The sequence below is a fragment of the Robinsoniella peoriensis genome (assembly GCF_000797495.1).
GTDB classification, from domain to species: domain Bacteria; phylum Bacillota; class Clostridia; order Lachnospirales; family Lachnospiraceae; genus Robinsoniella; species Robinsoniella peoriensis.
Genome location: NZ_JTGN01000001.1, coordinates 526,543 through 584,213, shown reverse-complemented (window position 1 = coordinate 584,213; position 57,671 = coordinate 526,543). Strand labels below are relative to the sequence as shown.

Genomic DNA, 57,671 nt, shown 5'->3' with positions numbered 1-57,671 from the left:
TCTATACATGTAAAAATAAAGTGGCGAAACCAACGGTATTTATACCTGTATTCCCAGGAACCAACTGTGAATATGACAGCACGAAGGCATTTGAACGTGCCGGAGCAGACGTCATTGTAAAAGTCTTCAAAAACTTAAGTGCTGCTGATATTCGTGATTCTGTTGATATCTTTGAAAAAGCGATTAACAGCTCCCAAATGATTATGTTCCCGGGTGGATTCTCTGCAGGTGATGAACCGGACGGATCTGCAAAATTCTTTGCTACCGCATTCCAGAATGCGAAAATCAAAGAAGCAGTTATGAAATTATTAAATGAGAGAGACGGTCTGGCACTTGGTATCTGTAACGGATTCCAGGCTCTGATTAAACTGGGGCTGGTACCAAACGGAGAAATTACAGGACAGACTGCCGATTCGCCGACATTGACTTTCAATACCATTGGACGCCATATTTCCAAAATGGTATATACAAAAGTAGTTTCCGATAAATCTCCCTGGCTTGCACAGGCGGAACTTGGAAAGACCTATGTAAACCCGGCTTCTCACGGGGAAGGAAGATTTGTAGCAAATGAAGAATGGCTGAAGAAACTATTTGCCAATGGACAGGTAGCCACTCAGTATGTAAATGCTGACGGAGAACTGAGCGCAGATGGCGAATGGAACGTAAATGGTTCTTATTGCTGCATCGAAGGTATTACAAGCCCGGATGGCCGTGTATTTGGTAAAATGGCACATTCAGAAAGACGTGATGCTTCTGTGGCAATTAATATTTACGGAGAACAGGATCTGAAAATCTTTGAATCCGGTGTAGCTTATTTTAAATAAAAAATAGAGGCAGGTATTCCGCTTTTTCGCGGGATGCCTGTTTTTTTAGGCCCAAACGACCCAGATTACCTTGTCGAATCCTGTATAAAACAGCAACGAAACGTGGCACTTGAGATTCAGAATGTTTCTTGTGGGATAAGAAAAAGCAATAATTGACACAACTTATTGCAAAAATTTAAAACATATTGCAATTTGTCGAAAAATGGGATATATTGTCACTGCACCATCATAGGACTAAGAGGGGCAGTAAAAGTGAGAAATGGAGTATATGAAAATTTGCTGATATGAAGGAGGGCAATCTAATGCCACGTATAGTGAGGGATACGCACGTCTATTATTCAAATCTAAAATGGAAGAATCAAAAAAATGTATTTGCAGATGAAATTGACAAGAAAAAGTTTCTGGATATTGTCGCCTTAGTCCGGCGAAAAATAGAATTCCGGATTTTTGCATATTGTATCACTGATACAGAAGTACATATGGTGATCAGTACGCACAATAGCAGGGTGAATACAAAAGTGCTGAAAGAAGTAACCAGAGAGTTTTCCCGCTATTATAATCAAAATGCAGATCACCGGCTTCAGAAGCGGATCTGCGGATATTATGAAAGCGAGGAAATCGAAGGCTGGGTGAATGTATTTAAATATTGTGGTAAAATACATTTGATTCCGGTTGTCTGTCATACTGTAAAAAATCTGGGAGATTACTGGTGGTGCAGTTACAATGACTACATTGGCAGATATAAAAGCGGAATTATTGATACAGAAGTTTGGATGAATTATCTGGATGCAGATCAGGAAACAGCCTTGTATAAATTCAAAGGCTATCACCGAAGGGAATACAGGCAGATTTAATTCCTATATATATAATAACGAAAAAAAGGAATTACTATAATGCTATTTTGGAAAAATTAAAGAAAAATTAAGGTTTCTCATTGCCGATAGTTGTGCTACAATAAAGTAAGAAAATGGCAAGGAGGACAGGCTATGAACTTGAGTGAGAATATAACCGGAGTTCAGCATCTGGGGATACCGGTAGTAAATTTAAAAGAGGCTGTTGCCTGGTATGAAGAGAATCTGGGATTTAAAAAATTTCATGAAAAAATAGTAATGAATCCCTATAAAATTGATGTCGCTTTTCTGCAGCTGGGTGATCTGGTTTTGGAGTTATTTCAGCCTTCCGGCAGCGAATTGGCTGAAGTGGCTAAAAGAAAAGACGGCATTTTAGACCATTATGCAATTGATACACCGGATTTAGAAAAATGTGTGGAACTGGCTTTAAAAAAAGGATTGAAATATCATGCATCTACCAGTAACGGGATTACCTGTTATGAGCATCTTGGCACGAAGGGTGTGAGAGGGGCAAATTTTGTCGGACCGAATCACGAAGTTGTGGAATTCTGCCACGATAACAGTGCGGAATATGGCTGTAAATCCGGATTACAGGGATGGGCACATCTTGCAGTTAAAGTAAGAAGCCTGAAGGATTCCATTGTATTCTATGAAAAGCTTGGATTCCGTAAGACGGGAGAAGGGTACTTGGATACACCGGATGGAAGAATAGAGATTGCATTTGTTTATCTCAAAGGTTTTACTCTGGAATTAATACAGATGGCAGGAGCAGGTCTGGAAGAATTAAAAACCAGAGGAGCAGGCCATATTGATCACATTGCCCTGGATGTATATGATATTGATGAAGCTTTTTATGAAGCGAAGAAGATCGGGCTTCACAGCCTGGATTATCTGGTAAAAGAACTTCCGTTTTTCGAGTTTGGAGTCAAGTTTTTTACGGTAGTTGGTCCTGACGGAGAAAAAGTAGAATTTAATCAAAAAAAGTGCTTGACATTTTCAAGGATTTAATAGTATAATGACTAAGCGGTTTGGTAATCAGGCCGCTGACCATGGGATCTTAGCTCAGCTGGGAGAGCATCTGCCTTACAAGCAGAGGGTCACAGGTTCGAGCCCTGTAGGTCCCATGTCTTTTAATTAAATATGGCGGAATAGCTCAGTTGGCTAGAGCACACGGTTCATACCCGTGGTGTCGAGAGTTCAAATCTCCCTTCCGCTACACAAGCATAATGATATTTCGTTATGCTTTTTTTGTGTCAAATTATGACACAATTCTTAAGAAGAATTAAGAAACGTCAGAAAACTTTCACTTTTATTTAATAAAAATAGCAGGAATTCTAATTTTGGATGTGGTAAGATACCCCCTGTAACGAAACAGAGGTGCAAATGCATCTCGTCAATATGAGGAGGATATAACTATGAAGAAAAAAGTATTAGGTTTAATGGCAGTTATGGCATTAGCAGGAGCATTAGCAGTAGGTTGTGGAAGTTCTGATAAAGGAACAACAGAAGCTACAACAACAGAAGCAGCTACAACAGCTGTAACAACTGAAGCAACAACAACAGAAGCAGCTACAACAGAAGCAGCTACAACAGAGGCTACAACAACAGAAGCAGCTACAACAGAAGCAGCTACAACTGAAGCAGCTCAATAATTTAAACATAGAAGGCTCCCTGGTCCTTGGATCGGGGAGTTTTTTCGTTTCTAAAGAAATGAAAATTCTCAATATATAGATATGCCTTTGACATTTCTCTTATTCATGACTTATAATGATTCTGTAACTCGCAAAATCCGTCTGTATGAAAGTCTATTCAGGCGGGTATGAATATAGGTAAGATTTAAGATAACTTAACTGGTCTAAGCTGAATTCTCAGCAAAGGTTAATCGCATAATTTTTTTTACAAGCCAATAAAATGGAGGTTGATATGAGAGTTGGAATGGGATATGATGTACACAAGTTAACGCAGGACAGGGATTTGATTCTGGGCGGTGTTTTGATACCTTATGAAAAAGGGCTGTTGGGACATTCAGACGCAGATGTCGTGGTACATGCCATCATGGATGCCTTGTTAGGTGCAGCGGCACTTGGTGATATTGGAAAGCATTTTCCGGACACAGATCCAGCGTATAAAGGAATATCCAGTATTACATTATTAAAGCATGTGTCAGAACTTCTGGAAGAAAATAACTATATGATCGAAAATATTGATGCTACGATTATAGCACAGAGACCAAAGCTTCTGCCCTATATGCCTCAGATGGTAAAAAATATTGCAGATGCTTTAGGATTAGAAGAGAATCAGGTGAATGTGAAAGCCACAACAGAAGAAGGACTGGGATTTACAGGAGCGGGAGAGGGGATTAGTTCCCAGGCAGTATGCCTGTTGATTCCCATGTTTGATCTGGCAGCAGATGACAGAATGGCAGGCGGGGCGTGTCAGGGCTGTGGCGGCTGTTGTAAATAGTGCAGGAGGAAACGCAATTATGAGTTCACGGGATGTTTACCGGTTAGAGGATAAGGATTATGGCAAGACCAGAAAGCTGTGGGAAGAAATTTTCCCGGATGATACAAAGGAATTTCTGGATTATTATTATGAATGCTGTACCAGGGATAATCTGATTTACGGAATTGTGGATGATGATTGGAGATTGCTTTCTATGGCACAATTTAATCCCTATGCCGTGCATCTTGGTGAAACAACTGTGGACACCCATTATATAGTGGCGGTTGCTACCAGACCGGAATCCAGACACCAGGGGCTGATGAAGAGCATTTTGCAAAGGGCATTGAGCGACGGATATGAGAGAAATGAGGCATTTATGTTCTTAATGCCTGCAGCAGAGGCGATTTACAAACCCTTTGATTTTGAAACGATATATGAACAGAAAAGCATGATTGTCCGTAAAGAGGATAGTTCCCCGGGGCATATGGAGATTGAGATTCAGGTACAGGAGGCAGAAAAGGAGGATCTTTGCCAGCTTGCTGATCTTTCTGAAAAATTATTAAGAGAGCGTTATCAAGTATATACGGTCCGGACAGCGGCATATATGAACCGTCTGCTTAAGGAGCAGGAAAGTGAACGTGGCGGGATTCTTATTTTTTTGGCAGAAGGAAAACCGGTTGGTTATTGCTTTAGTGCATTGGAAGAAACTCCGCAGATACGGGAGCTGATTTGTACGGCTGAGTATGAAAAAGAAGTAATTTCAGCCCTTTTTTCCTATTATAATGAAAAGGGTGTATTTGATAATGCCCGGGATGAATCCATAACAGTTACTGCTTTTCGTGAAGGGCTCTATTCTAATGCTGTCAAAACTGCATCATTGATCATGGCGAGGATTGTCCATCTGGAATCTTTTGCTTCCAGCCTGAGAAGCAGGGAACCGGTATCTTTTACCATAAAGGTAGAAGACCGGATGCTTCCTGGCAATAATGGAATCTTCCGGTTCGATTTGAGTGAGAATGGAGGATGTGCATGCCGTATCACAGACTGCAGAGCGGAAGATGTGGATGCGGTCCTGTCTGTTGGAGCACTGACGAAATTATTTTTTGGTGCTAAAGGTTTCATAGAAGAGGATCGCCTGCCGCTTTCTAAGATACATTTATTTGATAAAATATTTCTGGATGAAATAGTTTAGCGGAAAAGGCTGCGGGGATATTGACAAATGGAAGATTTTTGCATAGACTAATGGCATTGGGTATTAGAGATAAATCCTATGACTGAACAGCCATCAGATTTTATAGAACGGAGAGAATAGAATATGAAAGTATACAATACTTTAACAAAGAAAAAAGAAGAATTTGTGCCTTTGGTACCGGGTAAGGTAAGCATGTATGTCTGCGGACCAACCGTATATAATTTTATTCACATTGGAAATGCCAGGCCGATGATTGTTTTTGATACGGTCAGACGTTATATGGAACATAAGGGATATGAAGTAAATTATGTATCCAACTTCACGGATGTAGATGATAAGATCATTGCGAAAGCAATCGAAGAAGGTGTGTCAGCCCAGGAGATATCGGAGCGCTATATTGCAGAATGTAAAAAAGATATGGCTGCTATGAATGTATTGCCGGCTACAACTCATCCTCTTGCTACAATGGAAATCGGCGGAATGATTGAAATGATCTCCACCCTGATTGAAAAAGGGTTTGCTTATGACGTGAATGGAACCGTTTATTTCAGAACCAGAAAGTTTGATGAATATGGTAAGCTTTCTCATAAGAACCTGGATGACTTACGTGCTGGAAACCGTTCCCTGTTAGTATCCGGAGAAGACCAGAAGGAAGATCCGCTGGATTTTGTACTCTGGAAACCAAAAAAAGAAGGAGAGCCGGCATGGGAATCTCCGTGGAGTGCAGGACGTCCGGGATGGCATATTGAGTGTTCGGTGATGTCTAAAAAATATCTGGGCGAAGAGATTGATATTCATGCAGGCGGAGAGGATCTGGTATTCCCTCACCATGAAAATGAAATTGCACAAAGTGAATGCTGCAATGGAAAAGACTTTGCAAAATACTGGCTGCACAATGCCTTTTTAAATATTGACAACCGCAAAATGTCCAAGTCTCTTGGGAATTTCTTTACAGTGCGTGAAATTGGCGAAAAGTATGACTTACAGGTACTGCGTTTCTTTATGCTCAGTGCCCACTACAGAAGTCCGCTCAACTTCAGTGCAGACCTTATGGAAGCTTCCAAAACAAGCCTGGAACGTATTATAACTGCCGTGGATAACCTGAAATTTCTGGTTGGAAATGCAGAGGATAAAGAATTGTCACTGGAAGAAAAAGAGAGCCTGACCCAGGCGGCTGCATTTGAAACTAAGTTTGATGAAGCTATGGATGATGATTTCAATACTGCAGATGCAATCTCTGCGATTTTCGAAATGGTGAAGTATGTAAATACAAATATTTCCGGAGAAAATTCAAAATCATTTATTCAGACAGTTTTGGATAAAATGGTAAACTTATGCGATGTACTGGGAATCATAGTTGATAAAAAAGAAGAAATTCTGGCAGAGGACATTGAAAAAATGATCGAAGACCGCCAGGCGGCTAGAAAAGCAAAGGATTTCAAAAAAGCAGATGAAATCCGTGATGCTCTGCTTGCAAAAGGCATTGTTCTGGAAGATACCAGAGAGGGTGTAAAATGGAAAAAGGCGTAGATTCATTCTCTGATTATTTAAAAGAGCAGTTTAGGCTGGATGATCTGGATATGAAGACGTATTCTCCGCTGACACTGGCATATATCGGAGACAGTATATATGACCTGGTAATCCGCACGCTGGTGGTCTGCCAGGGGAATTGTCCCGCAAATAAACTTCACAAGAACGCAAGTGCACTTGTGAAGGCATCTGCCCAGGCTGAAATGATAGAGAAGATTATGCCTCTTTTGACAGATGAGGAAAAGCAGATTTACAAAAGAGGGCGTAATGCCAAATCTTATACGATGGCAAAAAATGCTACAATGCTCGATTATAGAAAAGCAACAGGATTCGAGGCACTAATGGGATATCTGTATTTGGAAAACCAGATGCATCGTATGATTGATCTGGTAAAAGAGGGTATTAGGAGTCTGGAAAATGTGGATAGTAATGTCCGAAATAAAATAAATGTGGATAAGGCAGCTGATGCTATTGCAGAAGATGATATGACAGAGGCAGCCGTAAAGGAGAATACCAATGAGATATGAGGAATTGACAATAGAAGGCAGAAATGCTGTAATAGAGGCATTTCGTGCCGGAAAGCCGATTGACAAGCTGTTTGTTCTGGATGGCTGTCAGGATGGTCCGGTTCGTACCATCGTAAGAGAAGCAAAAAAGCATGATACCATTATTAACTATGTGGATAAGGAAAGGCTTGATCAGATCTCAGAAACCGGCAAGCACCAGGGGGTTATTGCCTATGCAGCAGCTTATGAATATGCTGAAGTGGAAGATATTTTGAAGATTGCAGAAGAAAAGGGCGAACCTCCATTTCTTATATTGCTGGATAATATTGAAGATCCACATAACCTGGGAGCTATTATACGTACAGCTAATCTGGCAGGGGCTCATGGCATTATCATTCCGAAACGCCGTGCAGTAGGCCTTACGGCAACTGTTGCTAAGACTTCTGCTGGAGCTATTAACTATACACCGGTAGCCAAAGTCACAAATCTTGCGAAAACAATAGAAGAGTTAAAGGAAAAAGGTCTTTGGTTTGTCTGTGCAGATATGGACGGTGAAGTGATGTATAAGCAGGATTTAAAAGGAGCGATCGGATTGGTGATAGGCAGTGAAGGCGAAGGTGTCAGCCGCCTGGTAAAAGAGAAATGCGACTTTACTGCATCGATTCCCATGAAAGGGGATATCGACTCGCTGAACGCTTCCGTAGCTGCCGGTGTACTGGCTTATGAGATTGTAAGACAGCGGATGTAAACAAATATCAGGTGGAGGCGGGAAATGGTGTCCTACGACGGATATACCGACGAAGAATTAATCGTAAAGCTCAGGGATGGAAATCCCGGGATTACGGACTACATTATGGAAAAGTATAAATATCTGGTGCGTAAAGAAGCAAGGGCACTGTACTTAATCGGCGGAGATAAGGACGATCTGATCCAGGAGGGGATGATTGGCCTGTTTAAAGCTGTCAGGGATTACCGGGAAGACAGGGATGCCTCTTTTTATCATTTTGCAAAACTCTGCATCGGACGGCAGCTCTATCATGCAATTGAAGCTTCCAACAGGAAGAAGCATACCCCGTTAAACTCTTATGTTTCACTGTATTCAGGAACCCTTGAAGCAGGAGAAGAATCCCTGCCGCTGGAGGAAATTCTGTTTACCCAGGAGAGTAATCCGGAAGAACTGCTGATTCATCAGGAAAATAAAAAGCAGATAGAGGAGAAGTTGGAAGCATCCTTAAGCGCATTTGAAAAGAAAGTGCTGGACTGCTATTTACAGGGGAAAGACTATGTAGAAATAGGTGAACTTCTAGATAAGCCGCCCAAGTCTGTTGATAATGCACTGCAGAGAATCCGTAAAAAAATACGTTGACAAGCCGGTAGGATGCTGATATAGTGTAATACGCAATTGAATAAGACAGTTCGTGACCATCCTGTCTATAAATAAAACTAGTACGGTATAAGGTAAATAACAGAGAATAGAGTGACTGATATCCATATCAGAAGCGTTCCTGCAAGGCGACGGCGTAGTGTATCCTGCGATTAGCTTTGCAGGCTGCGGTATGGATAACGGGTGCTATATTTCTTTTATTTATGCAGTGCTGTACAGGGAAAATGATTATCGGAAAAAGCTGCAGTGAGGGTTTTTACCGGTACTGTTGATGGCGCTTAATTATAAGCGTCTTTTTTTATTTTCCTTATAACATCATAGCAGTTTGTAATTTTATTACACGCTCTAGTACTCTATCCTTCGCCTTGCAGTCTGACAAAATATTCATCACTGTCACTATCATTACTGTCCGGATGGAGTACTGGTCCGGCTTATCATTATGCTTCAGGTCAGTATGCCGGACGGAAAGGAAAAAAATGACTGAATTAAACCGCTATTCTATTATTTCTGAAAAAAATCCGCGGGAGATCATCCTGCTTCGGGGAAACGGCTGTAAATGGAGAAGATGCCGGTTCTGCGATTATCATCTGGACTATTCCAGAAACGAAGAGGAAAATTACAGATTAAACAAAATGGAAATTGAAAAGGTAACCGGAATTTATAAGACCCTGGAGGTAATCAATTCCGGAAGTTTTACTGATCTGGATGAAAATACGATGCAGGCAGTATTAAGTAAATGCCTGGAAAAGGAGATCAGACAGCTTCATTTTGAATGCCACTGGATGCATAGGGATAAGATTTCGGACATTAAAAGGTATTTTGGACAGCATGGTATTACGGTTAAGATTAAAATTGGTGTGGAAACATTTGATGCCCTGTTCCGGGAAAGTTACCTGGATAAGGGGATTACAACGGATTCACCCGAAGAAATTGCCGGATACTATGATGAATGCTGCCTTTTATTTGGAATTCCAGGTCAGAATGCAGCATCAATGGAGAGGGATATTTTAACCGGACTTGAATATTTTGACCGGGTGTGTATCAATATTATGAATGAGAACAGCAAACCTATTAAACCGTCTCCTTCTGTAATACGGGAGTTTATAAAAGAACTGCTGCCCGTTTATCTGGATAACCCAAGGGTTGATATTTTAATAGAAAATACGGATTTTGGAGTAGGAGATAAGTAAAAGATGAGAAATGAGATTCTATTAATACTGAGTGTTGTTATTATTTATGGAAGTGTTCTGCTGTGGTATAAGCTGCTGGGGTGCAAAGGACTGATGGCATTTACCGTATTGGCAACGATATCTGCTAATATAGAAGTTTTGATACTGGTGAATGCATTTGGGATGGAGCAGACGCTTGGAAATATCTTATTTGCATCTACGTTCCTTGTGACGGATATCCTAAGCGAGGTATCCGGAAAAAAAGCGGCGAATCAGGCGGTAAACATTGGAATACTTACCTCCCTTACTTTTATTATTATATCCCAGTCCTGGCTGCTGTATCAGCCGGGAGCAAATGACTGGGCTCATTCGAGTATCGTAAATATTTTTTCCAATACACCGCGTATGATGGCAGCAAGCCTTATCGTATATGCCATTTCCCAGAAGTTTGATGTCTGGCTGTATCATAAATGGTGGGGGCTGACAAAAAGGCTGTGTGGAGACAGCAGACGCTATCTGTGGCTTCGTAATAACGGATCTACATTACTGTCCCAGCTTTTAAATACGGTTTTATTCACTATGGGGGCATTTCTGGGAACGTATGATACCCGTACCCTGATCAGTATTATGTGGGCAAGCTATGTAATCTTTATATTTACAAGTCTTGCAGATACACCTGCCGTATATCTGGCAAGGAGGATCAGACCTGTGGGAGAAGACGCAGAGTGTGCCTGAAAAGCCTCCTGTTTATTAAAAATATCTCTGAAAAAAGCAGCAGAAATGTTTTTCACAAATTCTTTAACAGGCTGTCACATATTTTTCACAACTATATTTTATAGTAATACATGTAAAAGCCGATAAGACTTTTTCATATAAATCTTTTTCATAACTCGCCAGTATCCGCCAAGATACTGGCTCTCCCTCTTTTTAGGGGTGAGAAAGCTTTTCTTTTTAAAACCTTTATAAATTCTTAAACAACTTTATAAAGCTTTAAGCGGGATGCCATATCTTATTCACAATTGATTGATATAGTATATACATACAAAGCAAACAAGCTTTTTTACATAAACTTTTCTCTCCCTCCTGGACTGGCGATGGCCAGTCCTTCTTTTTGCCATTTTAGCAGTTGGAAGGGAGTATAAAAATCTTCACAAAGTCTTCAAGTACTGTACACAGTTTCTTCACAGCAATCCGTTATAGTATTAAGTGTACAAAGCAAATAAGCATTGTTAATAATCTTTTTCATAACCTGCCAGTATCTTTAGATACTGGCACTCCCTCTGTATAGGGGTATTATTTATTATAGTAGCGCAAAACATGCGGTACATATTCAGGATCACCGTAAGTAGTCCAGCCAAGCTGTGCTTTCATCTTATCTGAGTATTCCTGTGCATTCTCCGGAGAGTATCCTCCATAATTTTCCGCTGCCCACGTGGCATATGCATTTCCAAAATTATATTCCTGAAGAGCCAGTTTTAATTTATCCATATCGTTGACCGAAGTACACTGCGCTTCCCCGAGGCAATAGGCAAAGGTTTCCACGCCCACCTGAATGGAATAATCCACATCTGTAATACTGCCAGGTTCATTTGAGTATTGGGTATTAAAAGGACTTTCGGAGCATTGCATGACATCCGTTCCTTTTCCGGCACTTTCCTGCTGCATCATTGCAAGAATCACATCAGAATATTCGGAAATGTCGTATTCTTTACAATATTTTTTGACCTGATCTTCATACTGAAGAACACTTTTTGTTAATTCGCCTGGCCGGGGAGTTCCTGAAAACAGCAGAAAGCAGGTAAATATGCCTGCCGTCAAAAGTATAAAGCCTATGAGAAACCAGTTACGGCGCACCTGCCGCTTTCTTTTTAGCAGCTGTTCCTTTTGGCTCAGACGCTTTTTTGCCGAACTGCGGCTAGTTGAAGATAGCGTTGCGGATATTTTTTTTCTTTGATTTTTCCGGGTTGCTGATGATTTTGTTGTTTTTTGATAAGCTGCCATAATCCTCTCTTCTGTAAAAACATTCTGAGTAAACGGGTTGCTTAGAAAAGCAGTTATATACGAAAAAAGCCCCGGATATAATCCAGGGCTCCAAAGAGCTGATGACGGGAATCGGACCCGTGACCTCCTCACTACCAATGAGGTGCGCTACCGACTGTGCCACATCAGCCTGCGATATAAATAACCGCTACAGTTAAGAATTTTATCATAAGTTACTGCGCTTGTCAACGAATTTTTTAAAAAATTGATAAAATTCTGCATATTTCTTTTTATGTGCAAAGAGGAGTGCAATAAAATAAGCCGATGCTTTACACATCGGCTTAAATGATCTAATAAATGATCGGATTTTTATTTGAGTAGCTGATTAAGCTGCACAAACGTTAACTGCCTGCATACCGCGGTTTCCCTGAGCGATATCGAAAGTTACTTTCTGTCCGTCTTCTAAAGATTTGAATCCTTCAGTAGCAATTCCTGAAAAATGTACGAAGAATTCTTCGCCTGTGCTGTCGTTTGTGATAAATCCAAATCCTTTAGTGCTGTTAAACCATTTTACTGTACCGTTATTCATAGTAGGTACCTCCAATTATAATATTATATCTTAACATGAAAATAAAAAAAATCACATATTTTTGTAAATCATCAATCAAATTAGTGACTTACAAAAATATGTGAAGATCAAAAATTCATTCAAAATACTCTCTTAATATACCATGTAAACAAAGCGTTGTCAAGATAAATAAAAAATATTTTATTATCAAAGGAATTTAGTTGAATTTTACCCCTAAACGGAAGGAAGGCCAGTACCTCATCGATACTGGCGAAAAATGAAAAAGATTTAATTTCTTGAAAAAGTCTTATTGGCTTTTCATATTTATAATATAAAGGATAGTTGTGAAGAAAGTGTGACAGACGATTGAAGAGTCTGTGAAGAAATTGAAAAGTTTTTAATTGCCACTTTCCTGTGGGTTAAATTTTCTTAACAGGAACTATAATAGGGCTCCATTGCGGATTTCATTTATATCAGATATACTAGTAATAAGAAATGGCCGTTTCCATATTTAGAAGAGGAGCATATAAAATGAATATAGGTGAAGTTATCTTAAAGCTAAGAAAGGATAAACAATTAACGCAGGAGCAGCTGGCCCAGGCAATTGGCGTTACTGCACCGGCAGTGAGTAAATGGGAGACGGGGAGTACCTATCCGGATATTTTATTGCTGCCGCCCCTTGCCAGAGCACTTGGTACCACAATCGACCATCTGCTGTCTTATACCCAGGAGCTGGATATAAATATGCTGGATGAAATTATGGCAGATATACGCGTAATATGTCAGGATAAAGGCTTTCGGGAAGGAATGAAAAAAATTCAATTTTATTTAAAACAGTACTCAAATTCAGAAGAATTGAAAATGAGGGTAATATCCGCTTCCATAATGCTGTCTTATACAATGGATCAGGACTTTATGGAAGAAGAATGGGATGAATGGGGAAATCAGCTGGAAAAACTGGCTAAGGAAATAGTGGGTTCTTCCAATCCGTTAATTCGTGAAAATGCCAAGGTGTATCTGGTTACGAGATGCATGGAAGCGGAAAAATACGATGAGGCAGAAGCATATTTGGATTCCATACCACAGCAGCAGATTGATCCTTCACAGCTGCGGCCCAGTATCTATCTGAAAAAGGGAGATTATAAAAAGGCAGAGAAACTATTGCAATCCAATTTGTTGTCCGGTATCCGAAATGCAGAAATGGCATTGCTTTCTCTGACTGCAACCGCCAGAAAAACACAAAATTTAGAAAGAGCATTTGAATATGCAAGGGCAGGATGTGAGATAGAAGAGATCTTTGGAAGCGGAGGCTGTCTGTTTGCATGGGAAAAAATTACCCAGTTGTATTTGGAAACTTATCATGAGGAAGAAGCATTAAAGAGTATCATAAAATATATGGATCATATTCGGGAAATGGATTATTCTTTCCAGGACCGGGTTTACTTTGACACAGTCACATTGGACTGTAATGAAAACCAGGGTCAGGTAAAAGGAATAAAACAATCCCAGTTAAATCTACTGATGTCAGACGAGAGATATGAAAAACTGCGTGGATATGAGGCATTTCAGGAGGCAGTACAAAAACTCAAAGAACATATTGAGGCATTATAAAAGAAAGGGAATGCGTTGACTTTCCGGACAGCAGGCATTACACTGTAACTATTAAAGAAATGCTGATTGCATTTTAGAATGCAGTGAAAGATAGGAGCAGTGTATATGAATTATAAAATGATAGTCCAATATGATGGAACCAGGTATGATGGATGGCAGAAACAGGGGAATACGGATAATACGATACAAGGCAAGCTGGAGGCAATATTGTCAAAAATGGCAGGAATGCCGATTGAAGTCCAGGGGGCAGGAAGAACAGATGCAGGTGTACATGCCCTTGGACAGACGGCTAATTTCCATCTTCCAAAGGGATGTGTCTTAACAGAGGATATCCGTGATTACCTGAATAAATACCTGCCGGAGGATATTGGGATTCTTGAAGTGACAGAGACAGCGGAGCGATTTCACAGCCGTCTGAATGCGAAGGAAAAAGTGTATCGTTACCGGATTTCGACCAGTACATTGAAAAATGTATTTGAGCGAAAGTACATTTATCCACTTGATGAACATCTGAATGTGAAAGCCATGCGTGAAGCAGCGGAAGCGTTAATTGGAACTCACGATTTTAAAAGCTTCTGTTCGAATAAAAGAATGAAAAAATCCTCAGTCCGGAAGTTAATTAAAATAGAAATTACAGAACTGGAAGGGGAATTGCAAATTAATTTTACAGGCGAAGGATTTTTGTACAATATGGTACGGATCATGACGGGAACGTTGATAGAAGTGGGACAGGGAAAACGCTCGCCAAAAGAGATGACAGAGATTCTTGAAGGGAAAGACCGCTCTCTGGCTGGTATTACGGCTCCAGCCAGAGGGTTGTGTCTGGTTAAGGTTTCGTATTAGCATCATCAAATAGTTCATGTATACACATAAGCAGTTCTCTGTTTTTTACTGCTGACATAAAACAAAACCGGAAATACTGATTTCCCAAAAATGGAAATGTAGAACAGTCCCGGATCATAAGTCCTCTGCGAATGGCATACTCAAAGACATCCTTTGAGGTTATGCCATTTTTTAATATACGAACCAGTATAAAGTTTGCAGTGGGCGGATAAGCTTTAATTCCGTTTATGAGAGATAGCTCATGAACAATATTGTCCCGTTCTGAAAAGATAAGTTTTTTTGAAGCTGAAATATATTCCGTATCAGAAAACATCAGTTTTCCCGCAGCCTCTGCAAGGCTATTGATTGTCCAGGGATTTTTCTTTTTGTTAACTTCTTTGATAAGATCCAGGTTGCCCGTTATGGCATATCCGAGACGAAGGCCGGGAGCAGCAAAGAATTTGGAAATGCCCCTCAATATTACAATGTTATTGTAATAATCGGTCAGTGGAACGCTGGTAATTTCCAAATGATCCGGTACAAATTCTACATATGTTTCATCCACCATAACGAAGATATTATTCTGTTTACAACAGTCTAGAATTTTACGCATATCATTGCGGCAGATTGATGTAGAGGTAGGATTATTGGGATTACATAAAATCAGCAGGTCAATCTGTTCATTTAATTTATTCATCAGGTCATCCGCCTGCATCTGAAAATCATTGGATTCTTTCAGTGGATAGTAGAGGGAGATACCGCCGTCCAGAGAGATTTCACGTTCATATTCGGAATAAGTGGGCCCCAGAATCATCGCTTTTTTCGGATGCCGTATCTGTATCATCAGGGAGATTAATTCCGTTGAACCATTTCCAACGATGATATGATCCGGATCACAGCCTGCATAGGTTCCGATGGCTCTGCGAAGTGCGGTATATTCCCGATCCGGATAAGTGGTAATAACATCTATGTGGGCGGCCAGAGTCTGGCGCAGCTTGGGCGAAACTCCCAGGGGGTTTACATTGGCGCTAAAACTGGTAATGTTTTCTTTTTTAATGCCATAGGCATATTCAATTGTTTCTAAGTCACTTCCATGAAAATGGTCTGCGGGGGTTAGCATAGTGTTCATCCTTTCCTTTGGCGTATCTGAATGTTTTATGATTAAATCCGGTATGAAAAATCAATAACCAAGATTTTCTCCAATCAGGATTACTTTAATACGCCCTTTGAATCGATTATAGCGAATGATCAGTGTCTGACTGCAGATACATTCCTTAGAAGTACAGTCTGAACAGACGCCAGTCAGTCCGCAGGGGGTTTTCATTTTCAGACGCATTGCGTTTGGCGGTGCGGCTTGGGTATGTATACGTTCCAGGGCACTTGCCTCGTCTTTGGCAGCTTTATTCATGCCCACCAGTAATATAACATGGTCAGGTCCATAAGTCAGGGCGGCAACCCGGTTTCCGGTACCATCGATGTTGACCAGTTTACCGTCCAGCGTGATGGCATTGGAGCTCATAAAATAATAATCTGCACTCAATGCCTGACGATACATGGCTTTGGTTTCTTCGGGTGTTACAGCCTGTGAACGGTCAATCAGTGTCAGACCGGAGGCTTTCAGGGCATCCATCATCCCGCATTCAGTCAGTGTCATAGAACCTCCCCAGGATACAACAGCACAATCCGGTAAGAAACTCATTGCCTTTTTAACTGCGCTTTTGCTGTCAGGGCAGTAGTAACCCTCCATATTTCGTTTTTCCAGGTTCTTAATAATGATTGAAGCCTGTTTTTCATAGAATTCCTGCATAGGTGTCATGAATTTCAATCTCCTTTCTGGTGTAGGGATCAATCTGCAGCTAATTGTTACTGCAATTCCTATAATTATATGTTATGATAAGACTTATATAAATTATACGGTGGGATCAGCACCTTGTAAAGGAGTTATTAAGGAGATTCTTTTTGAAAGGATCTATTTGTTACTGTTCAAACCGTGCCGTGATCAGCGCTGCATGGCATCGGAGCTGGCAAAGTGATGGTCTCAGGGTATCTGTCCCTCGCCGAAGGCGACTTTACAAGGATAGGTGCACTGTAACATCTATTTGAAAAAGAAGTTGAAAATAACAGAAACACAAAGTATAATGTATCAAAGAGACAATTTGCAGAGGCAGCCGTTTGAACGGCTGTTTTGCGTGCAATGAATATTGTAAGCAGGCTTACGATATTCGTGCGGTCAAAGTGTGAAAGAAAAACACTTTTAAAGTGTAAACAAGTTCATACTGCTTATTTGGACAGTATCGCAAGCAAGCTTGAGATATGGATGTTCGAAAGGTTGAAAGAAAATTATAAAATAGGTATAAGGTTGAAAGAAAATTATGATATAGAAAGGATGCCACGGTGTGATTCTTTCAACCTGTTTTATTGTGGCAGTATTGCAGGCAAGCCTGTAATATGCAATAGGTATAAATATGAAAAAAATTATTGATATGATTACGGATGAAATGACAGTCGCTTTTACCGAGGCAGGATATGATGCATCTTATGCAAAAGTAACCATCTCTAATCGTCCGGATCTGTGCGAATACCAGTGTAACGGAGCAATGGCAGCTGCTAAAGTGTATAAGAAAGCGCCGATTATGATTGCCAACGGAGTTGTGGAGAAGCTGGCACAAAGTGAAGTGTTTGAAGAAGTTAATGCGGTGAATCCGGGTTTTATTAATTTGAAATTGACAAAAGAATATCTGGCTGCGTATATGAGAGAAATGCAGGCAGATGAATATTTATCCATAGAAAAGACGAAAGAGCCAAAGAAAATTATTATTGATTACGGCGGTCCCAATGTTGCAAAACCACTTCACGTAGGTCATCTGCGTTCTGCCATTATCGGGGAAAGCATTAAGCGAATGGGAAAGTTCCTGGGACACGAAATGATCGGAGATGTACATCTTGGTGACTGGGGGCTTCAGATGGGACTGATTATAACAGAACTTAAGAAGAGAAAACCGGAACTGGTGTATTTTGATGAAAACTTTACCGGTGAGTATCCTGTACAAGCACCATTTACCATTTCCGAATTGGAAGAAATTTATCCTGCGGCAAGTACTTATTCAAAAGAACACCCGGAATATAAAGAGGAAGCAATGCAGGCAACTTATCTGCTTCAGCAAGGGCACCGGGGATACCAGGGGATCTTAAAACATATCCTGGAGGTATCTGTTACGGACTTGAAGAGAAATTATGAAAATTTAAATGTTCATTTTGATTTATGGAAAGGCGAGTCTGATGCTCAGCCTTACATTCCGGACATGGTTCAGTATATGAAAGAAAATGGATATGCGCATATTGATGACGGTGCGTTGGTAGTAGATGTCAAAGAAGAAACAGATACCAAAGAGATTCCGCCATGTATGATATTAAAATCAGATGGAGCGTCTCTTTATAATACAACTGACCTGGCTACTATTGTAGAACGTATGAAGCTATATCATCCGGATCATATTATTTATGTGGTAGACAAGCGCCAGGAGTTATATTTCACACAGGTATTTCGCTGTGCAAGAAAGACAAAGCTTATTCAGGACGATACGGATCTGACCTTTGTAGGCTTTGGTACTATGAACGGAAAAGATGGTAAGCCTTTTAAGACCCGTGAAGGCGGCGTTATGAGACTGGAAAACCTGATCACCAGCATTAATGATGAAATGTTCCGTAAAATAACAGAAAATCATGAAATTGATCCGGAAGAGGCCAGAAAGACGGCTAAGATTGTTGGTCTGTCCGCAGTTAAATATGGAGACTTATCCAACCAGGCTTCAAAAGATTACGTATTTGATGTGGATCGTTTTACATCATTCGAAGGAAATACAGGCCCATATATCCTTTATACCATTGTTCGTATAAAATCTATCCTGAACAAATATCAGGAAAATGGGGGAAAATTAGGAGCCTATGCAATTGGTGAACCGGTAAGCGACAGTGAAAAATCACTGATGCTTGAATTATCCAAGTTTAACAATGTAATGGAAAATGCATTTGAGGAAATCGCACCCCACAAGATCTGCTCTTATATCTATGATCTGGCAAATGCGTTTAACCGCTTTTATCATGAGACAAAAATTTTGTCAGAAGAGGACGAGAAACAAAAAGGAAGCTATATCCAGCTGCTTCTGCTGGCAAGAGACGTACTGGAAAGCTGTATTGATGTCTTAGGATTTTCTGCACCTGAGAGAATGTAAAATAGCAGAGCCTGTCTGAAAACTTGTGGACAGGCTCTGAAACTTATTCTGTGTTATGTAAACTTTGTGCATACTGCCACTAGACATTTTTAAATAAATGTAGTAGAATGACAAAATCTAATCGCGGTACTTACCGCATCAAATAAATTCAATAACGTTTCGTTATATTTCCATTTAGCAGTACAACAGAATAAAGGAGTTGAGGAAAACTGGAGATTGGGGCTTTAGTTGACGGCAAATACAGGATCTTAAAACCTTTGGGTTCCGGAGGAGAGGGAAGTGTTTTTTTGGCGTTGAATGAAAATGCGTATAAGTTTTGGGCAATAAAGATTGTGGCGAAGGGCAGAGATGGAGTGGAGCTGGAATTGTGGAAGCATTTTTCCCATCCGAATCTGCCCGAAGTTATCGATGTAATTGAAACAGAATCCGAGATATTGATTGTAATGGATTATGTGGAAGGGAGAAATGTAGCAAATATTTTAAAAGAAACAGGAAAAGTGAAACCTCGCCAGGCTGTCATATGGGGTATACAGATTTGCAGGGTTTTGCATTACCTTCATAGTCAGGAACCGCCGGTAGTCTATGGAGATCTGAAACCGGACAATATGATATGCCGCGCTGACAAAAGTCTGGTTTTAGTAGATTTTGGTACGGTCTCACCCTTTGTTAAGGAAAGTAGTTATCACGGGGGACATTATGGGACAAAAGGATATGCGGCGCCGGAACAATACGATGGTACATGTGTTGTGGATACCAGAGCCGATATATATAGCCTGGGAGTGACCTTATTCCAGCTGGTTACAGGAAAACTGCTGCTGTCCGGAATTGGCAAGGAGGATTGGAAATTGTGCCCGGGGTATTTTGGTTTAAAAAAAATAATTTGCAAATGTATGAGATTTGACAGAACTCAGAGGTTTTCTGGGATAGAGTCTTGTGAAAGAGCACTTCAGGGGATTTTGTGGTGGAGGAAAGCAAGGTTCCTGTTTGTTGCTGCTGCGTTTATTATAATATTTTCAGCAGGGAGTCAGTTACAGCTGGAACAGGGGGAATTAACTAAGGAACAATCATATGAGGAGTATCTGAAAGAAGCTAAATTTAATGTCTATGAAGAGCAGAAAAAAAACTGCCAATCTGCAATATTCTTAAATCCCGTTCGGGAAGAAGCATACCAGCAATTAATTGAAATATTTTTGGAAGACGCAATACTGACGGAAGAGGAGGATATCTTTCTGCGAAAGGTTTTAAAAGAAAAGTCAGAGGGAGATACCAGGAGTCATGAAGAAGCTTTGCGCACAGATGAAGGAGCATTCCTTCGGGTTTCTTATGAACTGGGAATGGCATATTGGTATTACTTTGAGGGAGACGGCGGAAAATCTTATGCAGCCAGATGGTTTTTAAATATAGCGGAGGCTGCGGAAAGTATAGGGAATACAGAAATTACAGGAATTACACAAAATCAGAGAAAAAGAGCAGCGGTTTTAGCGAAGATAGGAAGCTATTACAGCAGAATCCGAAACAGGAGAGAGGATGAAACAGAGAATATCTCCTATCTGACATTCTGGAAAGACTTGATGGAAATCTATGATATTCAGGAGAGTGATACGGATGCGGATAAAGTAAATTTACTGCTATGGGAGGAAATTTCGGCACAGATCTATTATTTTGCCGATCGATTTTGTCAGGCTGGATTGGAGAAAGCAGTTTTAGATAGAATTTTACGAGAGATAAAAGATAAAGTGCAAATCAATGATAACAGGCCGGTAAGTAAGGAGATAGAAGTTTTAGAAAAGGATATTTTGAAAAATATAGAACTGGCAATAGAAAGTGTAGAAAGAATTTATAATAATTTTAAGAAAGAAGGGGAAAAGGAATGAGATATTTTAAAACAGGTATTTTAATTGGGGCAGTTTTTCTTTTGCTGGCGGGGAATAAAGCTGCAGCATTTATTAAATCCGAAACTCAAACCGGGATCAAATCGGAAGTACAGACAGAAAGTCAAACCGAAACCCAATCAGAGACGGGTTCCGAGATTCAATCGGAAAGCCAGACAGAGACGGAATCCGAGATTCAATCGGAAAGCCAGACAGAGACGGAATCCGAAACGCAATCGGAAAGCCAGACAGAGACGGAATCCGAAACGCAATCGGAAAGCCAGACAGAGACGGAATCCGAAACGCAATCGGAAAGCCAGACAGAGACGGAATCCGAGACGCAGTCAGAAACCCAGACAGAGTCAGAAACAGAATTACCGCGTGAAGTTATCGTAGAAAATTTAAAAACGATTTACAAGGGTGACAGCAGAGAATTTGATGATACTAATCGGGTAGAACTAAAAGCGGATGTGAGGGGCCTTCCTGAAGGAATGCAGGTATTATTAACAGGTAAGTCAAAGCACAGAAGGGTTGGAACCTGGGAAGTGGAAGTCTCGTGCAAGCTGACGGGTAAGGATTCAGAAAAATATTCCGTAAAGGTTGAAAAAAACAATTTAATAGTACATATAGTACCCAGAGTGTTAAATATCAGAATTGCAGAGGGAAGAAAACCGTACTTCTCAGAGAACAACATTCAACTTCTGGAATTTGATGAAAGCCCGGATGAAATCGTAAAGGTAAGCGGGTTTGTGAAAAATGGGAAGGCAGTGAAAGAGTCCCCGAAAGGATTTCAAAAACCCGGGATAACCATAGATGAGCGGATACTAAAACCTGACAGTCCTATGTATGATCAGGGAGCACTTAAGAAATACGGCAGGGCATTGGTTGTAAAAAGAGACAAAAAGGGCAATATTACAGGAAATACAACGGATAATTATTGTTACGACCTGCAAAAAGATTCGGCGCTTTATCATCCGGGAAGCGTTACGCTTGTGAAAAACAGTGTGAGCGAAATAAAGGACTATCAGGTTCTTCCGGAATCCAAGGAAGGATTTTTGCGAAATGGGGATGGCAAAATATTAGTAAAAAAGGGAATGCGCCTTAAGATTATTCCGAATGAGAGAGCGGGATATAATCAGGTAATCATAAGTAATGAGCTGAAGGAAAATGGGGTATTTTCTTTTGAATTGGAGAGTAGAGATGAAACAGGAAAATTATTAGCCCAGTCTGGAAAACAGAGTGTAATCTATGAAGTTGATGACCAGCCCCCAACAGGATTGACCATTTTGGCAAATGAAAAAAAACTTTCGTCAGGTACGGGTGAAAGAGCGTTCTTTAATAGCAACGTAAGGTTAAAGTTTACCGGATATTTAGATGTACATGCAGGTATCCGCTCGGTTCAGTATTGGATATCGGAGATTACAGAGGGGAGTCGCCAGCAGTTATCTGGTATACAAGAAAGTTATGAAAGCCAAAAAAGTTTATGGAGAACTGGGGTCAGCGCTGAGCTGGTTAAGGAGGGAGAATATCAGGTATTTGTGAGAGTGGAAGACAACGTTGGAAATGCATCGTTCTTTGGTGGAAATACTATTTTGATTGATAAGACAACTCCCCGAATAACCGTTGATGGTGTGTCTGATCTAAGTGCGAACAGTGGGGTGTTAGAGCTTCGTATCCAATGTGAGGATGATTATTATTGGAAAGGCAGTCTGGAGACAGTACTCATAGGAGAAAAGAACGGGGAAAAGAAGTTAAAATACGAAAGAAGAAAGTCAGATAGAGGAGAGCTGTTAATTTTTGAACAGATACCGGAGAAGAAAGAATGGGATGACTATTATGTGCTTTATATATCAGCGGGTGACCAGGCTGGTAATATAGCGGCCAGGGAAATTCATTTTTCGGTAAACCGGTTTGGGTCAGTATATACGTTGGGGAAGGAAACCAGGGAACAGATGGATAATTATTACTGCAGAAAACCTTTTGATGTGGAAATTAGGGAAGTGAATGTAGATAAGCTTGAAGAGGCGCAGTTGACGATTACGCGGGATGGGGAACTTCGGATTTTAAATCGGGATAAAGAGTATTTGGTTAAAAAAATAGAAGGAAAGTATGGGTATAAGGAGTACCGTTATATAATACCGGCAAAAAATTTCCAGGAGGAAGGAGCCTATGCAGTTTCTCTAAATTCTATAGATATGGCGGGTAATGTAGGTGATAATAAACTGCAGAAAAAATATATAGAGTTTGTAATAGACAAAACACCTCCGTCTATCATGATCGCCGGACTGGATGATAAATCATTTTATCCGGAGGAGGTCAGAGATGTTGTCATAGATGCCAGGGATAATGCAGCCCTTCAGAAGATGCTGGTTTATTTGGACGGTGACTTAATCAAAAGCAGTTTAAATCAGGAGACTTCTTTTACTATCCTGCAGAAGGATAAATGGCGTGATTTGGAGGTTCTGGCTATCGATAAGGCGGGGAACGAAGCAAAAAAGAAGATAGCTTTTTGTATCAGTAAAACAGATAATGGAAAAATTGCTGTTCCGCAGTCTCTGGAACATTTTAAGGAAAAGAAATTATTCGGGAAAGGAGATAAAGAAATAATGGGAAAAGAAACATTTACCATACCGGAGGTTATAAATCAGGGCGAAGGGAAGCAGGGGGATGTGGATGATGAGGAAAATGGAGACAAGATAAAAATGAAGAATGAGTTCAAAGGAGAGGATAAGAAGAAGGAGACCGGATATGTTCATTTTGGAATCAAAGCACTTATGATAATCTCCGGAGCCTTAATTGGAGCTTTTTCTTATCGAAGATGGGGAAGAAGACGTTCAAAAGAATAGACTTTTTACTTATGGTATGCTATTATTTTCTTCAAGAGGTGAGAATAAAATGCATGACGAAAGAAAAAAGGTCGTTAAAAAGATACTAACGGCAGCTGGAGTTGTAGTCGGTACCTGTGCGATATCTGCAGGATCATTTTTTCTGGTAGATTCCGGACTGGCATTTTTAAATACAAAAATTGAAAAAAGTGATGTTACCGAAAAATCATCAGAGATTCAGCAAACCAATAGTGATAAGGAAACAGAGCTTATCGCCAAGAGCAAAGATTCTTTTATTGTACCGGAAGAAAAAACAGGTACAGAAAAAGAGACTGATAAGAAAACAGATGGGGAAAAGACCGGAGGGGAAACTTCCGGTACTGGAAGTGATAATACCGGAAGTTCTGATAATGGTGACAGCAGCTCATCGGGTAATGGATCCAACGGTTCGGGTTACAATGGAACTTCGGATTATAATGGAAATTCTGATTCTAACGGAGGAACAGACGGAAGTGGGAATTCACAGAATGGTAATTGGGAAACTCCTCCTGCCAGTACGCCGCAGACGGAGGCTCCACAGACAAATCCACCGCAGACAGATCCACCGCAGACAGAAGCTCCGCAGACAAATCCACCACAAACGGATGCACCGCAAACGGATCCGCCGCAGACAGATCCGCCACAGACAGAAGCGCCGCCTGCAGCCTGGGATGATACCTATTTCTTCCCGGATACGGCAACCAGATATATTACAGAAAATGAATTATACAATATGACTGACAGGGAAATTGCAATAGCCAGAAATGAGATATTTGCACGCCATGGACGTAAATTTACCAAACAGGAATGGACTGATTACTTTAATACGAAAACCTGGTATGTTCCAACTTATGATCCGGAAACTTTTGACTCTATGGACTTACTGAATGATTTTGAAAAGAAAAATCTGAAAGTAATTCTTGCCTATGAAGAAAAGAGATAGAGGAGGAAAAGTAATGGACAAGCAGCAGCAGTACAAATGGCGGAAGCATCGGAAGAATAAAAGAATACTTACGGCATGGTTAGTTTGTGCCGGCGTTCTGTCAGCGGCAGCAGCATTTGTATATCAGGGAACCTATGATAGCAATCCGCAGAAAAGTGCAGAGCGTTACATTAAAAATGAAAAGAATATTGAAACTTATACCGTACAGTCCGGAGAACGTAATCTAAGTGAAGAGGGTAAAATTGTACAGACTTTTACCTTCACCTATACTCCGAAAGACAGTAAAGACCCCATAACAGAAACAGTAGATCTTATACGTCAGGATAAAAAGAGATACGGTATGTTTGAACGCTGGGTATGTAATGACCATGTTGACGAGGCAAAGAATGTAAAGATTACAGTACCTGTGGATTCTAAAGTTATGTTGGATCAAAAGACGCTGGACAGTAGTCTGGTTATAGAAGATGAGAAAATGACAGCGGGAGCTAAATCATATGTGTTACCATACCTTGAAAAAAAGGAATACCAATTAAAGGTAACAGGACTGCCGTTTGAGATCTATGAGACGAAATGGAAGCCGGACCAGGATTCAAGTACCATAGATGTCAGAGGTGAATGTAAGCTTAGTGAAAATGCAAAGACTCAGATGCAGGAGTTGGGGAAGCAGGCGCTGAAAGAATTTTTTTCAGCGGCAGTTCAAAAGCAGACGGTTCAGGCTCTCGGCAGCACCTTTGATAAAGTGCAGGATAAAGAGACTTTACTGAAGACAGTTACCGGAAATCTGTTTTCGGATCCGGGTCTTGTGATTAAGCATCTGGAATTCAGCGGGTTTAGCAGTACTTACGGTGAGCCATATTATCCGGAGGCTAAGGATGAAAGTTATATTGGAATTGAAGTTAAGACAAAATATAATTGTAAATATACCGGTAACCGTATTACGGAAGGTGAAGATGGGGACACTGAAACAGAAGAGTCCCAGTCTTATGCCAAAGAGGTAAAATTCTATTTTATTTATCAAGGTGGAAAGTGCTATTTGAAATCAATGGAGATTCCTAATTTATTTTAAAACACGCTTTGGGCTGGTATTTTAAATATTTTCAACTTCTGTTTTATATCCATAAAAAGGAAAAACAGAACCTGGAAATGATAAAATACTAGCCCTTATGTAATGAACTGAAAAATGTGAAATTATATGAGAATTATTAACAGTCTCTGGAGAAAGGAACGAAAAATGCATAGAAATTTAGTGAAATGTATGGGAGCAGCGATGGTTATTGTGTTATTGACAACCGGTTGTACGTTTTCTGGTAACGGTGAAAATACGAATAAAGGAGAGACTGTAACGGAAACTGTAACGGAAACTATAACGGAATCTTTGAGTGGCAGTATGAACGCAAAGGAGACAGGAACGGAAAATGAAAATCAGACGAATTCAAATCAGAAAAAGTCAGAGAAAGAGTCTGAAAATCAGGCAGTAACGGAACTAAAGGAGTCAGAAAATACGGAAAAGAACGATAGTAATGCCAATATTAAGGAAACCGAAGAGACAAAGGCTCAGGGACCGATTGTTGCTGTAGATGCAGGACATCAGGGACCGGGACAGGATATGAGCAGGACGGAAGCAAACGGTCCTGGCTCTGAGGTGATGAAAGCACGTCTTGCTACCGGTACCACAGGAAGTGTATCCGGCCTGGATGAATATGAATTGAATCTGGACGTATCTTTGAAACTTCAGACTGAGCTGGAAAAACGTGGTTATCAGGTGGTAATGACAAGGACAACCCATGAAGTGGATCTGGGAAATATTGACAGGGCAACGATTGCCAATGAGGCGGGAGCGGATATTCTGGTGCGTATTCATGCAAATGGATCTGAGGACAGCAGTGTTGCCGGTGCACTTACCATGGCGCCGACACAGTCAAATCCGTATGTGGGAAGCATATCAGAAGAATGTATGCGTTTGTCCCAATGTCTGATTGACCGCTATTGTGAAGCCACAGGGCTGATTAACCGGGGCATTCTGGCAGAGGATGAGATGACAGGCATTAACTGGAGCCAGGTACCGGTTACGATACTGGAAATGGGATTTATGACAAATCCGGGAGATGATGCATATATGGCAGATGCTGCTAACCAGGACGTTATGGTACAGGGGATTGCCAATGGCATTGATGATTATTTTGGAAGATAGGGCGAGTTTAAAACAGGCTCCAGAGTATCAGCACACACACTGGAGTAACAAAGGAAACTGCAATAAGCCGGAGGTGTATGTATGATATTTGAAAATGTTACCGGAGTTCTTATTCCGATTTTGATTCATTTTTTGGCGTCCGCAGGCGTGGTGACTGTGTTTGGAAGCAGATTTGATTCAGCACTGCTGACAACGCTGTCGGCGCTGATTGTTCTTCCTGTGGTTTGTTTTCTATATTGGAAGGATGGACAGCTTTATGGACGGAATAAGGATAATCCGGATCACAAGCCAGTATGGACTTATCTGCTGATTATTCTGATGGCAGTATTCAGCAATCAGATTTTATCCTATCTGATTAACCTGATACAGGTGGATAGAGTATTCTCTAATGCAGCTCAGGAGGCATTGTTTGGAAGCGGTCTTTGGATACAGATCATTGGTGTCGGGATTCTGGTGCCAATTATGGAAGAGTACCTGTTTCGAGGGTTGGTGTATAAGCGTTTAAAACGGTTTGTCAGATCCAAAAAAATGGCAGTATTTCTGGGAGCCTTTATATTCGCGATTTATCATGGAAATATGATTCAGTTTTTGTTTGCTCTGCCCATGGCACTTCTGCTGATATGGGTTTATGAAAAATGGGGAACCATTAAGGCACCAATTGTCTTTCATATTGCGGTTAATTTATCCTCCGTGTTATTCAGCGCATTCCTGTAAATTGGGGGGGCGCTGAGAAAGATGCCATGGTCCGTCCCCTTCTCTTTTCGAACACTATCTCCAGCTTCAAGGCGTCCCCTTTCATAGCTAAACCCAACTTGATGAAATTGTTCGCGGTAGTATTAGTCTTCAAAAACATCCTTACAATATATATATAATTAAGACAATATAGTTCTTGCGGGAATTTGGAGTCAGATTTCAAAAAAATATTTGGTAAAAATCTTTAATGATACCCTGCCTAATGTCTTTGGGGGAGCAGCAAAAATAAAGTATTAGCAAAAATAATCTGATAATAATGACTGGGTTTGTGGAAAAGACGAATAATCTGACAATAACGCAAAAATTAATGGTTTACAGATGAAAAAAATAGGTGTATATTATGTTCAGAGAAAAACGAGAGAAAGGAACGATAATATGACGACACAAAATCGAATATTGCGATCCGGGTGTAACGGGCTGTACAGACAGACGTTTGAACACGATAACTGCGGCATAGGCGCCGTTGTGAATATCAAAGGTGTGAAGACCCATGAGACCGTAGAGAATGCATTAAAGATTGTAGAAAATTTAGAACATAGAGCTGGCAAAGATGCCGAAGGAAAAACAGGTGACGGTGTAGGAATCCTATTACAGATTTCTCACAAATTCTTTTCGAAGACCTGCAAATCCCTCGGCATCTTTTTAGGTTCTGAGAGAGAATATGGAATTGGAATGTTTTTCTTTCCACAAGATGAATTAAAGAGAAATCAGGCAAAAAAGATGTTTGAAATCATTGTGGAAAAGGAGGGACTGGAACTTCTGGGATGGAGGGCGGTACCTACTGTTCCGGAGGTATTGGGACACAAAGCATTGGAATGTATGCCCTGTATTATGCAGGCATTTATCAAAAAACCAAATGATGTAAAGAAAGGTCTGGACTTTGACAGAAGGCTTTATGTAGCGCGCCGTGTATTTGAACAGAGTAATGATAATACCTATGTGGTATCTCTTTCCAGCAGGACCATCGTGTATAAAGGGATGTTTCTGGTTGGCCAGCTTCGTACTTTCTTTGCAGATCTTCAGTGCCCGGACTATGAATCTGCGATCGCTACCGTACACTCCAGATTCAGTACGAACACCAATCCCAGCTGGCAAAGAGCGCATCCGAACCGTTTCATTGTGCATAATGGTGAAATTAATACGATCAGAGGTAATGCGGATAAGATGCTGGCAAGAGAAGAGACAATGGTATCCCCGCATTTACAGGATGAATTACATAAGGTTCTTCCTGTTGTAAATACACAGGGGTCTGATTCGGCGATGCTGGATAATACGCTGGAATTCCTGGTTATGAGCGGTATGGATCTGCCGCTGGCTGTTATGATTATGATCCCGGAACCCTGGGATAATAACCGGAACATGACACAGTCTAAGAAGGATTTCTATCAGTACTATGCTACTATGATGGAACCCTGGGACGGGCCGGCATCCATTCTTTTCAGTGATGGGGATATTATGGGGGCAGTGCTTGACCGCAATGGATTACGGCCTTCCCGTTATTACATTACGGATGATGGATATATGATCTTATCTTCCGAAGTTGGCGTTCTGAACATTGATCCTGCAAAAATTGTATTAAAAGAACGACTGCATCCGGGAAAAATGCTTCTGGTTGATACCGTAAAAGGTGAAGTGGTGGATGATGATACCTTAAAAGAACGCTATGCAAAAAGCCAGCCCTATGGCGAATGGATTGACAGTTATCTGGTACAGCTGCGTGACCTGAAGATACCAAATACAAAGGCACATGAGTACCAGGCGGAAGAATTGGCAAGACTGCAAAAAGCATTTGGCTATACCTATGAGGAATACCGCACTTCCATCTGTAACATGGCTTTAAATGGTGCAGAAGGAATCGGAGCCATGGGCGTGGATACACCGATTGCTGTTCTATCAGAAGAGCACCAGCCATTATTTAACTATTTTAAACAGCTGTTTGCCCAGGTTACCAATCCTCCCATTGATGCAATACGCGAGGAAGTCGTAACATCTACTACGGTTTATGTGGGGAAGGATGGAAATCTGTTAAAAGAGCAGGCGGTGAACTGCCAGGTGCTCAAAGTCCAAAACCCGATTTTAACCAATACGGATATGATGAAAATTAAAAACATGAAGGTAGAAGGCTTTCAGGCAGCGGAAGTACCTATCACATATTATAAAAGCACCAGTATTGTCAGAGCAATTGAGCGGCTGTTTGTGGAAGTGGATAAGGCTCATCGGGACGGTGCAAATATTCTGGTTCTGTCTGACCGGGGAGTAGATGAAAATCATGTTCCCATACCTTCGCTGCTTGCGGTATCCGCGGTGCACCAGCATTTGGTGAAGACGAAAAAAAGAACCTCACTTGCGATTGTTCTGGAATCGGGAGAGCCAAGAGAAGTACATCACTTTGCAACACTGCTGGGATATGGAGCCTGTGCAATTAATCCTTACCTGGCACAGGAAACGATCCGCCAGCTGATTGACTGCCAGATGCTTGACAAAGATTATTATGCGGCGGTAGATGATTACAACAATGCCGTACTGCATGGTATTGTGAAGATTGCTTCTAAAATGGGTATTTCCACAATTCAATCCTATCAGGGGTCACAGATTTTTGAAGCAGTGGGAATTGACCCGGATGTAGTGGAAAAATATTTTACCAATACGGTCAGCAGGATCGGCGGAATTACCCTGGAGGACATTGCCAAAGATATGGATGAGCTGCATTCGGCTGCATTTGATCCGCTGGGACTTGGAGTGGACCTGACACTGGACAGCATTGGAAGACATAAAATGAGAAGCCAGGGAGAAGAGCACCGTTACAATCCCAGAACGATCCATCTCCTTCAGGAATCCACAAAACTGGGCAGCTACGAATTATTTAAACAGTATACACAGATGGTGGATCAGGAAGAATCGGGCTATCTGAGGAGTCTTTTAGATTTTAAATATCCGGAAAATGGCATACCCCTTGAAGATGTAGAAAGTGTGGATTCCATTGTTCAGAGATTCAAGACCGGAGCCATGTCATACGGATCTATATCTCAGGAAGCACATGAGACACTGGCGATTGCCATGAACCGTCTGCATGGAAAATCCAACAGTGGTGAAGGCGGTGAGAGCGACGAACGTTTGAAAACGGGGAAAGACGGCATGAACCGTTGTTCCGCGATTAAGCAGGTTGCCAGCGGTAGATTTGGAGTCACCAGCAAATACCTGGTAAGTGCAAAAGAAATTCAGATTAAAATGGCTCAGGGAGCAAAACCGGGAGAAGGAGGACATTTACCGGGACAGAAGGTCTACCCATGGGTTGCTAAGACCAGACATTCCACACCGGGTGTCAGCCTGATATCGCCGCCCCCTCATCATGATATCTATTCCATCGAAGATCTGGCACAGCTGATCTACGACTGTAAAAATGCAAATAAAGAAGCAAGAATTTCGGTAAAACTGGTAGCGGAAGCAGGGGTAGGTACCGTTGCGGCAGGTGTGGCAAAAGCAGGTGCCCAGGTAATTCTGATCTCCGGGTATGATGGAGGTACCGGTGCTGCACCCAGAAGTTCTATTCACAATGCCGGACTGCCTTGGGAATTAGGTCTTGCTGAGACTCATCAGACATTGATTATGAACGGCTTGCGTAATAAAGTAGTGATCGAAACAGACGGTAAACTCATGAGCGGAAGAGATGTGGCGATTGCGGCACTCTTAGGTGCGGAAGAATATGGATTTGCTACAGCACCGCTGGTAACCATGGGATGCGTCATGATGCGGGTATGTAATCTGGATACCTGCCCGGTAGGAGTGGCAACCCAGAATCCGGAGCTTCGTAAGCGTTTCCGCGGAAAACCGGAATATGTCATGAATTTTATGAAATTTATTGCGGAGGAACTGCGGGAGTATATGGCGAAACTGGGTGTTCGTACTATAGATGAACTGGTAGGAAGATCAGATTTGTTAAAACGTAAAGCAGACATCGCTAATAAAAAAGCTTCCAAAGTGGATTTAAGCGCAATTATCAATAACCCCTTTGTAAAAGAGGGAATGAAAGTGACCTTTGACCCGGCTCAGGTTTACAATTTTGAACTGGAGAAAACAGCGGATGAGAAAATTCTGGTAAAAAAATTAAAAGGAGCGCTTTCGAATAAGCAGAAGAGAAGCATTGAAGTAGATGTAATCAATACAGACCGCTCTTTTGGTACGATATTTGGTTCTGAAATCACGAAAATGTATCCGGAAGGACTGGAGGAAGACACCTACACCGTGAAATGTAATGGAGCAGGGGGACAGAGCTTTGGGGCATTTATACCAAAGGGGCTTACCCTGGAACTGGTAGGTGACAGTAACGATTATTTTGGCAAAGGGCTGTCCGGCGGCAAGTTGATTGTATATCCTCCTAAGAGTGCAAAGTTTAAACAGGACGAAAATATTATTATTGGAAATGTTGCCCTATATGGAGCAACCAGTGGAAAAACATATATTAATGGTGTGGCAGGAGAACGTTTCTGCGTGCGTAATTCTGGGGCGAATGCGGTAGTAGAAGGTGTTGGCGATCATGGATGTGAATACATGACAGGAGGCCGTGTTGTAATTCTTGGCAATACCGGTAAGAACTTTGCAGCAGGCATGAGCGGCGGTATTGCCTATGTACTGGATGAAAACAGCGATTTATATAGGAAGCTGAACAAGGAGATGGTTTCCATTGATAAGATTACTTCCAAATATGATGTCCTGGAACTGAAAGAGATGATCAAAGATCATACCGCCTACACCAATTCCGAAAAAGGAAAAGAAATCCTGGAACATTTTGAGGATTACCTGCCAAAATTTAAGAAGATCATTCCCAATGACTACAATCGGATGTTGATGAAGATTGTGCAGATGGAAGAAAAAGGGTTAAGCAGCGAGCAGGCACAGATTGAAGCATTTTACGCAAATACGAGAGGATAGGAGGGCAAAGGAATGGGAAAACCAACAGGATTTTTAGATTTTAAAAGAGAGACCAGCGAGACGGTACGACCAAAGGTCCGGATTAAGAATTTTAATGAATTCCACGTTCCCTTATCCAGGGAAAAGCAGAGGCTTCAGGGCGCCAGATGTATGGCATGCGGTGTTCCGTTCTGTCAGTCCGGCATGATGATCGGAGGGATGGCATCGGGGTGTCCACTGCAGAACCTGATTCCGGAATGGAATGATCTGGTATATACCGGAAGCTGGGAACAGGCATATCACAGACTGGCGAAAACGAATTGTTTTCCGGAATTTACGGCAAGGGTATGTCCGGCACTATGTGAAGCGGCATGTACCTGCAACTTAAATGGAGAGCCTGTGGCTACGAAAGAAAATGAGTGGGCAATCATTGAAAATGCATTTGAGATGGGCCTGGTGGTTCCAAATCCGCCCAAAGTCAGAACCGGAAAAAAAGTGGCAGTAGTGGGAAGCGGACCTGCCGGACTTGCAGCAGCAGTACAGCTGAACAAAAGGGGGCATAAGGTTACCGTATTTGAAAGAAATGACCGCATCGGAGGACTTCTTCGATATGGCATACCGAATATGAAACTGGATAAGTCGATAATAGACAGAAGGATTGCTATCATGGAGGCAGAAGGAATCGAGTTTGCTGCCAATACCAATATTGGTGAAGACATCAAGGCGAATGCTCTGCTAAAAGATTATGATCGTGTAATTCTGGCATGCGGGGCATCCAATCCCAGGGATATCAACGTCCCTGGAAGAGATTCCAAAGGAATTTATTTTGCAGTCGATTTCTTGAAGGCCACAACGAAGAGTCTGCTGGATTCAAATTTTGCGGATCAGAACTTTGTTTCTGCAAAAGGAAAGAAAGTGATGGTAATCGGCGGTGGTGACACCGGCAATGATTGTGTAGGTACGGCAATACGACTGGGGGCTGCATCCGTAATCCAGCTTGAAATGATGCCTAAGGCGCCGGATACACGGACTGCTGATAATCCATGGCCCGAATGGCCAAAGATCTGCAAAACAGATTACGGGCAGGAAGAAGCAATCGAAGTGTATGGGCATGATCCCCGGGTGTATCAGACTACCGTTACGGAATTCGCTGCCAATAAAAAAGGCGAAGTATGCCAGGCGAAGATCGTAAAATTAGAAAGTAAAAAAGATGAAAAAACCGGACGCATGATGATGGTGCCGGTTGAGGGAACCCAGGAAACAGTAAATGTGGATTTAGTTTTCATTGCTGCCGGATTCTTAGGTGCACAGAAATATGTTACTGATGCATTCAAGGTGGAATTAGACGGACGTACAAATGTGGCAACGCAGCCAGAGCAGTATCAGACCTCCGTAAAGCATGTATTTACGGCTGGGGATATGCACAGAGGGCAGTCTCTGGTAGTCTGGGCAATCCGGGAAGGCAGGGAAGCAGCAAGAGCAGTGGATGAATCATTGATGGGGTATACGAATTTGTAATTTTATAGATTCCTGAATATAAGCAGGCAGGAGGCATGATAGAGAAGAGCTGCTTAAAGATGGATATACGAGCCTGATTTGTTATGGGATTGCTTTTTATAAGAATAATTGTAAGATTTTGAAAGCAGAAAAAGAAATAGTTTATAGAAAATGAAATAACTGGATAAATAATATTAAAAAAAGCCATGAAGGATGATGCGATGTTATCTCAAAATCCTTCATGGCTTTTTTAAATTTACACCCAATAGATAAATATCTACTGAACAACAGCAGTTTTCTTTATTTTACGAAGCATTCCCGTTACAATTACCATTACAATCGGAAATACCATGGCAAACAGCAGCCCGCTCTTTAAGCTGTCATTAGCCAGATTGGATACAACACCTACCAGACCCGGACCTGCCGCACAGCCGATATCTCCGCCAAGTGCCAGAAGTGCAAATAAAGCAGTTCCGCCCTGAGGGCAGTACTGGCAGGAAAGACTGAATGTTCCGGGCCACATGATACCTACCGACAATCCGCATAATCCGCAGCCAACCAGAGACAGCAATGGGTAGGGTGACAGCGTGGCAAGCAGATAACTGATAATGCACAGGAACCCGCTGGCTATAATAAACTTTTTAAGCTTGATTTTTGCACCAAATTTTCCGTAGAAAACACGGGAAACACCCATTAATACGGCGAAAGCGCAGGGACCCAGCAGATCACCCAGGGTCTTGGATACTTTAAGCCCTGATTCTGCAAACAGAGAAGCCCACTGTGACATCGCCTGTTCCGATGCACCAGAGCAGATCATCAGTATCAGAAACATCCAGAAGATCTTCATGGAGAAAAGCTTGCGGATGGGCAGTGACTCTGCTTCGGCTTCTACGGTATGTAATGGCACTTTGCTGAAGAAAAATGCATTGAAAAATGGGATGATCGCCCAGAATATCGTCAACAGATACCATTTGCTGATACCCACTGTTACAAAATACAAAGTGGATATAATAACAACACTTACATGTCCCCAGCAATAAAAGGAATGCAGCAGGCTCATAGCGGATGCCTTCTCGTCACCCGGCAGAGATTCTACAATCGGGCTGATTAGTACTTCGATCAGTCCGCCGCCGATGGCATTAATTAATACAGCTACAATCAATCCAGCATAGGCATTTGAAAAGAGAAAAGGAAAAACGCCCATACCGACAAGTCCGATCGTACAGCAGACATGTGCGGCAACAGTACAGATACGATAACCGATTTTGTCAACATATTTGGCAGCCAGAATATCCACAAACATCTGCATAGCAAAATTGATGGAAATCAAAAGACCGATTTTCTCCAGTGATATGGAGAACTGCGACTGGAACGTGACAAATAAAAGCGGTGCCAGGTTGTTGACGATGGCCTGCGTAATATATCCGAGATAACAGGCATTTCGTGTGTGTTTAAAATGAAGTGACATGACTTCCTCCCCAAGTAGTATAAAATTTTTGCTCTTTATCGTGGCAATGTGATAGCATTATATCATTGGAATTGGAAAAAGGGAATCTTTATTTATAAAAAAATGAGGAAAGTTTTCAGGCATTAACTACTACTACCTTTACGCCGTTGTTCTGCAGAGTTTCCATAAATTCTTCCTGGATGCCGGAGTCTGTAATGAGTGTATAGCCTTCCTTTAGCTGAGTGAGCTGTACGAAACTCTTTTTGCCAAACTTTGTAGAATCGGCAACCACTACAATGTGCCTGGAAGATTCCAGTACGGCAGTAAAAGTACCTGCTTCAATGTAATTATAGTTATATATGATTCCGTTTTCATCAATGGTGGCGGCACCGATAAAAGCATAGTCAAAAGAAAAACTGCGTATCATATTTTCAGCCACATGCCCAACTGCATTAAGGGAGGGCAGTATCAGCTGGCCTCCGATTGAAATCACCGTATAATCCGGGTGATTTGCCAATACCTGGGAGACACTGACATTATCGGTTACCAAAGTGGCGGATCCCATTGTGTAGTTCATCTGCAGGGCCATACAGTAAAGTGTGGTGCCGGATGCAATATAGACAGAGTTACAGCCCTGGCCAAGACTGGCGTTGCGGAGATATTCCGATGCGGCATTTCCAAGTGCCATTTTCAGGTCGTGATGGTTGTTCAGCCTGGTCTGGAAAGGAGCATCACTAAATAGGGCAGCAGATGCCTGAACCAGGGTAGCGCCTCCATGATGGCGGATTACTCTTTTGTCATCTTCCAGTGCCTGTAGATCTCTTCGGATTGTCATATCTGAAACGTGAAATTCCGTACACAGTTCTAATACGCTGGCAGTTCCATCGTGAAGACGCATGTATTCCATGATCTGGTCTGTTCGTTTATTTTTCATAGGGGGTTTACGTTCCTCTCTTTTTATTTCCCAAAACAATATTTTCAAACATTTGAAGACATTATAATATGATACAGAAGAAAATACAAGAGTATTCCATGAAAACATGTTTGAATTCGAAAATAATCAAACAAAAATATGCTAAAACAGCAGATATTATATGTTTAATAACGAAAAACAAACAAGAACATGTTTGAATATGAAAAGTAAATAACAGAAATAAAACAAAATGTGCTTGACAAATAGACCTGGCTGTGATTATATTATGATATAAACATAACGAACATAAATCAGACATTTATTAAACATGAATTTTAGCAGAGATTCCCATAAAAATGATAAAATACTGTAAGAAGCGGAATCCGGTTGGCACGCGCAAAAAAGGCGCAGAATAGGAGGATATTATGCCATTAGTTACAAGTAAGCAGATGCTGTTAGATGCTCAGGCTGGGAGATATGCAGTTGGGGCATTCAATGCGGAGAATATGGAAATGGTTCAGGCAATTATCGCAGCCGCAGAGGAATTAAAGGCACCGGTAATGATTCAGACAACACCATCTACTGTTAAATACGCAAGCCTTGATTTATATCTTGCTAATGTAACGGCAATTGCAAAAAAGGCAAGTGTTCCTGTATGTATGCACCTGGATCATGGGAGCAGTTTTGAACTGGCGATGCAGGCACTGCGCACCGGATATACATCCATTATGATCGACGGATCACACAGCGTTTTTGAAGAGAATATAGCCCTTACCAAACGTGTGGTTGATGCCTGTGCACCTTCGGATGTGCCGGTTGAAGCAGAGCTTGGAAAAGTTGGCGGTAAGGAAGATGATCTGGATGGCGGAGCCGGCGGCTATACCGTACCGGAAGAAGCAAAAGAATTTGTAGAAAAAACAGGTGTCGGATCTCTGGCTGTTGCAATCGGTACTGCTCACGGAGTTTACTCCGGAGTTCCAAAACTGGATTTGGACCGCTTAAGTGAAATCCGGAAGCTGGTGTCTATACCGCTGGTACTCCACGGTGCATCCGGATTATCCGATGAAGCGGTGCAGGAAAGTATCAAGCGCGGTATCTGTAAAGTGAATTTTGCAACGGAACTTCGTATTGCATATACAGACGGAGTGAAAAAAGTACTGGCAGATGCGCCAGATACCTTTGATCCGAAAAAATATGGTGCTGCAGGACGTGAAAATGTAAAACAACTTGTAATGAACCGCATCAGAGTATGTCAGAGCGACGGAAAAGCCAAGTAAGCCGGAATTCATAAGATGGCTGAAAGAAATATAAAGAGAGAGGAAATGCCACAGATTATTTTCAGCCTGTTTAAAAGTGGCAGTGTCACAAGTATACCCCAAATGCAAAAATGAAAACTTACATAACGCAAAAGGAGTTTTTTGCTTGTGATACACAGTGGATTTGAATCATGAAAGCAGGAGTAGTATATGCAAAAAATGATATTCGTTATGATGATATCGAGAAGCCGTCAGCAGGACCGGGAAAAGTTCTGATAAAAGTAAAATATACCGGTATCTGCGGTTCTGATGTACCGCGGGTAAACGCAGATGCATGTCATTTCTTCCCAAACGTATTGGGACATGAATTTTCCGGAACAATTGAAGAAATAGGTGACGGAGTCACTTCTTTAAAACCGGGAGACCGGGTGGCAGGAGTTCCGCTGGTTCCCTGCATGAAGTGTGAAGACTGTCAGAAGGGAAATTATTCACTTTGTAAACACTATAGTTTTATCGGTTCAAGAGAATATGGCAGCTTTGCACAGTATGTGGTAGTACCGGAGAAAAATGCAGTAAAATTTGAAGATGAAGTAAGCTTTGAGCAGGGGGCATTTTTTGAACCGGCAACAGTAGCTCTTCACGGGCTGCAGCGATGTGATTATACAGGCGGTAAAACAGTTGCGATTCTGGGCGGTGGAACAATCGGGATGCTGACGATGCAGTGGGCAAAGATATTTGGCGCCGCAAAAGTAGTGGTTTTTGATATCGCAAAAGAACGTTTGGATCTGGGAATGCGTTTAGGTGCAGACGCAGTTATCAATACACTGGAAGAAGATTACATCGAACAGGCAATGTCATTAACGGATGGCAAGGGATATGACTATGTCTATGAAACAGCCGGGAATACCATTACCATGAAAATGGCATTCCAGCTGGCAGCAAACAAAGCAGAGGTCTGCTTCATAGGTACACCCACCAGAGAATTATCTTTTACAGTCAGCGAATGGGAAAATATGAACCGCAAAGAATTTAAGCTTACCGGCTCCTGGATGTCTTACAGTGCACCATTCCCCGGCAAAGAATGGGAACTGACCGCACATTATTTCAAAACAGGACAGTTGAAATTCGATGATTCTTTTATCTATAAAAAACTGGGACTCAGCCAGATAGCAGATGGGTTTGAGATGTTTAAAACACCCGGTGCGGTTAAAGGTAAGATTTTGATTGACAGTGAATCCTAAAGGGTGTTTCAAAATTGCTTTCTGGCAGCTGTGCGTCACACTTTGTGGGAGATTTGTCCCGTATTCAGGGTGCGTAGCGGGCTATGTAACCTGAATTTGGGGCAAACATGCCGTAACGTGTGACGTGCAGATGGCGGGAATGAATTTTCATACACGCTCGAGTACATAACATTTATATTTAACAGAAGGGCTGTGGCTATATGCACAGCCTTTCTTATAGGAAAAATTCAAAAGTGAGACTTTTACGGCATATACACGGAATGGGAGGAAAATATGATCACAACAGTGACACTCAATGTAGCAGTTGATAAAGCTTATGTAGTAGATGAACTGATTAAGGGAGAAGTTATGCGTGTTAAAACCTGCTCCAATACAGCAGGGGGGAAAGGGCTGAATGTAGCCAAAGTAGCAAGGCTTTGTAAAGAAGAGGTGCTGGCAACCGGTTTTGTAGGAGGCCACAATGGTGCTTATGTGGAAGAACTGCTGGAGGGATACAAGGTAAAGAGCCAGTTTGTGCATGTAAAAGGGGAAACCAGAAGCTGCATTAATGTTCTGGCTGCTGACGGAAGTTCTACAGAATTTTTGGAGCCGGGAGAGCCCATTGAGCCTTCAGAAGTGGATGATTTTCTCCTTCAATTTGAGGAAATCGCTAAGAAAAGCGATGTTGTTACGATATCAGGAAGTGTGCCCAGGGGGGTAGATATTAGTATTTATGGAAAACTGATTGATTTGGTAAAGACAGCAGGACATAAAGTAATTCTCGACACAAGCGGAAAGTTGTTAGAAGAAAGTGTAAAGGCATGTCCGACTATGATCAAGCCAAATGATGATGAAATTGAAGCATTGTTAGGTGTTCCGGTTACAAACAGGGAAGAGATTATTGCAGGTGCCATAAAGCTTCGGGAAATGGGAATTCCAATGGTAGTAGTTTCTCTTGGCAGTGAGGGGGCATTATTGGTAACAAAAGAAGGTGTTTATCAGGGGAAACCACCAAAGCTTGAAGTTGTAAATACGGTAGGATGTGGTGATTCTATGACAGCAGCATTTGCCGTAGGATTATACAGAGGTTATGATTCAGAAGAAATGCTCAGATATGCAGTGGCAGTATCTGCTGCAAATGCTTTAACCATGAAGACAGGAAGCTTTTTGGAAAAAGATTTGCAGGAGATACTGCCACGGGTAGAAGTAAAAAAATTATGATAAAATAAAAATATTTTAAAAAAACTGTAATGCATGGATCATGCCTGCGGTTCCGATGCTGTAAGCAGCAATGACCCATGGTTTTCCAAGAAGTATAATTGTTGTGAATTTCTTCCAGTGCATACGTGTGAGTCCTGCGATAAAACACAGCAGGTCGTCGGGAGCAGCCGGGAGGAAAATTGCAAGCATGAAAAAGATGTCAAATTTCTTTCCTTTTTCCAGCCAGGATGCATATTTATCATAAGTTTTTTCATTTACAAATTTTTTGACAAAATCAATTCCGTATCTGCGGGCAATGATAAATGCAAGAATGGAACCGATACACATGCCAATGTAGCTATAAACAAATCCCATAACGGGTCCGAATACCAGTGCGCCCACAATACAGGTTACAAATCCTGGAAGTACCGGTATTACTACCTGTAATGCCTGTATAAACATAAATACAAGGGGACCCCAAAGTCCAAGAGCTTTGATAAAAGCAATCAGAGATTCTTTTGATTCAAAAATGCCTGCGCGGTACCCATACACTGCAAAAATGATACACAGGACGATCGTTAGCACCGTAATCATATTTGTTATAAGGGGAATGTGATTCTTTAATTTTTCAGCCATAGCGGATCTCCTTGTTTCGTTTTTCTTTATTTTTAATATTAGCTTTTGTTTTTTTAAGACAGAATATGTGAATGTTATTTATTAAATATAGAATATATCATAAATGTTAAGAAACTCTGGATGTAATTCTTAAAAAATTCTGACAAAGTTGTAAAGAATCTAATAAGTTTCTTTGGAGAGCGAAATGCTCTAAGAATGGAACTAATTCCATTGCATCAAAAGTGAAAAAAAGGCAAAACCCCTCTGAACAGTAAAAATACTGGACGGAGGGGTTTTGCCTTATATAGGCAAATGATTTATTGACAGCAACCAGAATTAATAAGAAAAAAAGATAAGTAGAAAGTATAAATTTCCTATTGACATTTTTCACGTTTCTACCTATAATGCAATTAAAGGTATCGTAATTCAAAACATAGTTTCATAATATAAAACTATACATAAAGCCAGATTATATAAATAGGAGGAATAAAATCATGAATGAAATTTTAAAAGAGATTTCCAGGATGGGAATTGTACCGGTTATTGCATTAGATGACGCAAAAGATGCAAAACCACTTGCACAGGCACTTTGCGAAGGAGGGCTTCCATGTGCGGAGGTCACATTCCGTACGGCAGCAGCAGAGGAGTCTATCCGCATTATGGCGCAGGAATTTCCGGAAATGTTAGTAGGAGCAGGAACGGTTCTGACAACGGAACAGGTAGACCGGGCTGTGGCAGCAGGAGCAAAATTCATCGTAAGCCCGGGACTGAATCCAAAGGTTGTAAAATATTGTGTAGATAAAAACATTCCGATAACACCGGGAACGTCCAGCCCTACAGATATTGAGCAGGCTATTGAATTAGGATTAGAAGTAGTGAAATTTTTCCCGGCTGAGGCTTCCGGCGGACTTGCTAAGATAAAAGCCATGGCAGCACCTTATGTAAATATGAAGTTTATGCCTACCGGTGGAATTAATGCAAAAAATCTGATTGATTACTTAAACTTTCCGAAAATTATTGCCTGCGGCGGCAGCTGGATGGTAAGCAAAGATATGATTACAGCAGGGGAATTTGACAAAATCAGAGAGATGACCAAAGAAGCAGTAACTGCAATGCTTGGATTCGAACTGGCTCATGTTGGAATTAATGCAGCAGATAATGATGAGGGTTCCAGTACAGCGGCATCCTTTGAGAAGATCTTTGGATTTACACAGAAACCGGGTAAATCTTCTGTCTTTGCCGGAAGTGCTGTGGAAGTAATGCTGACACCTTATCTTGGAAGCAACGGCCACATCGCAATTAAGACCAATTATATAGACAGGGCAGTTTACCATTTAGGAAAACAGGGTGTCTCATTTAATGAAGAGTCAGCAAAATGCGATGAAAAAGGAAATCTGAAGGCAATTTATTTAGAAGGTGAAATTGGCGGATTTGCAGTACATTTAGTACAGAAATAATCTGCTGATATATTTGATGCTTGATGATACAGATCACTTAATAAGTGACAATTATAGTGTGAGTTTTTCAACACAGATTTTTAATATAAGAGATTGAGTTAACGGAGGATATTAGAATATGAGCAAGAAAGTAATCACATTCGGAGAGATTATGTTAAGACTGGCACCGGAAGGATATTATCGCTTTGTGCAGGCAGAAAATTATGGAGCAACTTACGGCGGAGGTGAAGCTAACGTTGCAGTTTCTCTTGCCAATTATGGTTTGGATGCTGCCTTTGTCACAAAGCTTCCGAAACATGAAATTGGTCAGGCAGGAGTAAATTCACTTCGCAGATTTGGCGTTGATACTTCTTATATCACAAGAGGCGGAGACAGAGTAGGAATTTATTTCTTAGAAAAAGGTGCAAGTCAGAGACCAAGTAAAGTTATTTATGACCGTGCGGGTTCTTCTATCGCAGCAGCAACTACTGCAGATTTTGACTGGGATCAGATCTTTGAAGGGGCTGAGTGGTTCCATTTTACCGGTATCACTCCTGCATTGGGAGACAATGTAACGGAAATTTGTCTGGAAGCCTGCAAAAAAGCGAAAGAAAAAGGTATCACCGTAAGCTGTGATTTGAATTACCGCAATAAACTCTGGTCTAAGGAAAAAGCAGGCCAGGTAATGGGTGAGCTTTGTAAATATGTGGATGTATGTATTGCGAATGAAGAAGATGCCAGTGATGTATTCGGTATTAAAGCAGCTAATACAGATGTAACTTCCGGAAAAGTAAATCATGAAGGTTATAAAGATGTTGCAAAACAGCTGGCCAAAAGATTTGGCTTCTCAAAAGTAGCAATTACCCTTCGGGGATCTATCTCCGCAAATGACAATAACTGGGCAGCTATGCTCTATGACGGAACAGACTTCTACTTCAGTAAGAGCTATCTGATGCATATCGTAGACCGTGTAGGCGGCGGTGATTCCTTCGGCGGCGGATTAATTTACGCATGCTTAAATGATTTTGCACCACAGCAGACGATTGAATTTGCAGTTGCAGCAAGCTGTCTGAAACATAGTATAGAAGGTGACTTCAATCAGGTATCCGTAGACGAAGTTATGAAACTTGCAGGCGGAGACGGATCAGGACGTGTGCAGAGATAGTAAATGCAGATAAAGCAGTGGTTTGAAATATGTGACACTGTGCATGATGCTATGATGAAATAAGCTATGAAAACATCATCTGTGCATTTGGCAGATTAAGGTGTATAAATAGATAAATCCTAAAATGTAAAATGAAAGAATAAGCATATAATTATTTGCCGATTATATGCTTATTCTTTTTCTTTTTATTTTAAATACTTTCCACTTCCTGTCTGTTCGCAAACAGCGTACAGCCCCCTTGATGAATGTCTGCTTTTTCTTCAATAGCCCTTACCTTTTCAAAGAAATCTGACTGAAGTACTTCTACAAGAGAAGACTGGGTCAGGTTTAGTTTAGAATAGGGAGAGAAAGGACATGGCTCTGCGCCGCCTGTGGGATTAATATGGAAAAAGCCCCGTCCTGCGGCAAGACAACCGCCCATGGATGCTTCATCGCCGGGAAATGACAAGATAATCATTTTCTGACAGTCAGATTTTAAAGCATTCACGCTTGTATTTAATAATTCAAGGTCGGTATCTGATAAAATCAGTGATTCTGTTCCTTTTTCTACCGGTACAAATTCTACATAAAAGATGATACCGCAGCCTTGGTTCTGAAGATCGTCAACAAATTGTCTGCTGGTTACGAACTCCACGTTGTTGTGTGTAACAGTGATTGAGGTACCATACAATATATGGTGTTTCTTAAGTGCGGACATAACCTTACAGAGTTTTTCCGCAATTCCGGCGCCTCTCCTCAGATCGGTGTCAGCAGTGGTTCCCTCAATGCTGAGTACCGGGATCAGATTGCGGGATTTATGGAAAAGTTCTATGTATTGTTCGTCTATCAGCGTACCATTTGTAAAAACTGGAAATATAATGTCGGGATAATTACTTGCTAATGTGAGGATGTCTTTTCGAAGCATAGGTTCTCCTCCGGCGAGCAGTATAAATGATATTCCCAAATTATTTGCCTGGTTAAATATATTTTCCCAGTGGTGAGTGTTCATTTCAGAGCGCTGTTCATGATCACTGCACGCTCCCTCTGCTCTTGCATAGCATCCGGCACAGTGGAGGTTGCAGCGGGATGCGATACTTGCAATCAGAAAAGGAGGTACGTGGATGCCTTTATTTTCGTGCTCTGCTCTTATTTTTGCATTTTTTGTAAGCTGAGGTGTAAAATCCATTATAAAACGGCGGTTTTTCTTATCGGTTAAATAAAATTTCGCTGCAGTGCGGGCAATAGACAGGATGCCTGTATTCATAAACAAACTGATATCCATAACGATTCCTTTCAATGTGGGGTGCAATAGAGAAGTTCAAACTGGTCGATATGCTTCTCTAATAATTGCAATGCTTCGTCTTCTAGTTCGGGATGATTATCATACTGGCTTATAAGTAAAAAGATAGGTGAATAAAAATTGAGAGCCAGCATCTTGGGATCTAAATCTTTAAAATAGTTTTGTTTGATCATCTCAGCAAATAATTGTGTTTGAAAATCCAGGGGCAAGCGGAAGAAAAACATATGAAAAGTCTCACCTGCTTTGGTACTTTTAAATTGCTCAATGGTTAACATTCTGCGGAATTTAGAAGCTTCCTCAGATTTCAACCAGAATAAAAACATGGATTTCGTCATCTCCTTTAAGGGATTCAGCCCATTATTAATATAGGCGCCTGCCACCTCGGACAAATCGCCCTCAGGAATATTAAATTCCTGTGCTACAATTGCGTACTGGCCTTCGATCCGCTTGATAATCGTATCAAAGATATCCTGCTTATTCTTAAAGTGCCTGTAAATGGCACTTTCACGAATCCCAACAGCTCCGGAAATTTCCCTTACGGATACACCATCATATCCATTATCAGAAAACAGGCGAAGAGCTTCTTTCAGGATCAGTTCTTTTGTGTTACGTTTTGGCATGATACTCCTTTCTATACAAAAAAAGTTAACGGATGTTCACATAATGGTATTATAGTTAACGAGCGTTCACATGTCAATATTAAAGTTAAAAAATATTTGGGTTTAGCTGAGGAAGGGGACGCTTAATAGTTGGAGATAGTGTACAGAAAGATGGGTGCGGCCAGCTGACGGAGTCCATACAAGTTTCCCACTCCCATCTTTCCGCGCACTACCTTTATCTACAAAGCGTCCCTTAATCAGCTAAACCCAAAAAAGTATTGACGTCCCCCGCTTTCTATGATATATTACAACTAATTTAGAGCAGTAACGCTATTTCTACTGCATCTTAGAAAGAACGAGGTATCTGTAAGAATATGATTATTTGAGGACTGGATGAAACTTATGAAAAGTAAATGGATAATGAAGGCTAAGGAAAAATTAGTCTTATTTATTGAGTTTACTCTGTTCAGTCTGAATCTATGCTTACGGATCATTTATGATAATATTGAACAAGTTACAAAGCGAGACCGTTACTCTGGAAGTTGGATAAGAGTATGCGGCAGTTTGTATTACAGGTTCATTTTGCCTGCTTGTTTTCGTACGCTGATTTCCCTGCTGAACAGAGTGTTTAGGAGGGATTTTTTTGTTATTAAAAGTAAAGAATTTAAAAAAAGGCTATGGGATTCAGGACTTGTTCTGCATAGACCGGCTTACGATTGAAGAAGGAGACCGCATTGGACTGGTGGGTTTAAACGGCGCAGGAAAAAGTACGTTACTGCATATCTTGTATGGAAGTGAACATGCAGATGAAGGAGAGATTAACAGATACTGTGAAATTGCTATGATTGAACAGTGTCAGGAAGAGACGGAAGATCAGCAGAACCAGGATGTCAGCCCCCAGCTGCTCAGCCATATGCAGATTAAAGGTTCTGCATGCAAAAGCGGCGGGGAGAAAACAAGACAGGCCATTGCGGCGGCTCTATCACAGGGGAGCAGGCTTCTGTTCGCTGATGAACCGACAACCAATCTGGACGTGAAAGGAATTGAAACGCTGGAGAAAATGCTCATGGGTTACCGGGGGGCCTTTGTATTGATTTCCCATGACCGGTATCTGCTGGACAAAGTGTGTACCTCTATCTGGGAGATTGAGGAGGGTAAACTTCGTGTGTTCCCCGGGCGCTATTCCCAGTGGAAGGAACAGAAAGAACGGGAACGGGAATTTGCAATGTTCGAATTTGAGCAGTACCAGCAGGAGCGTAAAAGGATTACGATTGCCATGAATCAGGTGAAGAATGAAGCATCCCAGATGTTAAAACCACCAAAGCAGATGGGGCACAGTGAGTGGATGCTGTATAAGGGTGTGGCAAGAGAACAGCAGAAAAATGTTCAGAGCAGAGGCAAAGCCATGGAAAAACGCCTGGAAAAGCTGGAAGTTAAAGAAAAACCAAAGGAATTGGCACCGGTTGTCATGAGACTGGGCATGGATAATCCACTATCCGGGAAGACGGCAGTCAGGATACAGGGGCTGACGGTTCAGTATGGCAAGAAGTTGGTTTTGAATGAAGCAGATCTGATACTGAAAGCGAATAAATGTACCGTTATGATGGGGGAAAATGGAACCGGAAAGTCTACACTGATCAAAAAGATTATGGAACATCATCCTTCTGTGTATGTGAATCCGGATGTTAAAATAGGTTATTTTTCACAGGAGCACGAAACTCTGGATGTGAATAAAACTGTTTTGGAAAATGTAAGGGCTGATTCTAATTTAAAAGAGCATGTGATTCGCTGTATTCTGGCAAATCTCTATCTCACCGAACAGCATATTCATAAACCGGTTTCCGTATTATCCGGTGGTGAACGGGCGAAAGTAATGCTGGCAAGGCTGATGGCATCGGATGTAAATGTATTAATCCTGGATGAACCTACGAACCATATTGATATGTATACTGCGGAAGCGCTGGAAGGACTGCTGGATAAGTGGGAGGGTACGATGCTGATCGTCACTCATGACAGAAGTCTGGCAAAAAATGCGGCGGACCGTTTGGTATTTCTGGAAGATGGAAAATTAGAAACATTCGAGGGAAACTGGGAAGCGTATGAGCAGGAAAAAGAACGTGCATCCAAACGGGGAGATGTGCTGCAATTGGATAAGACGCTGCTCAGTATGAAGATGGCAGAACTGAGTATGCGCCTGAGCAAGCCTAAAAAAGGCGATAATGTGCTGAAAATAAAAGAAGAGCTGGATCAGGTAACGGAAGCCTATTATCAGGTAAACCGTTGAGATATAAAAAAGACTGCTGTCAGAGGCGGTAAAAAATAGCATGAAATTATAGGAAGTAAATGAAAAACTGTTTGTATTTGTGGAAGATGGATTATTTCCGGCTTCTGCATCTGTACATACAGTTTTTTATTGAAAAAATCTATGGAATTTATACATTTTATATGGAATGTGAGATGGGTATTTGACAGGTATTATGGTATAGTGAAAATAAACTGGAAATAAACTGGAAATAAGATGAGAGGGTGGCAAATTTTATGTTACGGGTAATGTTGGTGGATGATGAAGTGTTGGCACTTGAATTTTTAAGGGAAGTTATTGACTGGAATCAATACGGATTTCAGATTGTGGGACAGGCGCTCAATGGAAAACGGGCATTGGAGTTATTCCAGAAAGAAAATCCGCATATTATCATTTCGGATATTAAGATGTCTGTAATGGATGGGTTGGAATTGTCGAAGAAGGTGAAGGAGATAAATCCCCACACCAAGATTATACTGCTGTCCGCATATAAGGACTTCGAATATGCCAAAAAAGGTATTCAGTATGGTGTTTCCAATTATTTGCTGAAGCATGAAATTAGCGAGGCGACCCTGTTGGGGGAACTTGGAAAAGTAAAATCTGAAATCTACAGGGAAGAAGAATGGCAGCAGGCGAAAAAACGTTATTTCTTAAAGAATATTATATATGATGCCCCGAAAGAAGAAAATAGGAAAGAGGATACGGGAGTGGGGAATCAGCTGTTTATGATTATGCTGCAGTTCAACAAGCCTCTTTTTTACGATGATGGAAAAATAGAGCGTCAGCCTGCAGGCTTTCATACAATTATGGATAGTCTGCGAAAAGAACCGGTATCTAAAATAACTTATGTAACGGATGTACAGATCAGTGAAGATAACTATCTGGTTTTATATAATGCGGATCAGGTACGCAGTGAATATGAAGCAGAGGAATTAATTTATCAAAAGGCATTATATACAGAGCGGGTGATCAGGAAATTAGGGAAAGGGTTTTATGGAATCCTTTGCAGCAGGAGATTTTCACACAATCAGGTTGCAGCTACATTCCGTGAGCTTTCCAGGAAAATTCGTTACAGTCCATTTATGAAGCAGAATAAATACTACTTTCTGGATCAGATACCGGCGGGAGATCCGGATGAAGAGGTGGAACTGTTAAAGGAATTTGAGCTGCTGGATTGGAACTTAAACCAGGCAGAGGATGAGTGGAGCAGCGGGCTGGACAGGATGTTCCAAACGTTATGCAGCCCTAAATGGAATTTATCTGCACTTAAGAACTTCTTATCAACCTGGCTGTATTATGAAAAGAAATGGGGGGAAAAGTTTCGTTTGGTTTATGATGAATTTAAGCAGGAATGTTATACGGTTGACCAGTTAAGTGAATACTGTGTATCCTGCTGCAGGAGGATATGCACCGAAATGCAGCAGGATATAGAGAACTCCTATTCCGTAAATGTCAGACAGATCATAAGTTTTATACAGGATCATTTCCGGGAAGAACTGACGCTGGATTACATAGGAGCAAAATTTCAGATGAATGGTGTTTACTTAGGGCAGCTTTTTAAAAAAGAAGTAGGAACTACCTTTCTAAAATTTCTAACAGACTATCGCATCAGCCAGGCTAAGATAATGCTGGAGGATGGGCAGTATCAGGTGGCAGAAGTGGCTGAGCGGGTGGGATACAAGACAAGCCAGTACTTCAGCCAGATTTTTTATAAATATATGAGCATGACGCCGCAGGATTATAAAAAATGGGGGAAACAGGGTGGCAAAGAAAAGCTTAAAGAAAAGAATACTGACTAAGATTGCATTTGCATTAACAGCAGCCACAGTTGTAAGTACCATTGTGGCCTATATCTATTTCAGCCGGATTGTACGGGAGCAGAAGATTCACGATGAGCAGATTAAACTGCGTCAGATTGTAAGTCAGCTGGATTTTATGGTGGAAGATATACAGAACTTTACGAGAAGTATTGCAATTGACCAGACAATTCAGGAGAATTTGAATAAAAAAACATATAAAAATGAATTTGACAAAACCAAGAGGAGATTTGAAGTAGGAAAACAACTGGTATTTTACAATTCCCTGCGGAATTATATCGGGGTTTCTATGCTGAAAGGGACGAATGGGTTATATTACAGCAGCAGGAACTTAATGGGAGACGTTTATTTCCAGGAGAAGTTTGAACTGGAAGAGATTCAGGAGTACGAGGCGAGGGATGATATGGTATTTTCAAATCCTTATTATAGTATTGAATCGGAGATCTCCCAAAGTGTAATCTGTTATAAAACGGTGATCCGGGATATGAACAGTGCATCGGAGATTCTGGGAGTCCTGTATCTGGATATTTATCTGAAGTATTTTACAGATCAGATTGCAAATTATGCGAAGGATTATGAAAATGTATATTTAACGGGAAATTCTGCAAATATCTTATATCAGAAGAAAATAGAAGAAAAGGAAAGCGGTTATTTTAGTGAACATACGGAAAGTAACCGGCAGAATGTAGAGAAAGTGGAAAAAGGATATTTAATCAGGGAAGATATAAGAGCTGCCGGATGGAGTGTAAATACTTTTTTGTCTAACAAATATCTGTGGCAGCAGTCAAAGTTTGTGCTGGACTTTTTTCTGCTGTTTTTTGTGATTTCCATTACCCTTCTTTTGGTGATGACATCCAGGATATTAGAAAGTATGATACACCCAATTACCCGTTTGACAAAGGCCATGGAGCAGATGGAGTACGGGGAGTTAAGAAGTGATTTATCCATTCATACCGGCGATGAGATTGAGCTGCTCTACCGGCGTTTCCGTGAAATGCTGGCAGAGATTCAGCAGTATATGGAGGGAAAACTTGAGGACGAGCATCAGAAGAAGGAAATGGAGTTTGATATTATGCTGTCCCAGATTAATCCCCATTATCTATATAATGTTTTAAATACAGTGGTCTATATCGCTGTTGCTGAGAAAAATAAAAGGATTGTGGAAATCGTGAATGCGCTCATACATACCCTGCAGGAAACGCTGAAGGTGGGGGAAAAGAATATTTATATAACCATAGAAAAAGAGATCGAGTTAGTGGAATGCTATCTGACGATTCAAAGATATCGTTATCCCGATGTATTCCAGGTGGAGATTTGCTGTGAAGAGGAATTGAAGAAATGCGTGATTCCGAAGACCTGCATTCAGCCAATTGTAGAAAATGCTATTTTGCATGGAATCATTCCGGGTGAAACAAACGGGGTGATAAGGGTCAGGATTCGAGAAGCAGAGGAAAAAATCCAGATCACAGTGGAGGATAACGGCGTCGGAATGGATTCTGATAAAATCAGAAAATTTATGTCTGGTGAAGCATTGGAAGAAAGAGCAGAGGAGCGCAAACACATTGGCATTACGAACATAAGAGACCGGATACGGTTTTTATATGGTGAACCATACGGTATTTGGATTGAGAGCAGGATAAATGAATATACCGTTGTAAAAGTGCTTCTTCCCATTCAGGGAGAAGAAAAAAAACAGTGATCAGAAAGAGAAAAACTATAGAATGGAAACAAAATATAAAGAATGTGATGTGTGAAAATCAAAGTGCGGATGATATGATACAGATACATAAAGAAGGAGGTATAAGGAAATGAAAAAGCGTATGAAACAACGTATGAAACAACTTACAAGCCTGGCAGCAGCGGCGGTTATGGTAACGGGACTGTTATCCGGATGCGGAAATCAGACAACAGAGGAAGAAACCACGAAGGCTATCAATACAGCAGACAGCGTTTCTACTGAGAACAAGAGTGATGAGGGGGCGGAGGCTTATACAGAGCTGCCTTCGGATTATAAAGGCACACTGACTATGTGGGGGTGGGATGATAATTATTATAAAACAATGACAGCGGCATTTCAGAAAAAATATCCCAATGTAACCTTCGAATATACACCGGTGGCAAACGGCGACCTGCTGCAAAAGTACCAGACAGCGCTGGCAACGGGTACGGAACTGCCGGATGTGGCATGGTCAATTGTAGATTCCAGAGCAAAGGTTTTTGAACTGGACATGTGGGAACCGTTGAACCAGGCACCTTATAATTTTGATATTCAGAAGGTATTTGATTACCTGCACCCTCTGATGGTGAACTCAAAAGGAGATGTGTGCGGCATAGAGCAATCCATATCCCCGGCGGGTATTGCATATCGGAAGGATCTGGCAAAACAATATCTTGGAACGGATGACCGGGAAGAATTAGAAAAAATGTTCCCTACCTGGGAATCGTTTGTGGAAAAAGGGAAAGAAGTATATGAAAAAAGCGGCAATAAGGTCTATATGTGGCCGGGCATTGCAGATGCACAGCAGTTTATCCGTGAACAAAGCGGATTATCCTGGATTGACGGGAATACGATTAAAGCTACAGAGGCTCTGAAAAAATCACTGGATCTGGCATGTCAGTTCCGGGATAACAATGTAGTGGATAAACTGGAAGCATGGACACCTGCCTGGTACGCATCCTTTGGAGAAGGAAACCATATATTTGCAGGCTGTGCAACCTGGTCGGTTCCATTTACCATCGAGCCAAATGACCCGGACGGAAAGGGGGCAGATCATTGGGGGCTGATGAATGCTCCGGAGGGAAATATCAGCTGGGGCGGAACCACACTTGGAATATCAAAGAATTGTAAAGATAAAGCATTGGCATGGGAATTTGTGAAATTTGCCACCTTGTCTACGGAAGGTGCCGAGGCACTGAATTCCATGGGGAACCTCACCTCTGCAAAGAAACCATATGAAGAAAAGCCAGAATTAAAGTCTTATAAGAGTGAATGGTTCGGCGATCAGGATCTGGGTAAAATGTTCCTGGAAGAAATCGTTCCGGATATCAAGGTAAGACCGATGAATCTGGATGATAATGTGATTCATGAGACGTTAAACCTGATCACTACAAGTTTAAATAATGACAGAAGCATGACATCGGATCAGGCATTAGAACAGTTAAAAGAGGAACTGTCCATGAAATTGCCGGACTACACCATTGAATAAATGGATAAACAGGAAAAGGCTGTGGATGATATTCATGGCCTTTTCCGGAAAGAGAGGTTGGCAATGAAGAAAAAAAGAAATACTCTGACCAAATGGCCCTATCTGTTTTTGTTTCCATACTTTGCATTTTACTTTCTGTTTTTTATCTTTCCGACGATCTACTCGTTTATCATAAGTTTTACCGACTGGGATAGTATCGCGGGGGTGACACAGCGTAAATTTGTGGGATTTTTGAACTACATCAGATTGTTTACAAAAGATAAAATTTTCTTTAAATCACTGGGTAATACGTTTTTCTTTATGATTATTTATATTCCGCTTCTGATATTAGGGGGACTGCTGTTAGCAGTGTTATTGTATAAATTAAAGAAAACCAGCCGGTTGTTTCAAACAATCAATGTACTGCCCTATATTACCACACCGGTTGCTATTGGTATTATTTTTTCCTTTATGTTTGACTGGTCCACCGGGATTGTCAATAATCTGTTAATCAAGCTGGGGGTCCTAATCGAGGGAATTAACTGGCTGGGTGACGGAGCTACTGCCAGGATCATTGTTATATTTTTGATTGTGTGGAAGAATCTGGGGTACTATCTGCTGATCTATCTGGCGGGGCTGTCCACAATTCCGGAAGATATTTCGGAAGCAGCCATGGTGGATGGGGCGAATAAAGTACAGATTTTCTGGAGAATTACATTTCCTTATCTGAAGCCGATTACTATTTTTTTGACGCTTACAAGCATCATCAGTGGTTTTCAGCTGTTTGACGAACCCTATCTGCTGTTCAGCAATATTAACAGTTCCGTTGGCGGACCGGAACGTTCCTGCCTGACCAGCATGATGTACTTTTTTGACCAGACATTTAAGAGTTCCACCAAACTGGGGTATGGTGCGGCAGTTTCCTATGGTATCTTTATCGTGGTTCTCATTGTCAGTCTCATTGTATCCCGTGTGATTAACAGGAAGGAGGAGAGCAGATGAATAAACCGGTACGTTTTATCAAGAAATTTTTCTATGTGATTCCCCTTGCCATCGTCAGTATAATTTCGGTTATCCCGTTTTACTTTATTATTTCCATGGCTACTCACAGCACAAATGAGATTTACAAAGGAGAGATCTATACATTCGGATCAAAACTGGTGGAAAATATCAGTACCATAGTGCAGGGCGGATTTTTGCAGTATTACTGGAACAGCATTTATACCGCACTGTTTTCCGGGATACTGTGCGTATTTATCAGTGCACTTACAGCGTATGCCCTGACGGTGTACCACTTTAAGGGTAGAAGCTTTTGCAGTTCATTTATAGTGGCAAGCATGATGATACCTTCCCAGATCAGCTTAATCGGATATAGTATTGAAATGAAAAATATGGGACTGGTTAATTCACATATTCCCCTGATATTAATATGGGGAGCCAGTGCTTATGGGGTCTTCTTCATGGTGCAGTATATGCAGAATTCTCTGCCGAAAGAGTTAATTGAAAGTGCACGCATTGACGGGTCCAATGAATTCCGAACGTTTATCAGTATCGGTATTCCTATGATTAAGCCGGCAGTGGGAACTTTGTTTATGCTGGTATTCCTGTGGTCCTGGAATAATTTTCTGATGCCAAGCACGCTGATTACGAAAAGTTCCAAGTTTACAATACCAATCGGAATTCAGACGCTGGCTACGGCATATACACAGGATTGGGGGGCGAGAGGGGCGGCACTTACCATTGCAGTGGTGCCAATCCTGATTATATTTGCAATCGGTTCTAAATATTTTATAAAAGGACTTTCCGCGGGAGCGGTGAAAGGATAAGGAGGAAGAAATGCATTACAGAATTGATATTAGCCATAACAGAGAGAAAGAGATTTATGCTCTATCCAATCATTTCGGGGGGATCAGTCCCAATAAGGATGAACTTTCCTTTACCAATTACTATATGGAAATAAACCATAAGCCTTTTTTTGGAATAAGCGGGGAATTTCACTTTTCTAGATGCAGTGATATTTACTGGGAGGATGAAATCCTTAAGATGAAAATGGGTGGCATAAATGTGATCTCTACATACATTTTCTGGATACACCATGAAGAACAGGAAGGAAAATTTTGCTTTGCAGGAAGAAGAGATTTAAGGAAATTTATTCTGCTTTGCAAAAAGCATGGGATGTATGTCATTGTACGGATTGGGCCTTTTGATCATGGAGAAGTCAGAAACGGAGGATTTCCAGACTGGCTGTATGGGAAGCCTTTTGAAGCAAGAATGCTGAATGAAGGATTTTTATATTATACAAAGCGGCTGTATGACAGACTGGCAAAGGAGATGGAAGGGCTTTATTACAAAGATCAGGGACCCATTATTGCAGCTCAGATTGACAATGAATATGAACATTCTTCAGCGCCGTGGGAAATCACAACCGGAGTTTCAAATGAGTGGGTATTTGCGGGAAATGAAGGGGATGCATATATGCTGGAATTAAAAAAGATGGCACAGGAGTCTGGGATTATCGTGCCTTTCTATACCTGCACCGCATGGGGAGGTGCTGCAGCACCAAGTAAAGAGATGATGCCTCTCTGGGGAGGGTATGCTTACCGTCCATGGATCTTTTATTCCCATAAGGGAGAGCACCCGGCTACCGGGGAATATATTTACCGGGATCATCATAACAATGAGATTCCAAAGACCTATAATTTTGAACCTGGGTATCCGCCTGAATCCGTGCCCTATGCCTGTTGTGAAATGGGCGGGGGCATGACCTGTTCCTATCACTACCGTTTTTTGCTTCCTTATGAAAGTGTGGATGCCATGGCAAATATTAAGATGGCTTCTGGGTGTAATTTTCTGGGATACTATATGTATAAAGGAGGCACAAATCCCAAGGGAGAACAGGGGGGATTTCTGAATGAAAGCCAGATGCCCAAATTATCGTATGATTATCAGGCGGCATTAGGCGAGTTTGGACAGATCCGGGATTCCTATAAACGGTTGAAACTGCTGCATTTATTTGCCAGCAGTTTTGAGTCTGACTTATGTACGATGCAGACGGCGCTTCCCGGCGGTGCGGAACAAATAGCACCGGAAGATACCGATACACTGCGGTTTGCGGTGCGTTATAACAAAAACGGCGGTTTTTTATTTATCAATAACTTTCAGGATCATGTAGAAACGAAAGTAAAAACAGAGGAGTGTGTGACCGTCATTACGAAAGGGGGAGAAATTACATTTAAGTCCCTTTCCCTGGCTGCCGGTGAAAACTGCATATTGCCATTTCATATGCAGATCGAAGGCAGAATCCTGAAATATGCCACAGTTCAGCCAATTACAAAACTATGTCTGGATGGAGCATATTATTATTTCTTTTTCACACCGGAAGGAATGGAAGGTAAATATGTATGGGAAAATGGTGAAGAGATTAAAATACCAGGGCAGCCCATTCATTCATACCGTTTAGAAGAGGATGAAAAGGTTATTCATCTGGTTACGTTATCAAGAAAGATGGCGATGGACTTTTATAAAGCTAACCAAAATGGAAATGACATGGTTTTAATTACAGATATGGCGGTACTGCAAGATGAATATGGCATCCGTTTTGAAACCGGGAATTGTGAAAACCGCATCCTGGCTATGCCGGACGGGATATTGGAAAATATAGAAAAGACTGGAAAAACAGTTGTCCAAAGTAAATATCCGCTTTTTACGGAATACAGGTACCGGGTGGAAGAGAAGCCGCCGGTTAAGCTATTGGCAAAGCAGACAGGACCAACCAGATACTGTATAGATCTGCCGGGAAATTTAATGGAAAGTGTTAAAGACGCCATATTAAAAATAGATTATACAGGTGATATCGGGCAGGCATTTATAAATGGAGAGATGATTTCGGATAACTTTTGCAGCGGGGGTATCTGGGAAATCGGACTGAAAGAATTTGCAGACAGTTTAAAAGAACATCCCTTAACAATTTATATAACTCCGATCAAGAAAGGGGTTCATGTGAATGTGGAATCCGCAATGGCTGCCAGAATTGAGCAGGTAGATGGAATAACCGGAATGCTCCATAGTGTATCCATTGCGTGGGTTTATGGAAAGGATTGTAATTTTCATAGAAACACATTCTAATATGTGCTTATTATCTGCAAGTAACATAATATAAACTGAAAAGGGCAATGTTGCTACCGTCATATCGAAAGATATGTCGCGTGTCGGACGCGACTACCTGCAAACAGGCTTTTACACCGAAGTCTTTTTCCGGAAAAAGGGCATCTGCTTCATCGCCGGCGGCTGAACGGAGAGTATGTTTTGCTGAAAAATGACACCGCCGAAGTTGAGAAAATCCTCAGGAATGTTTATGACATTATGAGTGAGGAAACCCGCCGAGAGCAGCCCAAAAGGGTGCAAGATATGGAGATGTAACAGGCGGGGCGGCGGGATGGGCAATTGTCTATCCCGCCGCCTTGTTTTTAATTGGGATTCTGTATCTAAAGTCTACTAAATCGTGAGTATCATATTTACATTCTCACCCTCTGGATAATCACCATTCCCCCATGTTTCCAGATACTTTCCATAATAATCCGAAGGCTCGAAAGTGTTCGTAACAACAAAGCCACATTTTTCATATGCCTTTATCGCCCGTTTGTTCTTCAACCACGGTCGGATGATGAATGTTTCAATACTGTAATCCCTGCACAAGCTGTCTATAAGCAGCTTCATCGCATTTGAACCTATACCGCGACCTGTATATTCAATGGAACGCAGCCACATATCCAATTCCATATTAGTGATTTTTCCATCATTAAAGGTATGGGAAATTGTGCCGACGATTTTATCCTCCCAAACAATCAGAAGATACTTGCTCAGTCCGGGTGTATTCCCAAAAAAATGTGGTTCTTCATCACGAATTTCAGACCAGCAAAAGTGATCCTTGTCGTCAAACATGGCCTGCCAAATAGCATCTTCTTCAAAGGCCATGCCGTAAATCAACTCCCGATCTGCTTCTTCGGCGTAATATAGTTTAATCTTATTGTTCCCAGCATATATTGTTCTTTCCATATCAACCCATCCTCATGTTGGCATTCTATCTCGCACCTGAATTA

General features: G+C 41.3%; 46 protein-coding genes, 3 tRNA genes and 2 pseudogenes (1 of these 51 running past the window's edge). 38 read left to right on the top strand and 13 right to left on the bottom strand.

What is annotated here, in order from left to right:
- The 14 genes and pseudogenes from QR40_RS02470 to QR40_RS02405 all read left to right on the top strand — a co-directional run.
- Positions 1 to 824: the final stretch of a phosphoribosylformylglycinamidine synthase gene (locus QR40_RS02470; RefSeq protein WP_044293168.1), read on the top strand. Its footprint begins 2,974 nt before the window's first position; the window shows 824 of its 3,798 coding nt (coding positions 2,975–3,798); the start codon falls outside the window, past its left edge; it ends in the stop codon at positions 822 to 824.
- 302 nt (positions 825 to 1,126) lie between these two features.
- The gene (locus tag QR40_RS29420) at positions 1,127 to 1,678 is read left to right on the top strand and encodes a transposase (RefSeq protein WP_052430659.1); all 552 of its coding nucleotides are present in this window, start codon (positions 1,127 to 1,129) and stop codon (positions 1,676 to 1,678) included.
- 132 nt (positions 1,679 to 1,810) lie between these two features.
- Positions 1,811 to 2,683 (top strand): VOC family protein, encoded by an 873-nt coding sequence (locus tag QR40_RS29415; RefSeq protein ID WP_052377749.1) that lies wholly within the window; start codon positions 1,811 to 1,813, stop codon positions 2,681 to 2,683.
- 43 nt (positions 2,684 to 2,726) lie between these two features.
- Positions 2,727 to 2,799 (top strand) — tRNA-Val (locus tag QR40_RS02455).
- Positions 2,800 to 2,817: 18 nt separating this feature from the next.
- A tRNA-Met gene (locus QR40_RS02450) sits at positions 2,818 to 2,891 on the top strand.
- 199 nt (positions 2,892 to 3,090) lie between these two features.
- Entirely contained in the window at positions 3,091 to 3,327 is a 237-nt protein-coding gene (locus QR40_RS02445; protein ID WP_044293167.1) for a hypothetical protein, read from the top strand.
- Between the two features lie 271 nt (positions 3,328 to 3,598).
- Positions 3,599 to 4,138 carry a 2-C-methyl-D-erythritol 2,4-cyclodiphosphate synthase gene (gene ispF / locus QR40_RS02440; protein WP_044293166.1) on the top strand — a complete coding sequence of 180 codons (540 nt, stop codon included), beginning with the start codon at positions 3,599 to 3,601 and terminating at the stop codon, positions 4,136 to 4,138.
- Between the two features lie 19 nt (positions 4,139 to 4,157).
- On the top strand, positions 4,158 to 5,309 hold the full coding sequence (locus QR40_RS02435; RefSeq protein ID WP_044293165.1) for a GNAT family N-acetyltransferase: 1,152 nt from the start codon (positions 4,158 to 4,160) through the stop codon (positions 5,307 to 5,309).
- 123 nt (positions 5,310 to 5,432) lie between these two features.
- The gene (gene cysS, locus QR40_RS02430; RefSeq protein ID WP_044293164.1) at positions 5,433 to 6,839 is read left to right on the top strand and encodes a cysteine--tRNA ligase; all 1,407 of its coding nucleotides are present in this window, start codon (positions 5,433 to 5,435) and stop codon (positions 6,837 to 6,839) included.
- A pseudogene (locus QR40_RS02425) lies at positions 6,824 to 7,249 on the top strand (Mini-ribonuclease 3); the annotation flags it as partial. The gene cysS and the pseudogene QR40_RS02425, both read left to right, overlap by 16 nt.
- Before the next feature lie 106 nt (positions 7,250 to 7,355).
- Positions 7,356 to 8,093, top strand: coding sequence for a 23S rRNA (guanosine(2251)-2'-O)-methyltransferase RlmB (gene rlmB / locus QR40_RS02420; RefSeq protein WP_027293462.1), 738 nt, complete (start codon positions 7,356 to 7,358; stop codon positions 8,091 to 8,093).
- 24 nt (positions 8,094 to 8,117) lie between these two features.
- Positions 8,118 to 8,711: an RNA polymerase sporulation sigma factor SigH gene (sigH, locus tag QR40_RS02415; RefSeq protein WP_027293463.1), complete on the top strand. Its 594-nt coding sequence runs from the start codon at positions 8,118 to 8,120 to the stop codon at positions 8,709 to 8,711.
- A gap of 494 nt (positions 8,712 to 9,205) precedes the next feature.
- Positions 9,206 to 9,919: a radical SAM protein gene (locus QR40_RS02410; protein ID WP_027293464.1), complete on the top strand. Its 714-nt coding sequence runs from the start codon at positions 9,206 to 9,208 to the stop codon at positions 9,917 to 9,919.
- A gap of 3 nt (positions 9,920 to 9,922) precedes the next feature.
- Positions 9,923 to 10,633, top strand: coding sequence for a queuosine precursor transporter (locus QR40_RS02405; RefSeq protein WP_027293465.1), 711 nt, complete (start codon positions 9,923 to 9,925; stop codon positions 10,631 to 10,633).
- 558 nt (positions 10,634 to 11,191) lie between these two features.
- On the opposite strand, the gene QR40_RS02400 is transcribed toward QR40_RS02405, so the two are convergent.
- The 3 genes from QR40_RS02400 to QR40_RS02390 form a co-directional block, all read right to left on the bottom strand.
- Positions 11,192 to 11,899 (bottom strand): lysozyme family protein, encoded by a 708-nt coding sequence (locus QR40_RS02400; protein ID WP_044293163.1) that lies wholly within the window; start codon positions 11,897 to 11,899, stop codon positions 11,192 to 11,194.
- A gap of 96 nt (positions 11,900 to 11,995) precedes the next feature.
- Positions 11,996 to 12,068, bottom strand: a tRNA-Thr gene (locus tag QR40_RS02395).
- Between the two features lie 195 nt (positions 12,069 to 12,263).
- The gene (locus QR40_RS02390; protein WP_027293467.1) at positions 12,264 to 12,467 is read right to left on the bottom strand and encodes a cold-shock protein; all 204 of its coding nucleotides are present in this window, start codon (positions 12,465 to 12,467) and stop codon (positions 12,264 to 12,266) included.
- 510 nt (positions 12,468 to 12,977) lie between these two features.
- Between QR40_RS02390 and QR40_RS29410 the strand changes: the two genes are divergently transcribed.
- Together QR40_RS29410 and truA are read left to right on the top strand one after the other, a co-directional pair.
- Positions 12,978 to 14,057: a helix-turn-helix domain-containing protein gene (locus QR40_RS29410; RefSeq protein ID WP_052377750.1), complete on the top strand. Its 1,080-nt coding sequence runs from the start codon at positions 12,978 to 12,980 to the stop codon at positions 14,055 to 14,057.
- A gap of 105 nt (positions 14,058 to 14,162) precedes the next feature.
- Positions 14,163 to 14,900, top strand: coding sequence for a tRNA pseudouridine(38-40) synthase TruA (gene truA / locus QR40_RS02380; protein ID WP_027293468.1), 738 nt, complete (start codon positions 14,163 to 14,165; stop codon positions 14,898 to 14,900).
- On the opposite strand, the gene QR40_RS02375 is transcribed toward truA, so the two are convergent.
- Positions 14,884 to 15,999, bottom strand: coding sequence for a pyridoxal phosphate-dependent aminotransferase (locus QR40_RS02375; protein ID WP_044293162.1), 1,116 nt, complete (start codon positions 15,997 to 15,999; stop codon positions 14,884 to 14,886). The genes truA and QR40_RS02375 overlap by 17 nt on opposite strands.
- A 60-nt stretch (positions 16,000 to 16,059) precedes the next feature.
- Positions 16,060 to 16,695, bottom strand: a complete 636-nt coding sequence (locus QR40_RS02370) for a lactate utilization protein (protein ID WP_044293160.1) — start codon at positions 16,693 to 16,695, stop codon at positions 16,060 to 16,062.
- 649 nt (positions 16,696 to 17,344) lie between these two features.
- Here QR40_RS02370 and argS point away from each other — a divergent pair.
- The 9 genes from argS to QR40_RS02315 all read left to right on the top strand — a co-directional run bounded on the left by argS (position 17,345) and on the right by QR40_RS02315 (position 34,159).
- Positions 17,345 to 19,111 carry an arginine--tRNA ligase gene (gene argS, locus QR40_RS02355; protein WP_027293476.1) on the top strand — a complete coding sequence of 589 codons (1,767 nt, stop codon included), beginning with the start codon at positions 17,345 to 17,347 and terminating at the stop codon, positions 19,109 to 19,111.
- A gap of 209 nt (positions 19,112 to 19,320) precedes the next feature.
- Entirely contained in the window at positions 19,321 to 20,985 is a 1,665-nt protein-coding gene (locus tag QR40_RS29405) for a serine/threonine protein kinase (protein ID WP_081998752.1), read from the top strand.
- Positions 20,982 to 23,828, top strand: coding sequence for a hypothetical protein (locus QR40_RS02345; protein ID WP_044293156.1), 2,847 nt, complete (start codon positions 20,982 to 20,984; stop codon positions 23,826 to 23,828). Before QR40_RS29405 ends, QR40_RS02345 begins: the two co-directional genes overlap by 4 nt.
- 49 nt (positions 23,829 to 23,877) lie before the next feature.
- Positions 23,878 to 24,789 (top strand): YARHG domain-containing protein, encoded by a 912-nt coding sequence (locus QR40_RS02340; RefSeq protein ID WP_044293155.1) that lies wholly within the window; start codon positions 23,878 to 23,880, stop codon positions 24,787 to 24,789.
- On the top strand, positions 24,773 to 25,855 hold the full coding sequence (locus QR40_RS02335) for a hypothetical protein (RefSeq protein ID WP_160295760.1): 1,083 nt from the start codon (positions 24,773 to 24,775) through the stop codon (positions 25,853 to 25,855). The genes QR40_RS02340 and QR40_RS02335 overlap by 17 nt, the downstream gene beginning before the upstream one ends.
- Positions 25,856 to 26,044: 189 nt before the next feature.
- Positions 26,045 to 26,980 (top strand): N-acetylmuramoyl-L-alanine amidase family protein, encoded by a 936-nt coding sequence (locus tag QR40_RS02330; protein ID WP_160295759.1) that lies wholly within the window; start codon positions 26,045 to 26,047, stop codon positions 26,978 to 26,980.
- Between the two features lie 81 nt (positions 26,981 to 27,061).
- Positions 27,062 to 27,694: a CPBP family intramembrane glutamic endopeptidase gene (locus tag QR40_RS02325; protein ID WP_044293153.1), complete on the top strand. Its 633-nt coding sequence runs from the start codon at positions 27,062 to 27,064 to the stop codon at positions 27,692 to 27,694.
- Positions 27,695 to 28,108: 414 nt separating this feature from the next.
- Positions 28,109 to 32,662 (top strand): glutamate synthase large subunit, encoded by a 4,554-nt coding sequence (gltB, locus tag QR40_RS02320; protein WP_044293152.1) that lies wholly within the window; start codon positions 28,109 to 28,111, stop codon positions 32,660 to 32,662.
- Positions 32,663 to 32,674: 12 nt separating this feature from the next.
- Positions 32,675 to 34,159, top strand: coding sequence for a glutamate synthase subunit beta (locus QR40_RS02315; protein ID WP_027293483.1), 1,485 nt, complete (start codon positions 32,675 to 32,677; stop codon positions 34,157 to 34,159).
- A 256-nt stretch (positions 34,160 to 34,415) separates the two neighbouring features.
- Here the strand turns inward: QR40_RS02315 and QR40_RS02310 are convergent, their stop codons facing one another.
- Both QR40_RS02310 and QR40_RS02305 read right to left on the bottom strand, forming a co-directional pair.
- On the bottom strand, positions 34,416 to 35,606 hold the full coding sequence (locus QR40_RS02310) for an MFS transporter (RefSeq protein ID WP_027293484.1): 1,191 nt from the start codon (positions 35,604 to 35,606) through the stop codon (positions 34,416 to 34,418).
- 115 nt (positions 35,607 to 35,721) lie between these two features.
- A complete protein-coding gene (locus QR40_RS02305) occupies positions 35,722 to 36,519 on the bottom strand; it encodes a DeoR/GlpR family DNA-binding transcription regulator (RefSeq protein ID WP_044293150.1) in 798 nt (265 codons plus the stop codon).
- 404 nt (positions 36,520 to 36,923) lie between these two features.
- On the opposite strand from QR40_RS02305, the gene fba reads away from it, so the two are divergent.
- Positions 36,924 to 37,775 carry a class II fructose-1,6-bisphosphate aldolase gene (fba, locus tag QR40_RS02300; RefSeq protein WP_044293148.1) on the top strand — a complete coding sequence of 284 codons (852 nt, stop codon included), beginning with the start codon at positions 36,924 to 36,926 and terminating at the stop codon, positions 37,773 to 37,775.
- A 170-nt stretch (positions 37,776 to 37,945) separates the two neighbouring features.
- Positions 37,946 to 38,995, top strand: a complete 1,050-nt coding sequence (locus tag QR40_RS02295) for a galactitol-1-phosphate 5-dehydrogenase (RefSeq protein WP_027293487.1) — start codon at positions 37,946 to 37,948, stop codon at positions 38,993 to 38,995.
- Here the strand turns inward: QR40_RS02295 and QR40_RS33500 are convergent.
- Both QR40_RS33500 and QR40_RS33495 read right to left on the bottom strand, forming a co-directional pair.
- Complete coding sequence (locus tag QR40_RS33500; protein ID WP_416389828.1) at positions 38,961 to 39,059, bottom strand: DUF6783 domain-containing protein; 99 nt, start codon at positions 39,057 to 39,059, stop codon at positions 38,961 to 38,963. The two genes, QR40_RS02295 and QR40_RS33500, sit on opposite strands and share 35 nt — an antisense overlap.
- Entirely contained in the window at positions 39,060 to 39,146 is an 87-nt protein-coding gene (locus tag QR40_RS33495) for a DUF6783 domain-containing protein (RefSeq protein WP_416389827.1), read from the bottom strand. It lies immediately after the preceding gene.
- A 122-nt stretch (positions 39,147 to 39,268) separates the two neighbouring features.
- On the opposite strand from QR40_RS33495, the gene pfkB reads away from it, so the two are divergent.
- Complete coding sequence (gene pfkB, locus QR40_RS02290) at positions 39,269 to 40,195, top strand: 1-phosphofructokinase (RefSeq protein ID WP_044293146.1); 927 nt, start codon at positions 39,269 to 39,271, stop codon at positions 40,193 to 40,195.
- A gap of 15 nt (positions 40,196 to 40,210) precedes the next feature.
- On the opposite strand, the gene QR40_RS02285 is transcribed toward pfkB, so the two are convergent.
- Positions 40,211 to 40,810 carry a TVP38/TMEM64 family protein gene (locus QR40_RS02285; RefSeq protein ID WP_027293489.1) on the bottom strand — a complete coding sequence of 200 codons (600 nt, stop codon included), beginning with the start codon at positions 40,808 to 40,810 and terminating at the stop codon, positions 40,211 to 40,213.
- Between the two features lie 473 nt (positions 40,811 to 41,283).
- On the opposite strand from QR40_RS02285, the gene QR40_RS02280 reads away from it, so the two are divergent.
- Both QR40_RS02280 and QR40_RS02275 read left to right on the top strand, forming a co-directional pair.
- Positions 41,284 to 42,246: a bifunctional 4-hydroxy-2-oxoglutarate aldolase/2-dehydro-3-deoxy-phosphogluconate aldolase gene (locus QR40_RS02280; protein WP_044293143.1), complete on the top strand. Its 963-nt coding sequence runs from the start codon at positions 41,284 to 41,286 to the stop codon at positions 42,244 to 42,246.
- 118 nt (positions 42,247 to 42,364) lie between these two features.
- Positions 42,365 to 43,390 carry a sugar kinase gene (locus QR40_RS02275; RefSeq protein WP_027293491.1) on the top strand — a complete coding sequence of 342 codons (1,026 nt, stop codon included), beginning with the start codon at positions 42,365 to 42,367 and terminating at the stop codon, positions 43,388 to 43,390.
- A 190-nt stretch (positions 43,391 to 43,580) separates the two neighbouring features.
- Here QR40_RS02275 and QR40_RS02270 read toward each other — a convergent pair whose 3' ends face one another.
- Entirely contained in the window at positions 43,581 to 44,633 is a 1,053-nt protein-coding gene (locus tag QR40_RS02270; RefSeq protein ID WP_242858435.1) for a radical SAM protein, read from the bottom strand.
- Positions 44,634 to 44,662: 29 nt separating this feature from the next.
- Positions 44,663 to 45,289, bottom strand: a complete 627-nt coding sequence (locus QR40_RS02265) for a TetR/AcrR family transcriptional regulator (RefSeq protein ID WP_027293493.1) — start codon at positions 45,287 to 45,289, stop codon at positions 44,663 to 44,665.
- A 622-nt stretch (positions 45,290 to 45,911) separates the two neighbouring features.
- On the opposite strand from QR40_RS02265, the gene abc-f reads away from it, so the two are divergent.
- From abc-f to QR40_RS32940, 8 genes and pseudogenes are all read left to right on the top strand, one after another.
- The gene (gene abc-f, locus QR40_RS02260; protein ID WP_044293139.1) at positions 45,912 to 47,552 is read left to right on the top strand and encodes a ribosomal protection-like ABC-F family protein; all 1,641 of its coding nucleotides are present in this window, start codon (positions 45,912 to 45,914) and stop codon (positions 47,550 to 47,552) included.
- A 254-nt stretch (positions 47,553 to 47,806) separates the two neighbouring features.
- On the top strand, positions 47,807 to 49,369 hold the full coding sequence (locus QR40_RS02255) for a response regulator transcription factor (protein WP_044293137.1): 1,563 nt from the start codon (positions 47,807 to 47,809) through the stop codon (positions 49,367 to 49,369).
- Positions 49,332 to 51,086, top strand: a complete 1,755-nt coding sequence (locus QR40_RS02250) for a sensor histidine kinase (RefSeq protein ID WP_044293135.1) — start codon at positions 49,332 to 49,334, stop codon at positions 51,084 to 51,086. The genes QR40_RS02255 and QR40_RS02250 overlap by 38 nt, the downstream gene beginning before the upstream one ends.
- A gap of 109 nt (positions 51,087 to 51,195) precedes the next feature.
- Positions 51,196 to 52,593, top strand: a complete 1,398-nt coding sequence (locus tag QR40_RS02245) for an extracellular solute-binding protein (protein ID WP_052430656.1) — start codon at positions 51,196 to 51,198, stop codon at positions 52,591 to 52,593.
- Between the two features lie 63 nt (positions 52,594 to 52,656).
- Positions 52,657 to 53,574 carry a carbohydrate ABC transporter permease gene (locus tag QR40_RS02240; RefSeq protein WP_044293491.1) on the top strand — a complete coding sequence of 306 codons (918 nt, stop codon included), beginning with the start codon at positions 52,657 to 52,659 and terminating at the stop codon, positions 53,572 to 53,574.
- Positions 53,571 to 54,398: a carbohydrate ABC transporter permease gene (locus QR40_RS02235; RefSeq protein ID WP_044293133.1), complete on the top strand. Its 828-nt coding sequence runs from the start codon at positions 53,571 to 53,573 to the stop codon at positions 54,396 to 54,398. Before QR40_RS02240 ends, QR40_RS02235 begins: the two co-directional genes overlap by 4 nt.
- 10 nt (positions 54,399 to 54,408) lie before the next feature.
- The gene (locus tag QR40_RS02230) at positions 54,409 to 56,697 is read left to right on the top strand and encodes a beta-galactosidase (protein ID WP_044293131.1); all 2,289 of its coding nucleotides are present in this window, start codon (positions 54,409 to 54,411) and stop codon (positions 56,695 to 56,697) included.
- A 37-nt stretch (positions 56,698 to 56,734) separates the two neighbouring features.
- A pseudogene (locus QR40_RS32940) lies at positions 56,735 to 56,854 on the top strand (recombinase family protein); the annotation flags it as partial.
- Between the two features lie 212 nt (positions 56,855 to 57,066).
- On the opposite strand, the gene QR40_RS29400 reads toward QR40_RS32940, so the two are convergent.
- Positions 57,067 to 57,627, bottom strand: a complete 561-nt coding sequence (locus tag QR40_RS29400; RefSeq protein ID WP_052430654.1) for a GNAT family N-acetyltransferase — start codon at positions 57,625 to 57,627, stop codon at positions 57,067 to 57,069.
- Positions 57,628 to 57,671 lie beyond the last annotated feature (44 nt).

What these genes read in the sequence shown, in the direction of transcription:
- QR40_RS02270 (WP_242858435.1), bottom strand. Translation starts at nt 44,633, where the DNA reads ATGAATACAGGCATCCTGTCTATTGCCCGCACTGCAGCGAAATTTTAT.
- QR40_RS29400 (WP_052430654.1), bottom strand. Translation starts at nt 57,627, where the DNA reads ATGGAAAGAACAATATATGCTGGGAACAATAAGATTAAACTATATTAC.
- QR40_RS02370 (WP_044293160.1), bottom strand. Translation starts at nt 16,695, where the DNA reads ATGACACCTATGCAGGAATTCTATGAAAAACAGGCTTCAATCATTATT.
- QR40_RS02255 (WP_044293137.1), top strand. Translation starts at nt 47,807, where the DNA reads ATGTTACGGGTAATGTTGGTGGATGATGAAGTGTTGGCACTTGAATTT.
- QR40_RS29420 (WP_052430659.1), top strand. Translation starts at nt 1,127, where the DNA reads ATGCCACGTATAGTGAGGGATACGCACGTCTATTATTCAAATCTAAAA.
- QR40_RS02280 (WP_044293143.1), top strand. Translation starts at nt 41,284, where the DNA reads ATGAATGAAATTTTAAAAGAGATTTCCAGGATGGGAATTGTACCGGTT.
- QR40_RS02230 (WP_044293131.1), top strand. Translation starts at nt 54,409, where the DNA reads ATGCATTACAGAATTGATATTAGCCATAACAGAGAGAAAGAGATTTAT.
- truA (WP_027293468.1), top strand. Translation starts at nt 14,163, where the DNA reads ATGAATTATAAAATGATAGTCCAATATGATGGAACCAGGTATGATGGA.
- QR40_RS02315 (WP_027293483.1), top strand. Translation starts at nt 32,675, where the DNA reads ATGGGAAAACCAACAGGATTTTTAGATTTTAAAAGAGAGACCAGCGAG.
- QR40_RS29410 (WP_052377750.1), top strand. Translation starts at nt 12,978, where the DNA reads ATGAATATAGGTGAAGTTATCTTAAAGCTAAGAAAGGATAAACAATTA.
- QR40_RS02235 (WP_044293133.1), top strand. Translation starts at nt 53,571, where the DNA reads ATGAATAAACCGGTACGTTTTATCAAGAAATTTTTCTATGTGATTCCC.
- QR40_RS02245 (WP_052430656.1), top strand. Translation starts at nt 51,196, where the DNA reads ATGAAAAAGCGTATGAAACAACGTATGAAACAACTTACAAGCCTGGCA.
- QR40_RS02275 (WP_027293491.1), top strand. Translation starts at nt 42,365, where the DNA reads ATGAGCAAGAAAGTAATCACATTCGGAGAGATTATGTTAAGACTGGCA.
- QR40_RS02400 (WP_044293163.1), bottom strand. Translation starts at nt 11,899, where the DNA reads ATGGCAGCTTATCAAAAAACAACAAAATCATCAGCAACCCGGAAAAAT.
- QR40_RS02335 (WP_160295760.1), top strand. Translation starts at nt 24,773, where the DNA reads ATGAAGAAAAGAGATAGAGGAGGAAAAGTAATGGACAAGCAGCAGCAG.
- QR40_RS02340 (WP_044293155.1), top strand. Translation starts at nt 23,878, where the DNA reads ATGCATGACGAAAGAAAAAAGGTCGTTAAAAAGATACTAACGGCAGCT.
- rlmB (WP_027293462.1), top strand. Translation starts at nt 7,356, where the DNA reads ATGAGATATGAGGAATTGACAATAGAAGGCAGAAATGCTGTAATAGAG.
- QR40_RS02405 (WP_027293465.1), top strand. Translation starts at nt 9,923, where the DNA reads ATGAGAAATGAGATTCTATTAATACTGAGTGTTGTTATTATTTATGGA.
- QR40_RS02445 (WP_044293167.1), top strand. Translation starts at nt 3,091, where the DNA reads ATGAAGAAAAAAGTATTAGGTTTAATGGCAGTTATGGCATTAGCAGGA.
- QR40_RS29415 (WP_052377749.1), top strand. Translation starts at nt 1,811, where the DNA reads ATGAACTTGAGTGAGAATATAACCGGAGTTCAGCATCTGGGGATACCG.
- cysS (WP_044293164.1), top strand. Translation starts at nt 5,433, where the DNA reads ATGAAAGTATACAATACTTTAACAAAGAAAAAAGAAGAATTTGTGCCT.
- argS (WP_027293476.1), top strand. Translation starts at nt 17,345, where the DNA reads ATGAAAAAAATTATTGATATGATTACGGATGAAATGACAGTCGCTTTT.
- QR40_RS02390 (WP_027293467.1), bottom strand. Translation starts at nt 12,467, where the DNA reads ATGAATAACGGTACAGTAAAATGGTTTAACAGCACTAAAGGATTTGGA.
- QR40_RS02310 (WP_027293484.1), bottom strand. Translation starts at nt 35,606, where the DNA reads ATGTCACTTCATTTTAAACACACACGAAATGCCTGTTATCTCGGATAT.
- ispF (WP_044293166.1), top strand. Translation starts at nt 3,599, where the DNA reads ATGAGAGTTGGAATGGGATATGATGTACACAAGTTAACGCAGGACAGG.
- sigH (WP_027293463.1), top strand. Translation starts at nt 8,118, where the DNA reads ATGGTGTCCTACGACGGATATACCGACGAAGAATTAATCGTAAAGCTC.
- QR40_RS02435 (WP_044293165.1), top strand. Translation starts at nt 4,158, where the DNA reads ATGAGTTCACGGGATGTTTACCGGTTAGAGGATAAGGATTATGGCAAG.
- QR40_RS02305 (WP_044293150.1), bottom strand. Translation starts at nt 36,519, where the DNA reads ATGAAAAATAAACGAACAGACCAGATCATGGAATACATGCGTCTTCAC.
- fba (WP_044293148.1), top strand. Translation starts at nt 36,924, where the DNA reads ATGCCATTAGTTACAAGTAAGCAGATGCTGTTAGATGCTCAGGCTGGG.
- QR40_RS02295 (WP_027293487.1), top strand. Translation starts at nt 37,946, where the DNA reads ATGAAAGCAGGAGTAGTATATGCAAAAAATGATATTCGTTATGATGAT.
- QR40_RS02240 (WP_044293491.1), top strand. Translation starts at nt 52,657, where the DNA reads ATGAAGAAAAAAAGAAATACTCTGACCAAATGGCCCTATCTGTTTTTG.
- QR40_RS02410 (WP_027293464.1), top strand. Translation starts at nt 9,206, where the DNA reads ATGACTGAATTAAACCGCTATTCTATTATTTCTGAAAAAAATCCGCGG.
- QR40_RS02325 (WP_044293153.1), top strand. Translation starts at nt 27,062, where the DNA reads ATGATATTTGAAAATGTTACCGGAGTTCTTATTCCGATTTTGATTCAT.
- QR40_RS02345 (WP_044293156.1), top strand. Translation starts at nt 20,982, where the DNA reads ATGAGATATTTTAAAACAGGTATTTTAATTGGGGCAGTTTTTCTTTTG.
- QR40_RS02265 (WP_027293493.1), bottom strand. Translation starts at nt 45,289, where the DNA reads ATGCCAAAACGTAACACAAAAGAACTGATCCTGAAAGAAGCTCTTCGC.
- gltB (WP_044293152.1), top strand. Translation starts at nt 28,109, where the DNA reads ATGACGACACAAAATCGAATATTGCGATCCGGGTGTAACGGGCTGTAC.
- QR40_RS02330 (WP_160295759.1), top strand. Translation starts at nt 26,045, where the DNA reads ATGGGAGCAGCGATGGTTATTGTGTTATTGACAACCGGTTGTACGTTT.
- QR40_RS33495 (WP_416389827.1), bottom strand. Translation starts at nt 39,146, where the DNA reads ATGAAAATTCATTCCCGCCATCTGCACGTCACACGTTACGGCATGTTT.
- QR40_RS02375 (WP_044293162.1), bottom strand. Translation starts at nt 15,999, where the DNA reads ATGCTAACCCCCGCAGACCATTTTCATGGAAGTGACTTAGAAACAATT.
- pfkB (WP_044293146.1), top strand. Translation starts at nt 39,269, where the DNA reads ATGATCACAACAGTGACACTCAATGTAGCAGTTGATAAAGCTTATGTA.
- QR40_RS02285 (WP_027293489.1), bottom strand. Translation starts at nt 40,810, where the DNA reads ATGGCTGAAAAATTAAAGAATCACATTCCCCTTATAACAAATATGATT.